We start from the raw sequence: 57,480 nt of genomic DNA on the forward strand, positions 1-57,480 counted from the left end.
GCTCCACAACGCCGATCTGTCTGATCGCATCCAGACGCGGCATCCCTTGCCCCATCAGAACTTCAACCTGCCGCAACTTCGAGACAATTTCTTCCGGCTTCGGTCGCTTGTTTGCCATTCTTGGTCCTCCGTTTCCTAATCTTAACGGTGGGCCCATTCAAATGGGGAGGCTCACTTCCTTTACGAAGTCGCTAAGTTATTGATTTTGAATCAAGTGGAAACCGGAACGCGCACCGCTCTTACCTTTTAGGGATAAAAGCGGCAACATTTTCTGGGCCAAGCGCCACAATGGCGTTTTCCAAGTCCGAAACGTTTTCTCTCAGAAAGCTTTCTTCGCTTTGACCAGGTGCACGATAGAGCGGATTCACGTCTGGCAGGAAATTTGCGAGGTCATCCGCCTTGTCGAGCCAAAGCCTGTCACGCTCTTTTTCACTGGTGCTGGCCGCCAGATAAGTGCTTCCATGATAAGCTTTTTGCCATGGAATGATTTTCTTTTTCTCGGGGCGTCCCAAGAGGTTGTTGCGGAAATGAACCAACCGGATGGCGGTATCAACCGCAGTGGAACCGCCGGTGGTAAAAAAGACATTGTTCAAGTCGCCCGGCGCGCGTTTGGCGATTTCGCGTGCGCAACGCGCGGCGGTCGAGTTGGAGTTGTTAAAGGGCGAGAAATAAGCAAGGTTCCGAGCCTGCTCAGCAATAGCCTCTGCCATCTCCTCTCGCCCATAACCGATCTGAGTGCACCACATGCCTCCCGGTCCGTCGATCAAGCGTTCGCCTTTTTAGTTCACTACATGGATGCCGCCGGCACCTTCAATAAATGTCCGGTCGTTTTTGCCCAAGGTTGCCATTCCTTCCCACGGGTGCAGGAAGTGGTCGTTGTCCCAGTGCTTGGCGTTAGAGTTATCCACGGCGGGCCATGCTTTCTGCGCTCATAACAATTGGGAACTCTTCGCGCACCTGAGCGTCTGAAGCGCCGAAGTAGTTGGGGAAATGGCTGTCGAGAATGGAATTGGCCTTGTCACGGGCGCGGTCCAACAGATCAGTTTTGCCTTCGTTTTCCCATGTATCTGTACGCTCACGATCCATGAGCCGCGGGTAGACAAATTCGGTGTTCATATAGTTCAGCGTGTGTGGGTTGCCGAGGAAATGACCTGGGTCGATGGCACACTGGTGGATCACATCCACCGCCATGGTTTCATCTGTGACCTCTATCCCGCGCAACGATCGCAGGATCATACCACCCGCTTCGTCATCGATGACCATGCTTTCAAAGCTGCATCCCATCAGGCTACCGATCATCCCGCCGAATTCGCACAGCCGATTGGCACCAGCATGGGCGGCAAGCGTGAAGGTTAGCGCCTTTTCCAACCCGTATTGTGCGTCGGGTATTTTGGCATCTGTCATGCCTGCGCCAACGGATGTGGGAAGGCCATAGAAGTTGCCCATCTGAATGGCTGCCGCCCCGATCAGAGCCTGTTCGCCGCTGCCGCCGGTAAACGACCCGCTGCGCAAGTCAGTGATGAAGGGCCAGGCAGCAAAGCAGACCGGACAGCCCGGTGTGATGAGGTTTACAATGGCAACACAGGCCAGTGTTTCGGCCACGGTTTGAACCAGTGTTCCCGCAAGCGTCGCGGGGGCTGTGGCCCCGGCCTGAGGAGGCACTGCCAGATCGACAGTTAGACCAAGTTTGGCAGTATCAATCAGGATTTCCATGTTCTCCTTGCCGATCCGCAAGGGGGAAACCATAGGGCAGCCACCAAATATGACGCTTGGCTTATTCATGAAAGCCCCATCGCCACCTTGCGCCATATCGAACATGCGAATGGCATGTGGGATGTGGCTACGGTCGCGAAAGGTCAGACAGGCAGGTTTTTGGCTACCTGCGAGCATCGCATATATGGTGTTCATGTCGTGAGCGAAATCATCGGTCACGTCGGTGGCCAAAACCGTGTCGCCCAGCATATGGATGTTGTCCAAACGGTCCACCAGACGGGTGAAGTCATAGACATCGCGCAGGACCGAAGGGCGATAAGACTTCGTTTGTGAATCGAAGGTTGTGACAGCGGTGCCAGAATTGGCGAAGTAAACGCTCTCTGCCGAGCAATGCATGTCGTCTTTGCCTTCTCGCTCTCCGCGGGCATAGACGTAAAACTCCTTGGCGGCGCCAGCCAGGATGTCTTCCATCAGGGCACGGGGGAAGCACAGCCGATTGAGGTCATTCATCACCGCGCCTTTGGGAAGCACCAGATCAAGCAGTTCTGGAAAATGGTCGGTAACGCCGGTGTTTTCCAGAACGGTTAAGGCCGCTTGGTGAATGTTCTCCATATCTGTTTGAGTCAGCGGTTTGTAGCGTCCGCCACTTAGACCCCCACGTACGGCCTCATTGCCCGTGGTTGCCTCTTGCACCTTTATGCGTGCGGCGCGCCCGCCGCCACCGCGACGGCGTGATTTTGCCTCAGCCATGACCGGCCATCCTTTGTTCTGGTGCCGGGCTGATCATGGTGAAATAGAAATCGTAAAAATCCTGGATCGAGGTTTCCATTTCGCCCAAGGGGCCCGGTTTGAAGTATTGAGAGTTTACGCCGGACTGGTTGTGGCGAATGATGCGCTCGTCATCCAAAGAAGTGACATGCCAAAGCCAGGTCAGGTCTTCCTTGTCGTAATCCTGGCCTTCTTCGGCGTCAGCGCGAACCAGCCAGACCACCTGAATGTCGGTTTCCTGTAGGCCACGTGGAACAAAGCGGTAACCCACCATGTGATCCGAATAGATCAGGAACCAATTCAATGGACCAATATCAAAGTCAGTTGCGCCACCGTCGAAGCCTTTCAGCGTTCCAAGCAATGGCGCAAGCGCCTCGCCCGATTTGCTGCCGGTTTTGTAACCTTGGTAAAGCGGGTAGCGCCGATAGTACCCGCTGGTGAATGGGGTGGGCGCAGCCTCGCCAACAAGCGCCAATTCATCAGGTGTCAGCCCGACTTCCACAGCCCTTGCATTTAGCGGCTCGGCCAAGCCAGCCATGTCTTGTGGCGATTTCAGGCTATGAGAGCGAGAGTATTCTTTGTGTGCTGGTCCGCAGTGATAGCATTCAAGATAGTTCTCAACCGCCAGTTTCCAATTCGCGGGAACCGGAAATGACGCCGCATGCGCCACTTTCAGATCGTCAAAGCCATAGGGTTCGACGAGTGGCGAAAGCTGGCTAAGGACAGGATCAAGCGATGGCGTGTTTGCATCGGCACAGACAAAAATCAGGCCTTTGAAGACACTCACCTGAACGGGAAAGAGCCCGAATTTGGATGGGTCAAAGTGTTCCCCCATGTTATGGCCTGCACGAAGTTTCCCCGAAAGCTCATATGTCCAGGCGTGATACGGGCAAACAAGAACACGGGCGTTGCCGGACTGTTCAGTGCAGACGCGAGATCCCCGATGGCGACAGACGTTCAAATGAGCGCGAACTTCGCCTTCGCGGTCGCGAACAACAATGATGCTCTCCGGGCCATAGTCGAACAGAAAATAGTCTCCGGGGTTTGGGATTTGGCTGACATGCCCTGCCCAAAGCCAGTTACGGTTCCAGACCTGGGCAATGTCATAGTTATAGATGTCTTGCGATGTATAGAATTCACGCGGCAGCGCGTGGCCGTACTGGTGCGAGGCCATCAAAGCATCTAACTCAAACGGTCGGCTGTTCATCACGTCTCCTCCAAATCGATTATCTCGCGGCGAAACCAATCCTTGTCCGCTTCTGCCTTTGGGCGTTCAAAATCGCGTGCCGCGCGGTGGCCTGCGAAGACTGCGTCCACGATCAACCCCGGAGACGCGGCATCGCCAATAAGTTCGAGGGTTTTCAAACCGATCCCGCGCAAGCTGTCATAAAGCGCTGTCTCTCGATGGCGCTCGGTAACCAGAATTGTCGAGGCACACGGAATATCCGTTTCGCGACCGGTAAAGGCGCACCCAATGCGCGCGATGTCACCTTCAACCGCCGTCAGCACCTGATTGCAGCGAATGTCGATGCCAAGCTCGATCAGGCGGGCCTGAATACGAGGCTGCTCCAAAGTATTGACAGCGTAAGTTGAAACTAAACTCTCTGGCGTGACAAAGACCACCTGGTATCCGGCGGTCGCCAGTTTTTCAGCGATCACCCCTGCCAGATAGATATGGTCATCATCATAGATCATCACCGGCCCATCCGGAGGCAGAAGGCCGTTCATAATATCATCAGGCGTCAACACTTTGGCGGTTTGCTCGATCTGAGGCATATGGCGCTGCGTGCTACGGCCCATGCCGTCGGTACGCCAGTGGCTGCCGGTGGCCACAAAGACATGTTCGACGCCAAGCTCTGCCACCTGATCGCCATCAAGCCTGCTGTTGGTGAACAATTGGACATTACCGCGCTGCTTCAGATCATTCAGGCGATAATCGACGACGCGGGACCAAGCCGCGAGGCCGGGAAGTTTGCTTTCCATTGCAACACGTCCACCAAATTCAGCTGAGGCTTCGGCCAAGGTCACCTGATATCCTCGCCTTGCCAACTGCGTAGCGCATTCAAGACCAGCAGGGCCACCGCCAATAACCAAAGTATCCGCGTTGCTCTTTTTCGGCGCGATGATCTCGGGGTGCCAACCACGCCGCCATTCCTCGCCCATGGTCGGGTTTTGGGTACAACGGATCGGTATACCCAAATTGTCCGAAGACACGCAAATATTGCAGCCAATGCATTCGCGGATTTCGTCAATGCGGCCCTCTTCAATCTTTTTGGGAATGAATGGGTCCGCGATGGAAGGCCGCGCCGCTCCGATAAGGTCGACGATTCCCTTTTTGACCATCGACAACATCATATCGGGGGACGTCAGGCGACCGACACCAACCACAGGTTTCCGTGTGATCTGTTTGACGTGCGACAGAAACGCGTTCTGATAGCCATCCTCCGACTGAAAGCGGGTTGTGGCACTGTCATTGGACCAGTCGGCTACGTTCACATCCCATAGGTCAGGAAGATCGGCCAAAAGCTCGACCACGGCACGGCCTTCTTCTGAAGCCTGCATGCCGTCAGCGCCCACCATCTCATCAATGGCAAAACGGAGCGCCACAGCGCAGCTGTCACCTACAGCTTCGTGGGTGTCTTCCAGCAGTTCGCGTGTCAGGCGCACACGATTTTCAAGCGACCCGCCATACTCATCACTACGCTGGTTCATATGCGGCAGCATGAAATGTTGCGCCAAAGTCATGTTGTGTCCGGCATAGACGTAAATGATGTCAAATCCGGCATCTTTCGCGCGCAGGGCGGCCTCGCGGTGCCAGCGGCGGAACTCGCGAATATCAGCTTTATCCATGGCCTGCGCCTGCTTGGGATGCGTCGTATCGACAGACATCTCGGAAGGTGCAAGAACCGGCGCCCGGGTCAGCAGGTTCTGCGCATGGTTGCCATTGTGCACCAGCTGGATAGCTGCCAGCGCACCATGCGCATGTACCGCATCCGTCATCAGCCGCAACGCGGGAACATCGCGCCCGTCCCATAGCCGCCCCTCGGCATAAGGAGACAGGTCTGAGGTTGGGTGAATCTCGGTCTCCTGATTGGAAACCACCGCCCACCCACCTTCGGCCTTCATCCCACGAACGGCGGCATCCGCCCGCGGTCGGACATGCCCCAACCCGGTGCAATGCGGCACCTGATAAAAGCGGTTTCTGGCTGTGACTGGTCCGATCTGAACCGGTTCAAAAAGCAGAGCATATGGGTTCGCGTTCGACATGTTCACGCGTTTTCCTGTATCTGGGATCCGGAGCCGTAAGGCCTCGGAAAAGTGGTTGTGTTAGAAGCCGGCTTTGATCCGTTCAAATTCTGCCAGCATTTTCGCCTCAAGCTCGGGATTCACCGCATCAAAGAACAAACTGCCTTCGAAGAAGCTTTTAGGGTCAGCAAAACCATAGGCTTCGATGTTGGCCTGATCGGCAACTTCGAACGCTTTTGCGTTGGAATGTGGGTAGCCCCAGTTGTCGATGATGTACTGACCGCTGGCAGGGTCAGTGAGCGCGTTCAACAGATCATAGACCTGATCGACCGGAGTCGTGGAAGACTTCAGATGCACGTAACCGCACGCCCAAGTCGCGATGCCCTTATCGACATCACGCATCATCGCGGCAGGCACTTCGTTCCAGATCAGGTTCAGTTCTGACTGGTTCCAGGCCCAACCCAATTCGATCTCACCGCTGGTCATGGCCTGATCAAATTGACCCGCATCGGACCAGTAAAAGCGCATGTTCGGGTGGATCGAGCGCAGGAAATCAGATGCTTCCTTGAACTGCTCGTCGCTCAGATTGGTGTAATCGTCGGCGTTTCCAGTGGCCAGCGCAGCCAGGGCGTACGCAGATGACGCGGCATCCGGGACGGCGATCTTGCCTGCATAAGCCGGGTCCGCCAGCATTTGCAGCGAGATATCGTCGCCTGAGATTTTGTCGGTGCGATAGATAAGGCCCGTGTTCCCCCACTCGAACGGCAACATGTAAAGCTTGCCGTCTAGGACGATGGCGTCGACCTCCTTGATCTCGGGCAGAACATCGGCCCAGTTGGTCAGTTTGCTTTCATCCAGCGGCTGGATCAGGTCGGCTGCGACCCATTTCCGGACCGCGTCAGAACAAGGATGCGCCAGATCCGCCGTGAAACCCGAACTCAGTTTCGTAAAGGCTTCTTCCTGACTTCCAAAATAGGAATAGCTTGGTGCCTCATTCCCGTATTTTTCCATGTAGCTGGCAAAGAACCCGGGATCTTCATATCCCGACCAGTCAAAAACCGTCAGATCAGCGCCACCTGCTATGGCAGTTCCCGTACTTATCGCCGTCGCACATGCGAAGGCCGCAATTCCCTGAAGTCTCATTTTATCCTCCCACTATTTTACTTTGTGTCTGTACCTAGATCGATCACGCTTGCCCCCTGAAGCCCCAGCCAAACTGCGTCGCCGCGTTTGAAATCGACCGTGTGAAAATAGTTTGGAACTGAGACCGAGATTGGTTTCTCAGCTCCCGCCACCCGAATGTGGTAGTGAATGTTCTCGCCATAGAAGGCGGCATTGCTGACAGTGCCTTGAACCGTTGATGGATAGTCTTCGGGCTTTTCAGCAGCGATTTCCAATTGTTCCGGGCGAATACCGATGTTCATGTCTTTAGAGCTGGTCGCAACGTTGGGATTTCTCTCAATCTCAATCCGCCCGAAGGCGGCAGCATCGATCGACAACATATTGCCGATTTCGCCCAATAACTGGGCAGGCAGAATGTTCATCTCACCGATGAAACTGGCCACTTGCTGATCGCAAGGACGGGCGTAAAGCGTGGTTGGTGTGTCCACCTGCTTAAGCCGTCCATTGAACATCACGCCAATACGATCGGACATGGTCATCGCCTCATATTGGTCATGGGTGACCATCACAAAGGTGATGCCAAGCGATTGCTGAAGATTGCGCATTTCAAACTGCATCTGTTCGCGCAGCTTCTTGTCGAGTGCTGACAAGGGCTCGTCCAACAACAATACTTTGGGTCGCATGATCAGCGCGCGGGCAAGCGCCACCCTTTGCCGCTGCCCACCCGACAATTCACTTGCGCCGCGATCCTGAAGACCGCCCAGCTCAACCATGTCCAGGGCCTCGGCTACGCGCTGGTCGATCTCACCCTTGGGCGCCTTGCCCCGTAATCCATAGGCCACGTTGTTTCCGACGTTCAGGTGCGGGAAGATGGCGTAGCTCTGAAAGACCATGTTCGTTGGACGGTTGTTGGCAGGCACACCTTCCATATCCTGACCGTCGATCAGCACGGTACCCGCGGTCGGTTCCTGGAAGCCCGCGATCATCCGCAATACCGTAGTCTTGCCGCATCCCGAGGGGCCGAGGAGTGAGAAAAACTCGCCCTCTTTGAGATCGAGATCGATCCCGCTGGCCGCCAGGAATGTGCCATAGCGCTTTTCGACGCCCCTGAGTTCTATGATGTTTCTGTCTGTCATCGGACCTCTGATGCGGATGAGCGGCGGCGGAAGTACTCGGCCAGCACCAAAAGCAGAACCGAGGTAAGCAGCAGGATAGAACCCAAGGCCAAAACGTTTGGAAGCTTGGCGGGGAAGCGGATCTGGCTCCAGATATAGACCGGCAGGGTTGGCTGGTTTCCGGACAGGAAAAAGGCCAGGACGAACTCATCGAAGCTAACCGTAAAAGTGACCAGCATACTGGCTATGATACCTGGGGAAACAACCGGAAGCGTCACGCGGCGGAAGGTTTCGAACACGCCGACGCCCAGATCGTAAGATGCCTCTTCCAGCGACGCGTCGAAGTCATCGAATGCGGACTTCAAGATCGAAACGGAAAATGGCAAGGCGAGGAACGTATGGCCCAGGACAACGGTCAGCAGAGATGGTTTGAGGCCGAGAAACAGAAACAGAACCAGCATTGACGAAGCCACGATAATGCCAGGGATAACCAAAGGCAGCATCACCAGACCTTCTGCCGCGCGCTGACCCCGGAAACGATAGCGAACAAAGGCACGAGCAGCAAAAAGCCCCATAGCGGTAGATAGAATTGCGACGACCGTGCCGACACCAAGCGAATTCCAAAGGGCTTGGATCAACGTATCCTGTTCACCCAGCTTCCGATACCAGTCCAGCGTCCAGCCCTTGATCGGAAAGGCAACGATTGTACCGCTGTTGAACGAAAACAACGGCAGAAAAAGAACCGGCAGGTACAGAAAAACCAAATACAGGAAAGCATAGGCTGTCAGGGTCGAGGGGCGCTTCATCTGATCCTCCTCCCAAGTTGGGTGGCGGTAATGACAAACACGATGGCGACGAAGCCGACCGACAGCATCGCGATCAGCGAAAGTGTGGCGCCGAGAGGCCAGTTGTTGGCGGCCCCGAACTGCACCTGAATAAGATTGGCAATCATCTTCCCGTCCGATCCGCCGACCAGCGCTGGGGTCACGTAGTCGCCGACAGTCGGAATGAAGATGATCAGGCAAGCCGCAATGATCCCCGGGATCGTCAGCGGCAGCGTCACCCGCATGAAGCGTTGCAAAGGACTGTTGCCGAGGTCTGTGGCAGCCTCCAACAGGCTTGGATCGATCTTCTGCAACGAGACATAGATCGGCAGGATCGCAAAAGGTGCCCACGCATGAGCAAGCGTCAGCACGACAGCGAATTCGTTGTACAGCAGGAAGTCGAGCGGTTCGTCGATCAGACCAAGCATCATCAGTGCAGAATTCATCACCCCGTTGAACCCAAGGATGAGTTTCCAGGCAAATACGCGCAGCAGATAGCTGGACCAGAACGGAATGGTGATGAGCAGAAGCCAGATGGTCTTTTTCCGGGCCTTCATCGCGATGAAGTACGCGATGGGATAGGCCAGTGCGACAGTGACTACCGTAACTGCTCCGGCAATCCAGATCGACCTTAGCATTAAGTGTCGAACCAGCGGATCAGCAAGCGCGTCGCTATAGTTTTTCAACGTCGGTGTCTTGTCGAGCGTTACGTAGGTTTGGGTCCAGAACGAATAGGCGATCAGGATCAACAAAGGCGCCGCCACCAGAAAGCCCACGTATGCCGTGGCTGGTGCGCTGAGGGTATAACCCCGGGACGCTTCGCTACGAAAAATCACCCTATCTCCCATCTCGGTACTTACGAGCCTCTAATGGACGATCGTCCATTTAATGTTGCGCCAGAAAGGCCTTTCGTGTCAATCTTCCTGTGAGCCACCCATATGAGAAGACCCTAAGCAGATGGAATCATTGAATAGAGTGAAAGAACCAAAAGGAAGAAAGCGTAGCTCGAAGCGCGATCCAGAGGCCAATAGGCAACTTTTGATCAAGGCCACTTTGGACACGATTGCTGATATCGGAGTTACAGACACCTCCGTCAGTCGCATCTGCGAGCGCTCAGGTCTGTCGCGCGGAATGATTCATTTGCATTTCGGGGGGAAGGACAATTTACTGACGGCAGCGGCCCAGCATTTCAGTACCGAGTATTATGCAGAGATGGACAGAATGACCGATCTTGGCTCGGATGCATCGCCCGAAGACCGAGTGATGGCTGTGATTGAGGCTGATCTGTCTGAAGCCTTACTCAATCCACGAACAACGAAAATCTGGCATGCATTCCGAGGCATCGCGAGCTCACACCCAGGTATTGCCCGATACAGCAGCACTCAGGACCCCAAACTTGTCGAGACCTTGCGGCGTGCGTTCTTGGAGATAGCCCACCAAAACGAGCAAGACCCGAACTTGGTGGATGATGCCACCAGCGGAACGCTGGCCTTGCTGGAAGGTATGTGGGTAAATTACCTGACCGATATGCAAATTTTTTCGCGACGACGCTCTGCTGAACTTATTCGAAGGTTTTTAGGCGGACTTTTTCCCGGCAAATTCATGTTATGAGCCTTAGCGACGCTCAGATTTGGCTTAGAGACAAAACTTTTTTCGAAAACCGACGACTGGTAGTGGCGAGAACCCTAGCAACCAAGTGGCATCCAGCCTGCGCTTGAAGAAACTCGACGCCCGCTTTGCACTGGAGAAATGTTGCATGTGCACCAACAACGAATACATACCTTCTGCTCAATAACCCGACAATTCCATCCAATAAACGTCGGTATGACCTTTCGTTCGTTTTTGAGAGAACCACAGGACATACCACCCATTTATTTGCCGAATTTGAAAAGCCTGGTGCTGATTAACTATGTTCCCGGATCCAGGCCGTTTTCCCTCATTTTTCGTTGTTGTTGTTTGTGTTGTTGCCTTGAAGATAGTTGAATGGGGTCATCGCAACTGCTTAAATAGCTTTGCGACAGATCCGCAAAAGACCCCCAACATGACAAAACCCCTGCATGTCTTACCGACGTCTGATCGTTTTCTCTATTACGTCGTAGGGCAATTCACGCTCATCATAAACACCGATAAAAATACCGACATCAGCCGCACTCCCATCTCGCTTCTTCAGCAACGTGTCATTTGAAACCGTTGTACGTTGCGATGGACGGCGCGCCCATTCTGACAAGCGCTTCATGAACATGTTGATCACCTCGGCATGGCCCGGGTTGGCACCGAGATCATTCAACTCTTTAGGGTCGTTTTTCAGGTCGAACAATAACGGGCGAAACCCACCATCGGCAAAGATGAATTTCCAATCCTTGTCCGCCAACATGAACAGGCGTGCTTGTTTGGGGTCAAGGCCCAGAGCCGCGGCTTCGGGCGTGGCAGAATAATCATATTCGCTAACCACATACTCGCGCCATGCCTTGGGGTTTTGGCCATACAGGAACGGCAGTAGCGAGCGGCCTTCGATAACGTGATCCGGGACATCGCTACCTGCCAGATCAACAAATGTTGCCGCCAGATCAATACTTTCGACCAGTGCGCTACAAACAGTTCCGCGTGTTGCGTCTGCTTCTGGTGACGGGTCATAGATGATCAGTGGAACGCGCACCGACGGATCATGGAAGAGATCCTTTTCACCCATCCAATGATCACCGAGGTAGTCCCCATGGTCGGAGGTCACGACGATCATCGTGTCTTCCATGTGGCCACTCTCTTCTAGCCAATTGAACAGGCGACCCATCTGATCATCAGCCTGTTTGATCAGCCCCATATAGGCGGGTATCACCTTTTCACGCACGCCCGGTTTGCTAAAGGTTTGGCCGATTTCGTTCTGCATGAATTTTTCATAAACAGGGTGTGGATTCTGTAGTTCGCCTTCCGAACGAACCACCGGCAAAACATCTTCCGCCCCGTACATGTTATGATACGGCGCTGGAACAATGTAAGGCCAGTGCGGCTTGATATAGGACAGGTGGCACATCCATGGCCCAGCGGAATTTGCATCCTGCGTTTGAATAAATTCAATCGCCTGTCCCGTTAGCCACGGCGTTTCGCTATCTTCTTCCTTAATGTTTGCAGGCTTATCAGCGTGCCGCATAAACCAACCCGAAGCGACACCACCATCTTCATCAACCCCGGCATTGGCATTGTGCTGCCAGGGGTTTTCAGCCTCATACCCCTGCCCTTTCAGATACTCATTATAGGGCGAACGTCTTTTGTCATAAAAGCCTTGCGGCCCCTCACCCCATAAGCCGTCATCACGGAGGAAGACATCAAAACCACATTCCGCGACACGTGCTCCGATAACGCCATCGCGCGAAATGCCCAGACGATCCATCCCTGCCTGATCCACGCTCATATGCGTCTTTCCGATCAACCAACTATCCATCCCACGTTCGCGCAGATGATCGCCCAGAGTAACCTCTCCGACCTTGAGCGGGAAGTTATTCCAGGCGGCGCCGTGGCTGTGCACGTAACGCCCAGTGTAAAAGCTCATCCTTGAGGCACCGCAGATGGGCGATTGAACATAGCAATGGGAGAACCGCACTCCCTTGCCCGCAAGCGCATCCAGATGAGGCGTGTTCAAACTTGGATGCCCAGTGCAACTCAGGTAGTCGAACCGAAGCTGATCGAACATGATAAACAGGATGTTCTTGGCTTTTTTGGTCATGTCGTCTTAACCACCCCTTCATTCATCCATTTATCGAACTGTTTGAGTACAGCATCGCAGAATGCGTCGTCATTGATATGGGCGTCAATTTCCGTAGTTGGTGCAACTGCAGGCATCACGTTGCGGGCCTCATCAACCATTTCGGCAAGCGCTTCCGGGTCATGCGCTTCCTGGCCTTCGCGATCCCATTCCTCAACTCCGCCGGTGGGCAGGAAAAAATGGGTTGGGCCAGTAGCCTGTTTTAGACGATCGGCCATTTCCCGAATAGCGGCCCGTCGCTCTTTTGCATTGAACACCGCACTTTTGATCAGACGATTATGTTCGTGGAACGGACGGTCGGCATATTGGTCGGGAATGTCCTGCCAACCGGCAAAATCCAAAAGATCCAGCGCGCCTGGGGCCACCATTTGCGGCACGCCCGCGCGCCCTGCATTTGTCAGCCGGTCCTGCCCCGAGGACACCAGCGAACCTGCGAGCATGTTGGCAAATTCCTGCATGCAGAAATCCATTACACAGCAGAACGCGCCCTCACCCGCAAGCTTCTCAAATGCCATACCGCCCATGCCCGTTGAATGGAACACGGCCACTTCGTATCCCCGTTCTTCCAAAGCAGGTTTCAAAGTTTTCATATAACGCAGGCAGGATGAGCCTAACGAAGTCATCCCGATCATCGGGCGATCGCGCTGAGGGCGTTGAACCGCGCGGGCTGCGCCTAAAACAGCGCCTGCGGCCTGGCTTAGCGATGAGCGGCAAACCGAGTTCATACCATAAAGCCCGCCCGCCCACAGGATCATCTGAATATCCGGCGCCAAACGGTGTGGCGGAATCAGCGGTGAAAAACTGACGGTGGAGACAATGTATTTTGGCACACCCATTGGCAAAGCCTGCGCACAATCCAGCGCCAGATCGGTGCCCATCGTGCCACCAGTTGCGAGCATCCCATCAAATTTGCCCTCGGCGTAGACCTGCGCCACAAGCGTTGCTGCGCCCCTCGACATCACGCGAAAAGCCTTGTTTTCGTCACCGAGCGCGATCACCTCTTCTATGGTCATACCACCGGCTGCGGCCACATCATGCTTGGAAATATCTGTGGGAGTGGTTGGATCCCCAAGAACCGAGACATCCATGGTCAACACGTTACCACCCTGCGCAGAGATGCATTCTTCGATGTATCGCATCTCGGGGTCTTTGGTGTCATAGGTGCCGATCAGCAAGATAGTCTTTTCGCCCATGATAATCTTCTCCTCGCAGGCTGTCGTCTTACAGCTGAATCCAGGCTGTTTTTAGATCGAAATACTTTTCCATTGCATGCATAGACTTGTCGTGACCGTTGCCCGACTGCTTTACTCCGCCCAAAGGCACAGTGGCGTCAGCACCGCCGTAAGTATTGACGTGAACGACGCCAGAGCGGATGCCCGCCACCATGCGATGTGCACGGCTCAGATTTGCAGTCCACACGCCCGAGGCCAATCCATAAACGCTGTCATTTGCCAGGCGCAGTGCCTCATCTTCGTCCCTGAACGGCGTCACGGCCAGAACCGGACCAAAGACCTCATTGCGGAACAGATTGTCGGTAGGTTTGACCCCGTTCATTACAGTGGGTGCCATATAATAGCCGCCCGTTTCCGTCAGAATTCGGTCACCGCCGGCACGGCGCTCAGCACCTTCCGCTTCGGCTTGGGCGACGAAATCCAGGTTGCTTTCCAATTCCGGCAATGAGTGCACTGCCCCGATCTGTGTGTTCAAATCCAGCGGGTCGCCGACGCGGAAAGCTTGCGCGTGTTTGACAATCTCGGCGACGAAATCTTCGTGAATATCCTCCTGAACCAGCAAGCGCGATCCCGCGACGCAAATCTGACCTGAATTTCGGAAAATACCTGCGGCGGAGACCTTGGCCGCCTGCGCGAGATCCGGGGCGTCGTTGAACACGATGTTGGGGGACTTTCCGCCAAGCTCCAAGTAGCAACGTTTCAAGTTCGAGCGCGCGGAATATTCCAGAAGCCGCCGCCCCGTCGCACCCGAGCCGGTAAAAACCATGATGTCTACATCCATCGACAGAGCCAGTGTTTCACCAACAACGCTGCCTTTGCCTGTGACGACGTTTAGGACACCGTCCGGCACACCTGCCTCAAGCGCCAACTCGGCCAATCGCAAAAGTGATAGCGAGGCCGATTCCGCAGGTTTCAACACCACCGAGTTACCCGCCGCCAGCGCCGGCGCGATCTTCCACGCACCGATCATCATCGGCATGTTCCAAGGCACAATCGCCCCGACAACGCCGACAGGCGCGTGATGCACGAGACCCAGCACATTTTCAGCTGTGGGCGCAATCTGACCATAGATCTTGTCTATGGCCTCGCCATAATAGCGGAACGTGCCCGCAGCCGACATCGGCTCGGCCTTCATGGCCATGTTGATCTCAGTGCCATTGTCCCGCACGCCCAGAACGGCCAGTTCCAAAGCGTGTTCGTCAATCAGATCGGCCAGTTTCAACAACACCTTCTTGCGTACAGAAGGTGCAGCCCGCGACCAGCGTCCGTCTTCAAACGCCGTGCGGGCCGCCGCAATAGCCCGCTCCATATCCTCGGGGGTGCCCTCGGCAATTTGCGTTAGAACCTGACCGTCAATTGGAGAAATGACATCCAGTTGCCCTCCTGCCGCTGCGGCCTCGTGACGCCCATTAATCAGAAGGCGCCGGGCCGGTACGGGCTGACCACGTAGCGCGTCGATGGCAAGTTGATCCATAGGTCGCTTATCCTTGCTGGTTCGGATTATCGGAATCCACGGGTTGCATCGTAGGTTCCGGCCGCAGTTTGTTTTTGAATTCGAAATACAGCGTTCGGCAGTGCAGGATCAGGATCAGAACGATCAGGCCAAACAGAATGGCCGCGATGGGCCGGTCGATGAAGTCGAGCGGCGTTTTGACCCGTGCCATTGCGCTGCGCAGCTTGGTTTCCATAATCCCGCCAAGAACCATGCCCAAAATGATTGGAACAATCGGCAGGTCCAGCCGTTTTAGGATCAGCCCAAAAACCCCGAACCCGGCAGCAATGGCACAATCTGTGATCGAGTTGCGCAGGCTATAGACCCCCACGAATGCCAAAATCAGGATCATGACACCAAGGAACCGGGTCGGGATCTGGATAATCTTCAGCAGCAGGTTCGTCGAAAACAACAAGAACACAAGAACGATAACGTTAAGCAGGATCAGCGCCATATACAGGGCCAATACGAAATCCATCTGGTTTTCGAACAGCTGGGGTCCGGGGATCACGTTGTGGACATAAAACACGGACAGCATCATCGCCGTCAGCGCCTCGCCAGGAATACCCAGAGCCAGCAGAGGAATCATCGCAGCGCCTGGAACGGCGTTGTTCGCCGCCTCGGACGCTACAAGTCCCTCGGGTGAGCCATCACCAAACTTTTCTGGGTTTTTTGACGTCTTTTGAGCATAGGTGTAGGATAAAAATTGCGATGTAAACTCGCCCGTACCCGGCACCATGCCCATGAAAACACCGATACTTGAGGACACGGTAGCAACGCGTTTCACGCCCAGGAGTTCTTTGAGACCGGCAAAGATATTGCCACTTACATGGGTGTCGCCTGGCGCGTGGTTCTTTTCCAATAGCAGCAGAAATGCCTGGCTAATCGCAAACAGACCCAGCACGACCACAATGAGATCAATGCCGGAAGCCAACCAACTTTGATCAAAGGTGAACCGGCGGGTGTATTTCACGGGCTCCAGCCCCACCGAATTCAGAAAAATACCGAAGGCCGCCAGCATACCAGCGGCAAAAATCTGCCCCCGATGGGCCAGCACAACCAGAATGATGCCCAATAGCGCGGCCAGGAATATCTCGCGGCTACCGAAATGTGGGGCGACAAGGGCCAGAACCGGTGACAACACCATCAGACAGATGATCGCAAACACGCCCCCGAAGAACGAGGCCGAATACGCCAGAGACAGCGCACGGTGGCCCTGCCCCCGTTTGGTCATGGGATATCCGTCATAAGTGGTCAGCGCGTTCACCGCTGTGCCGGGGGTGTTGATCAGAATCGCGGGAATGGCTCCGCCATACATGGACGAGCCGTAGATACCCAATAACAGGGTTAGTCCTACGATGGGCTCGAACGCAAAGGTGGCAGGTAACAGGATTGCGATGGCCACCGCCGCACCCACGCCGGGCAATGCACCGATGATGACGCCGCCGATCGAACCGATCAGCAGGGCCACGATTACCTGCCATTGCAGCAGGATTGAAATACCGGAAAGAAGCGTTTCCATAGTGGCCCCTTACAGATAGGTCAGCGCAAAGGCGCGCACGGAATCCGGAAGGTATTCATAGACCGCTCCGGCGGGGATTTTGACCTGAAGAAAACCACGGAAAACGATGGTGACCACAAAGCCGAACAACGCAGCTATTCCGATAGCATTTGCACCGCGAAACCCAACACGAAGGGTCAGGAAGACTGCGAACAACATGGTTGAGAGCAGATATCCCAGCTGCGGAACCACCAGCACATAGATCAGGAAATAGGCAACATATTCGAACGACCGAACCCAGAACCCGACCTCAGTCCAGCGGCCGCTGATCCGGTCTGACAAGGCCGAGCTAAGCCAATGCAGAAACCCGAACACCACCATGCACCAGATTGCAATTGTGGGCCAAAGACCCGGCTGTGCGAACCATTTGGTTCGTTTGACGACCTTGGTCTGATCACCCAGTTGGGATAACAGAAACACTGCGAATGCCAGAAACAGTACGGCGAAAACGACATCGCCGGGTCGGCGATATCTTTTGAACATGTCCTGTAACGTCTTTGCAATCATCGTTTCCTCCCAAGCTGAAAGAGGCGTGAGGCAGTGCCCCACGCCCAATCTGGATCTTACTCGCCCAGAATTTCTTCAATCTTAGCGAAAGAGGATTTGTCTTGCTCAATCTGAGCGTTGGATGCGTCTGGGTCCTGCCAGTAGATCAAAGCACCAGTTTCCTCAGCAAGCTGCTTGGCTTTGTCCGACTGCACCGCCTTTTGTGCTGCTGCGGTGATTTTTTCGCGTGCCTCGGGTGGAGTATCCTTGTGAACGAACAGGCCGTTCCACAATGCCAGCGGCAGATCCGGGTTGAGCTCGACGATCGTCGGCGTATCGGGGATCAGCGAAATCCGCTCGCCGCCAATGCTCGCCAGAATATTCACGTCATCCAGGCAAGGTAGTACAAGTTGAAGCGTGGTGTTGATGACGTCTACGTCACCCGATGCCAGCGTGTTGCAATCCAACGCATCAAAGGCTGCTTCACTTGCAAAATCAAATCCGCTGCTGACAGCAGCAGCAAAGGTGACCTGCGTGGGCGGCAAGACCGAGCCGAAGTGACCAAGCGCCAAATCGTTATCCTTGCCGTGTTCTGCCAGTTCTTCCCAGTTCGAGAACGGCGCATCCTTGCTGGATGCGATTACGAATGGGTAGGTCAGAAAAATACCGATCGGATCAAACGGGTTCGGGTTCAGTTCAGGGATACCGATTTCCGGTCCAATGACGGGAACGCCAATGACGAAAGAGCCGATGGTGTAACCATCCGCCGGAGCAGTGGCGACTTCGACTGCACCTGGGAACGGACCGCCGCCGCCGCCGGGCTTGTTCACGACCGCAGCCGGGACGTCGTACATGGCTTGAAATTCGTCCGCGATCATTCGCGTCAGCACGTCTTCAAGATCGCCCGGAGGCCATGGAACCACGAAAGTTACCGGTTTCTCTGGATACTCTGCCAGTGCAGCGGTTGCTGACGCTACAAATGCGGCGGTTGCTAGAAATTTCTTCATTGACACCTCCCGTTAGTGGTTCATTAAATGAACCGCGTTAACAATAATAATGTTGCGTTGTTAAGTTAATTCTGTCAAGTATAACCTGACCGGGAGGAGGCAAAACACATGGGCACCGCACTTAATGCCTTGAAAATGTTAGAGTACTTTTCAAGCTCTCAGCCGGAAATCGGGCTGAGTCACATTGCGCGCCTGGCTGGTTTGAACAAGGCGACCGCCCTCCGCCACTTACGAGCACTGGAAGAGTTCGGCCTGATCGAGCAGAATCCGCAGACGAAATCATATGCCATCGGACCAGCTGCTCTACGGTTGGCCGCCCTGCGCGAAATTGCCAAGCCCGGCCTTGATGGTGCACGCCAGAAAATGCAGGCCGCGATGCATGAGGTTGGCGAGAGCCTGCACCTTACCCTGCTTGAAAAAGACACTCTGCAAACTGCGCTGGTGGTCGAAACCACGCAGCACAGCGTTCGCGTAAGTCTCGACCCTAGCGAAATTATTCCGGTCAACGCGACTGCTTCGGGATTATGTATGCTGAGTTTCGGTCCCGCTTTCCTTCTGGAACGCTTGGAATCCGACACACTCACCCGATTTACCGACGCAACAATGACGGACCCAAAGATTATTCGTGACCGGGTTGCACAAATCGGTCAGGCGGGCTGGGCCAATAGTAATGGCAGCTTTGAAGATGGTGTCTTCGGATATGCGGCGCCTATCTTCGGTATTGATCAGATCGCGATTGGAACCATTGCGATTGCCGTTCCCGAAATTCGTGCAACCAGCGCGCGGCAGCCGTTGATTTTGACCTCACTCCACACTCTTTCGAAAGAACTGACCGCAAACTTTGGCGGCCAGACGCCCGAAACTTTTCCAACCGAATTCCACCCATGATTGACGGGCGGACTAAATCTCCGGAGACACGCTATATGAAAGACTCCAACTTTCTGAAGGAAAACAACGCCCGACATTTCTGGCAACCAATGGCGCACCCGGCCGACAGCCAGAAAAACCCGCCGACCATTCTGACCGGCGGTGAAGGGGTCAGCATCATTGATGTAGATGGTCACAAGGCGCTGGATGCAGTGGGTGGCTTGTGGAACGTCAATCTGGGCTATTCCTGTGATCCGGTAAAGCAAGCCATCACCGATCAACTGAACGCGCTGCCCTATTATTCAACCTTTCGCGGCACCAGCAACGACAAGGCGATCGAATTGTCTTATGAGCTGGCGCAGTTCTTTGCGCCTGACGGATTAACCCGTGCATTCTTTACTTCAGGTGGATCGGATTCCGTTGAGATCGCGCTGAAACTTGCACGTCAGTTTCACAAAGTCCGAGGCGAGGCTGGCCGTACCAAGTTCATCAGCTTGAAACAGGGCTATCACGGTACCCACTTCGCGGCTGCCTCGGTCAATGGCAATCAGAAGTTCCGGGCGGCTTATGAGCCGATGATGCCGGGCTGTTTCCACGTGCCCGCGCCCTGGACCTATCGCAACCCGTTCGATGAGACGGACCCCGAGCGTCTTGCGCAACTTTGCGTAAAAGCGCTGAAGGCCGAAATCGCATTCCAGGGTGCAAACACCGTCGCCGCATTTATTATGGAGCCAATCTTGGGCGCAGGCGGAGTGATCCCGCCGCACAAGAGCTTTATGCCCATGGTGCGTGAGGTCTGCTCAAAGCACGGAATTCTGCTGATTTCGGACGAAATCATTACTGCCTTTGGGCGTACAGGCAGCGAAAGTGGCGCGAGACATTGGGGGGTGCAGCCCGATATCATGACAACGGCCAAAGCCATCACAAACGGCTACTTCCCATTCGGCGCGGCAATGATCTCAGGCGCGGTTGCGGAGGTGTTCGAAAGCGACACTACCGGCAGAGCTTCTGTCGATCAGGGCTACACCTATTCCGGGCACCCGGTTGGCGCGGCCGCAGCCTTGGCCACGCTTGCCGAGATCAACCGCCTGCGAGTTTGGGAAAACGCAGCTGCACGGGGGGATGAGTTGTTTGCCGGGTTGAAAAAACTGGCCGACAAATACGACGTAGTCGGTGACGTGCGAGGGGGTGAAGGCCTGATGTGCGCGCTCGAGCTGGTTTCGGACCGTGCGACCAAGGCGCCAATTGCCAAACATCTTCCGCTGCAGGTTCAAAAAGCAACTTATGAAGATGGCGTTATGGTCCGTGTATCTGGAAACAACATCATATTGTCTCCGCCGCTGGTCATCACGTCTGATGACGTAGCCAAGATCCTGTCAGCCCTGGACACAGGACTAGCGAGACTGTAGTGATCACGCTAGCCCCGGTCTTCAAGGTCGGGGTCAAACCTTTACGGCCTGCAATTCCTCAAGTAGATCCAGTAGGTTGTCGATTTTTTCCTGTCCCATTTGCGCCTCGATTGTATTGTGAATCGCCAGCGAGGTCGCAAGGTTCTCTTCAAGAATTTGACGCCCCTCATTGGTGATCTTCACCATGGTGCGACGCTTATCCGTGCTGCCCTGACGGCGGGATATCTGCCCATCACTCTCCATCGTGCGTAGAATTCGCGTCAGGCTGGGCAGCAAAAGGCAGGCCTCATTTGCAATAGTGCTTTGTTCCACTTCGCCCATTTCGTCCAGAACACGAAGGATACGCCACTTTTGCTCGGTCAGCTGTATCCCCTGCAGCATATCCCGAATTGGGGCCATAACGGTTTCGCGTGCGCGTAGCAGGGCGATCGGAAGAGCGCGAGAGGTTCTCGTGGTATGGCTTTGTCGGTTCATTCCAGCCTTCTAGAACGCCATTTCAGGAATTGCAAAGATTAACAAAGCAAGTTCTTGACGGTCGCGATACAATTTACTAAACATGTTAAGTAGTAAAGGAGAGGTCATGCCACACTTCCACGTCGAATACTCCGGCAATCTGGACGATCGGGTCGACATCGGTGGCTTGTGCGAATGCATACGAGACACCGCTGCGGGGATTGAGGCTTTTCCAATGCCGGGAATTCGCGTCCGCGCCACGCGTGTTGACTATTTTGCCATTGCGGATGGAGATCCCAAGCATGGCTTTGTGGACATCTCAATCCGCCTGCGCGCTGGCCGTCCTGACGACGTTAAGAAGGACGCAACACAGCGTATCTTTGACGCGGTTGAGGCGTATCTGGAACAGGCCTTCTCGAAACACTCTATCGCGCTTTCACTAGAGATGCGTGACATCGACCCAGACCTTTCGCCCAAGACCGGCACAATCCGGAATCATTTGGCTGCGACAAAGCAGGAGACCTGACGCATGAGCGTACTGGATACGAATATCGAGAAACTGGCAGGCTTTCTGGCCCGGTTCAAAGAAACAGGCATCAAGAACCGTATCGCAGGCGAAGACCGGGATGGCGCAGCGGGTGTTTTCCAATCCTCCTCTCCCGTGGATAAATCGGTGATCTGCGACGTTGCGCACGGTACGTCCGACGATATCGACGCAGCGGTCAAAGCGGCCCATGCTGCCTTTACTGAATGGCGCGACATGCCCGCCACCGAACGCCGCCGGATCCTGCTAAACGTTGCCGATGCGATCGAAGCCCGGGCCGAAGAAATTGCGCTGTGTGAATGTTGGGATACGGGCCAAACATTACGGTTCATGTCCAAGGCCGCGCTGCGCGGTGCCGAGAATTTTCGCTACTTTGCGGATCAAGTCGTGCAGGCTCGCGACGGGCAACACCTGAAATCGCCGACGTTGATGAATATCACCACTCGTGTACCTATCGGCCCGGTTGGCGTGATTACTCCGTGGAACACGCCCTTCATGCTGTCGACTTGGAAAATCGCGCCCGCTCTGGCCGCGGGCTGCACCGTGGTCCACAAACCAGCCGAAGACTCGCCTTTGTCCGCCCGCCTGTTGGTGGAAATCGCCGAAGAAGCGGGATTGCCCAAGGGCGTGCTGAACACCGTGAATGGGTTTGGCCCTGATGCCGGTAAGGCGTTGACAGAGCACCCCTTGATCAAAGCCATCGCTTTTGTCGGAGAAAGCCGGACAGGCAGCAGCATCACAAAGCAGGGTGCCGATACGCTCAAGCGGATGCACCTGGAACTGGGCGGCAAGAACCCCGTTATCGTGTTTGATGACGCCGATCTGGACCGGGCTCTGGATGCGGTGATTTTCATGATCTACTCGATCAACGGTGAACGCTGCACCTCGTCCTCGCGGCTGCTGGTGCAGGACACTATCAAGGAAGAATTCGAAGCCAAACTGGTCGAGCGTGTGAACAACATCAAAGTCGGGCACCCCCTGGACCCTGCGACCGAGATCGGCCCGCTGGTCACTGAGGAGCATTACAACAAGGTGACCTCATACTTTGACATTGCAATAGAGGATGGTGCGACCGTCGCGGCCGGTGGGGTCAAGGTTGGTGATGGCGGATTTTTCGTACGCCCGACATTGTTTACAAATGCCAATAACAACATGCGCATCGCGCGAGAGGAAATATTTGGCCCCGTGCTAACTTCCATTCCATTCTCGACCGAAGAAGAAGCGCTGCAGATCGCAAATGACACGCCCTATGGGTTAACCGGCTATGTCTGGACCAACGACCTTACATGCGCCCTGCGCTTTACCGATAAGTTAGAAGCAGGGATGATCTGGGTGAATTCGGAAAATGTTCGCCACCTGCCCACACCTTTTGGCGGGGTAAAGGCGTCAGGTATCGGTCGCGACGGCGGTGATTGGAGCTTTGACTTCTATATGGAGCAGAAACACGTGGGCTTTGCCACTGGTCAGCACAAGATTATGCAGTTGGGAAAGTAACGCCTTCCGAGCGACATCTGGACAAGGTGCCGTTCGTAAAAAGTTAGGATACGCGCGCACATCTATGGTCCATGAACTCTTTGAGAGTCGGACCAAACGACGTCTGGTCGTCCGCTCTCCCTTCCAAAGCGGTCAGACGCCACCTTAAGTGAGGAGGAACTGTCATGGGAAAGATTGTACAGGCTGCTAAGATCACACATGTGCCCAGCATCTGGATGTCCCACACGATGCCGAAATACAAAGGTATCCGGCAACCTGCGATAGATGGCTACGCACGTCTGCGTCAGGACGCGATTGACCGCGAGGTCGACACCTTCATCGTGTTCGATACACATTGGATCACCAATCAGGGCTTTCACCTGAACACAAAGGAACACCACAAGGGCCGATTCATCAGCCACGAACTGCCGCACATGCTGGCGGATATGGAGTTCGACTATCGCGGTGATCATGACCTTGGTGAAGCCATCCTTGACGTTCTGAGAGAGCGAGGAGAACGGGCTCTGGGTCATTCGCATCCCGACATGGGAATGGAGTACGGTACCCTTTTGCCGATGCATTTTATCAATGACGATGTGAATGCCCGGGTTCTGCCAGTTGCCGTCAACCAGTTCTCGTCCATCGCTGAGAACCGCGTTTGGGGTGAAGCCATCGCCGAAGGCATCCGGCGTTCGAACCGCAATGTTTCGATTTTGGCCTCCGGGTCTCTAAGTCATGACTTCACGCCGAATGAGCGCTCGGTCGAGGGTCTGAACGCAGTGAATGGCGAGTTCAACCGCCAGATGGATATGCGCGTTCTCGAATTGTGGGAACAGGGCCGGTTCGAAGAATTCTTGGACCTTTTGCCTGACTACGCAAAGAAATGTACGGGCGAGTGCGCGATGAACGACACTGCCCTGCTGTTCGGTGCGTTGGGATGGGGCAGTTACAAAGGCGAGATCGACATCTACACCCCGTATTTCGGTAGTTCCGGAACGGGTCAGGCAAATATCAGCTTTTCGGTCTGAGGCCGAGACACGGGAATCCTGCAAATGACAGACTTACGTCTCAACGACCCCACGTTGCTTATCGAAGCAGCGCGGGTTGGCTCCAAATGGGTCGGTGCCACTGAGGTATCCATCACCCTGGAAGTGACCAACCCGGCAACTGGTGATCTAATCGGACGAGTCCCCAATCTTGGGGCGGCCGAAACGGCCGAAGCAATCGCCGAAGCGCACCGTGCACAGAAGGGCTGGGCCAAGCGCACAGCGAAGGACCGCAGCCAAATTCTGCGCCGCTGGTATGAGCTGATGATCGAAAACCAGGATGATCTTGGCGCTATCCTGACCGCCGAGCAGGGCAAGCCGCTGGCTGAGGCCAAGGGTGAAATCGCTTATGGTGCCAGCTTCATCGAATGGTTCGCTGAAGAGGCCCGCCGCGCCTATGGCGACGTCACCCCCGGCCACGCGCCGGATAAGCGGATCATCACAATCAAACAGCCAATTGGGGTTGTTGCCGCGATCACGCCGTGGAATTTCCCCAATGCCATGATCACGCGAAAGGCGGGACCGGCACTGGCGGCAGGCTGTTCCATGGTACTCAAACCTGCCAGCCAGACGCCGTTCTCGGCTATCGCGCTGGCAGTTCTGGCCGAGCGAGCCGGGTTGCCTACGGGATTGTTCTCGGTAATCACTGGATCAGCGCGCGCCATCGGAGGTGAGATGACCTCGAGCAAAATCGTGCAAAAATTGACCTTTACCGGGTCCACCGAAATCGGCGCGATGCTTTATGCGCAATGCGCACCTACGATCAAGAAGCTAGGTTTGGAATTGGGCGGCAACGCGCCGTTCATCGTGTTTGACGACGCAGATCTGGACGCGGCAGTCGAAGGGGCAGTGATCGCCAAGTTCCGAAACAACGGCCAGACCTGCGTCTGCGCCAACCGCATCTATGTCCAGTCTGGGGTCTACGACACGTTCGCCGAAAAACTGGCCGCCGAGGTCGCAAAACTGCCGACTGGAAACGGCTTTGACGAGGGCACCGTCTTTGGCCCACTAATCGATCAAGCCGCAGTCGCGAAAGTGTCTGAGCATATCAAAGACGCAACCGCCAAGGGTGCAACAGTCACACTGGGCGGCAAGCCGCACGCCCTTGGCGGCACTTTTTTCGAGCCGACCATCCTGACTGGCGTGACCGCAGACATGGCGGTGGCGACCGAGGAAACCTTCGGCCCAGTCGCGCCTTTGTTCAAATTCGGCAGGGAAATTGAAGTTATCGCAGCCGCCAATGATACCGAATTCGGCCTCGCTTCGTACTTCTATTCGCGCGACATGGCCCGTGTCTGGCGCGTGTCCGAAGCATTGGAATATGGCATGGTCGGGATCAACACCGGCCTGATCTCAACTGCTGAAGCGCCCTTTGGAGGCGTTAAGATGTCAGGTCTGGGGCGCGAGGGGTCGCGCCATGGGCTGGATGACTTCATGGAACTCAAATACTTGTGCATGGGTGGCATTGACGCCGCCGAGGAGGCCTGATGCGCTTTGCAACTTTCACCGCAAACGGAGCAACTTTTTTCGGCGCGATCACCAAGGACGGTGCAATTGCGCTAAACGACGCCTTTCCCGATCAGGCCAGCCTTTATGAGGTGATCGCCGCGGGCACGTTTGAACAGTTGACCGAGGCCGCAGCAGGCCGGGAAGTAACCCACAGGGAATTCACTTACGAAATGGTGATGCCGGATGTCCGCCGCATCCTCTGCGTCGGAGTGAACTTTCCCGACCGCAACGCAGAATACAAAGACGGCAGCGAACAACCGAAATACATGTCGTTGTTTCCGCGCTTTGCCAGCGGTTTCACCGGGCACGACCGCCCGCTGATCCGTCCTCCGGAAAACCACACGCTGGATTACGAGGGCGAGGTCGTTATCGTGATTGGCAAATCCGGTCGGCGAATTTCGCAGGAAGATGCCTATGACCACATCGCAGCCCTAACCTTGTGTAACGAAGGCACAATTCGCGACTGGGTCCGCCATGCCAAGTTCAACGTCACACAGGGAAAGAACTGGGACAATTCCGGTGCCATCGGTCCGTGGCTAGTGCCATTCACCGACGCGGCCCAGTTGGACGATGCCCGAATTCAGACCCATGTGAATGGTGAATTGCGCCAGGACGATACGCTGAGTCGCATGATGTTCCCGATCCGGCGCGAGATCGAATATATTTCGACCTTCATGACGCTTCTGCCCGGTGACATCATCGTCACCGGCACCCCGACGGGTGCGGGAGCGCGGTTTGATCCACCAAAATACCTGGAACCGGGTGACGTAGTGGTAATCTCAGTCGAGGGCATTGGAACGCTGCGCAACACAGTCGAGGACGAACAGGTATGACCCCCGAAGATCATGCCCGTGCCGCAGCCGACTTATTGCAGGCTGAATGTTCGCACGAACAGATTGGCCTTCTGACACTGCGCCATCCCGAAATGCGGATGAGCGACGCCTATGAGGTGCAGAACGCCATCTATCAACAGAAATTGGCCGAAGGGCGCAAGGTGATCGGCTGGAAAATCGGGTTGACCTCGAAAGCGATGCAATATGCGCTGAATATCGACATCCCCGACAGCGGAATTTTGTTCGATGATATGAAGTTCGATCACGGCGGAACCGTTCCTGCGGGCCGGTTTATCCAGCCCCGGATCGAGGCCGAGATTGCTTTTGTCATAAAATCTGCGGTAGGCGGAGAGAACGTCACCCGTGACGACATCATTGCCGCCACGGATTACGTCGCGCCTTCGATTGAAATCCTCGACACGCGTATTCAGCGTGTTGACCCCGCGACCGGACAAACGCGTACCGTCTTTGACACAATCAGCGACAACGCCGCCAATGCGGGCATCGTGTTAGGCCCTGAGCGTCACGCGATAGATGCATTTGATTTGCGTTGGGTTGGGGCACTGACCTTCCGCAATGGTGAGATAGAGGAAACTGGTCTGGGCGCGGGTGTTCTGAACGATCCGGTCGAAAGCGTCGTCTGGCTGGCCCGCCGCATGGCGCAGTACGGCCAGAGCATAGAACCGGGCCAGGTGATCTTGTCCGGTAGCTTTATTCGACCCGTCGAATGCCCGCCGAGCACCGAAATCCATGCTGATTTCGGACCATTTGGCTCGGTCGATATCAACTTTGCCTAAAGGAGGCCGGGATGCCTGCGCCACTAAACGCTTTCAAGGCCGCGCTGCAGGCTGGTCGGCCACAGGTCGGCTGCTGGATTGGAATGGCCGACACCTATGCCGCCGAAATCGCGGCCACGTCCCAGTTCGACTGGCTGCTCGTTGACGGGGAACACGCCCCAAACGATCTTCGCTCAATCCTGGAACAGGTGCGGGTCATCGAAGGAAGCGGCAGCCAACCGGTCGCACGTTTGCCGATCGGTGAAACCTGGATGATCAAGCAATACCTCGATGCCGGCGTTCAGAATATTCTGGTGCCGATGGTCGAAAGCGGAGATCAGGCACGGGATTTGGTGCGGGCTGTGCGATACCCGCCCCACGGAGTTCGGGGCGTGGGTTCGGCGTTGGCAAGGGCCTCGCGCTTTGCGGCGATCCCGGACTATCTGAAAACGGCGGATGAACAAATCTGCCTGCTTGTTCAGGTGGAAAACCGCGCCGGGTTGGAGGCACTGGACGATATTCTTGCCTCTGATGTTGATGGGGTCTTTCTCGGCCCTTCCGATATGGCCGCTGATATGGGCCATATCGGTGATACTGGTCATACAGAAGTGGTAGAAGCCGTTTTGGACGCGATAACTCGGGTCGTCGCGGCAGGCAAATTTGCCGGGATACTGACACTTGATCCGGCCATGCAGCGTAAATGTCTGGATCTGGGGGCGACCTTCCTGGCCACAAACATCGACGTTACTTTGTTCGCGCAGGCGGTGCGCCGGGCCGCCGATGAGGCCTTGGCGTTGCTACCTGACCAAAGCATCTCGGGTGTTGCCCAAACGGAAGCGGCCAGCAAGTACCTGCAGCAATTGTGCAAGCACTGGTCTCACAAGGCCCAGGTGACTTTTGACGACAACCACGGCAGCGTGGAATTTCCGGGTGGAAACCGGCTGACTTTGATCGCAGGTGAAACCAGCCTTTCGCTGACGGCTGAAACCGGCCCTCGCGGTGATCTGGGCCGCTGGCAGGAAGTCATCGAAGCGCATCTGGTACGGTTTGCTTTTCGCGAAGACTTCAGCATTGACTGGGTGAACTGATCCCAAATCAACTACCGCCTGAAGACGACGACAAGGAACACTCATGTCAGATCCGGTTTATGTAATTGGCGATATCCATGGCCAACTGGGGAAGCTTGAAGACGCACTGGACCGGATCGAACAGGATGGAGGACCAGACGCCAAGATCGTGTTTCTTGGCGATTATACGGACAGGGGTGCCCAAAGTTGCGGGGTTTTGGATCTGCTGGTCCGAGGGAACGCCGACGGTAAGAACTGGGTCTTTCTACGTGGCAATCATGACCAGATGTGCGCAATGTTTCTGGAGGACTATCCGCGCAATGATGCGCGCCTGCTGGTCGGGTATCACTGGCTTCATCCTCGGATCGGCGGGATCGAAACGCTGCGGACCTATGGGGTTGAAACCACCAACGTGGGCAGAATCTATCAAGTTCACGCCAAGGCCAAGAAGGCCGTCCCTCAGGCTCATATAGATTTTCTGAACTGGCTAATGCCGTTCCATCAGGACGGCGCATTGCTGTTCGTGCACGCAGGTATTCGACCCGGGGTGAAACTGGATCAGCAAGACCACGACGATCTGATATGGATTCGTGACGAATTCCTGAACCATAAAGATCCATATCCATGGTTGGTTGTCCACGGCCACAGCCACGTGGCCGCACCTGAACATCATGGAAACCGTATCAATCTGGATACAGGAGCAGGCTATGGCCAAGCCCTGACCGCCGCCGTGTTCGAAGGCACCACGTGTTGGGTACTGGATGCTGGTGGGCGTAGACTTGTGACCCACTGAGACAGACTCTGACTCACATGGCGTAAAAATGTGGCGTCGCCGATGTCGTTTCTTTTTTAAAAAGCTTCTCAACCATGATCGCCGTCATCGCTAAGCCTTGAACCACCACATTGGGTCCATCAGACGTTTTTTGGAACAGCAGTTCTTTACGGCGGTCGGCAGGATTGGCGGCAATAATAGCTGGAATGGACAACATTTTTCTACGCCGGCAACTTCGGAAAAATCTTCGAATGCACTCAGCAACAATAGTTCAAACACGTGACTCCAAACGAAACGGCATTGACTTTAGTTTCATATGTAACGATATTCGTTGCAAATGAAACAAAACGAGTCACGCGAGCGACATACTTCGGGAGAACACAATGGCTAAGGCATTCGCATCTCAGGGAGATTTGGGTGAAAAGACGGTTAGCTTCACCGAAGTGGGTGAAGGGCTTTGGGCCTTTACTGCTGAAGGTGATCCCAATTCCGGCGTGATCATCGGCGATGATAGTGTCATGATTGTCGAGGCGCAGGCCACGCCACGTCTGGCTGGCAAGGTGATTGAGAAGGTCAGAGAAGTTACCGACAAACCGATCACACATCTGGCGCTAACTCACTATCACGCGGTTCGCGTTCTAGGCGCTTCAGCGTATGGCGCAGATCAGGTTCTCATGTCCGAAACAACCCGAGCGCAGGTTGTCGAACGCGGTCAGGAAGATTGGGACAGTGAGTTTCAGCGTTTTCCACGTCTGTTCGAAGGCCATGAAAGCATTCCCGGACTGACCTGGCCCACCACGACCTTCAAGGATCGCATGAGTGTATACCTCGGCAACCGGCGCGTCGATCTAATGCATCTTGGTCGCGCCCATACTGCCGGTGACATCGTCATTCACGTCCCCGATCAGAACGTCATGTTTACCGGTGACATCGTCGAGTATCACTCGGCCTGCTATTGCGGCGACGGCCATTTCAACGATTGGGGTGGCACTCTGGACAATATCGCCGCATTTGACGTCGATGCTATCGCGCCCGGCCGCGGTGATGCTCTGCTCGGAAAAGACATGGTTGAAGCAGCAATCGAGTCTACCCGGGGTTTTGTCGAAAGCACCTATCGCCCGGCTGCTCGTGTCGCCGCTAGCGGCGGCACCCTGAAAGATGCCTGGGACGCTGTACGCGACGCGTGCGACCCGAAATTCGCTGACTACGCAATCTACGAACACTGCCTGCCGTTCAATGTTGCGCGCGCCTATGACGAAGCACGCGGCATCGACACACCACGTATCTGGACGGCGCAGCGGGATCTGGAAATGTGGGAACAACTGCAAGGCTGAGCGCCTGAAGGGAGGGGATTTTCCAATGTTTGATGATCGTTACACGCTCGCCTACAAGAGCTATCCATACGAGAGGTCGCCCGATCAGGATATTGACGCACCGGTGCGTCACCCGGTTGTGGTCATGGGCGGCGGGCCGATCGGAGTCGCCACAGCCCTGGACCTCGGCCGCCAAGGTATTCCGGTGGTTGTGCTTGATGATCATGAGGGCATCGGCATGGGCAGTCGGGCGATTTGTTTCGCAAAGCGCTGTCTGGAAGTGGCCGACCGCTATGGCTGCGGCGAACCGATGCTCGAAAAAGGCGTTGTCTGGAATCTCGGTAAAGTATTCCATCGCGATGACAAGGTATTCGAATTTAACCTGTTGCCGGAAGACGGGCATAAATACCCCGCCTTCATCAATCTGCAGCAGCCTTATTTCGAGCAATACATGATCGACCGTCTGCGCGAGCTGCAGGACAAGGGTGCCCCGATCCAGTTGCGTGGCAAGAACCGTGTGGACAGCGTCGAAGTACACGACGATCACGTCACCCTGAAGGTGATGACACCGGATGGACCTTACACGCTTGAAGCGGACTGGCTTATTGGTTGCGACGGCGCCAATTCACCACTGCGCGGGATACTTGGTCTCGATTTCAGCGGTCGAGTCTTTCAGGACAGCTTCCTGATTGCTGATATCACGCTGAAAGGCGATCTGAACTTCCCCACCGAGCGCTGGTTCTGGTTTGAACCGACCCACGGCTCTGGCGCCTCAGCTTTGTTGCACAAGCAACCTGATGATGTCTGGCGGATCGACTTCCAGATCGGCTGGGATGTTGACCGTAAAGAAGAACTTAAAGAAGAGAATATCCGTCGCCGATTGGATGCGATGCTGGGGGATGTGGACTATGAAATGGTCTGGTCCTCTATCTACACCTTCCAGTGCAAGCGGATGGACAGCTTCCGCTCTGGTCGCGTGTTTTTTGCTGGTGATGCGGCGCACCAAGTCTCGCCCTTTGGTGCGCGTGGTGCCAATTCCGGCATGCAGGACGTGGACAATCTTGGGTGGAAACTAGGGTTGGTTATTCAAGGCAAAGCGCCGGAGAGCCTGCTTGACACCTACGATACCGAACGGGTTCACGGCGCGGACGAAAACATCCTGAATTCTACACGGTCCACCGATTTCATCACGCCGAAATCAGAAACCAGCCAGATCTTCCGCGATGCCGTGCTCAGCCTGAGCGGAACGTACGAATTCGCACGACCGATGGTCAACTCGGGTCGGCTCTCGGTTCCATGCGTGTACAGTGAATCGGGACTCAATTCCGCTGACGCACTGGCAGGCGGTCCCGAACGGACGCAGCCCGGCGCCCCCTGCCCTGATGCCCCGTTGGGCGATGAATACCTGTTGTCGAAGCTGGGTGATGAGTTCATCCTTTTGACAATCGATGCAGAAGCACCTGAAATTCTTGAAGAGGACGGCATCACGGCACGCCGCCTGGCTCTTTCAACCCGCGACGACCCGACTGGTCAGCTCAGGAAACGCTATCTCGGCGAAGCCAGTTCGGCGGTCTACCTGATCCGCCCAGATCAGCATGTCGCCGCCCGCCGAGCGGAATACAACGAAACCCTGATGCGCACTGCCTTGCGCCGTGCGGCCGGTAAGGAAGTAAGTCAATGAGCGATCTGACCCTGACACCGAATATCGACGGAACCGACGATTTCTACGCCGACCTGCTGGCAACGCATGAGGGCAAGACCAAGGCCGAGAGCGATATAATCAACGCGAGGTTAATTCTGATCCTGGCCAACCACATCGGCGACCGGGACGTCCTGAGCCAGGCGCTCAATACCGCCGACATCACATAATCCAAGGGAGGATACCATGAATATCAAACTGAAGGGCAACACCCTGCTGCTCGCCGGCATTGCAACCGCTGCAATGTCTATCGCAACGACTACCGTGGCCGAGACCAAGCTTGCGCTTTCGAGCTGGCTGCCGCCGCGCCATCCGATCGTCGTTGAGGCAATCAAACCCTGGGCCAAGCAAGTGGAGGAAGTCACCGATGGCCGCGTGACCGTACGTGTGCTTGCAAAGCCCATGGGCCCGCCCCCGGCACATTACGACATGGCTGCCGAAGGTATCGCTGATATCACCTACGGCTTGCATTCCTTTACCACAGATGACCGTTTCACCCGCTCTCGGATCGGTCAGTTCTCGTTCATTGGTGACGATGCCGTTGCTGGCTCCAAAGCATTCTGGAATGTCTATTCCGGCCCGCTGGAGGCGCAGAAAGAACATGAGGGCACCAAGCTTCTGGGGCTCTTTGTGCACGGCCCCGGCATGTTGCACAACAATGTCCGTAAGATCGAAAAGACAGACGATTTCGCAGGCCTGAAGATCCGCGTGCCCGGCGGCTATATCTCGGACCTGATGTCCGGTCTCGGCTCCACAACGCTCTTCATGTCTTCGGGTGAGGTGTATGAAAAGCTGTCGCGCGGAGTAATCGATGGCGTGACGTTCCCCTACGATGCTCTGGCTGCGTTCAAGCTGACCGAAGACGTCAAGTACACGATGCAAGTCCCCGGCGGCATCTACAACACCACTTGGTTCATGGTCATGAACGAAGACAAATGGAACGAGATCTCTGAAGAGGATCAGGCAGCCATCGAAGCGATTTCCGGTGAAGCCTTTGCCGCACTGGTTGGCGAAGCTTGGGTCGGTGCAGACGAGAAAGGCAGCGCCGCGGCTGAAAAGGCCGGGATCGAAATCTACGAAGCGCCAGCCGAAGTCGTTGATGCGATCAAATCACAGGCAGCAGATGCCGAAACAGCGTGGTCCAAAGCCATCTCGGCGGACGGCTATGACGGCACTGCTGCTCTGGAAGAAATGCGCAAACAAGCTGGCGTGGACTTCTGATCCATGGAGCGGCTTCGCCATCGTTTCCCCGACCAGCCCCCTGATGAGGGGCTGGACATCGGGCTGCTGCTCGACAGATCTCTGGGTGTCGGGGCCGCACTGATCCTGTTCAGCCTCGTCCTCATCACCTGTGTGGATGTAGTTGGGCGCTACCTGTTCAACGCACCGCTATCCGGTGCCTTCGAACTCACTGAAATACTGCTGGCAGCGCTCGTTTTCCTTGCCTTGCCACTGACGACAGAGCGCCGTGAACATGTCGAGGTCGACCTGCTGAATCTGGCGCTTGGACGCAAGACGCAACGTCTTTTGTCTGCGTTTGCAGGCCTGTTCTCTGCTGCCCTGTTAGCCACCTTTTCTTGGCGGCTTTTCACCCATGCGGCCAAGGCCGCACATGACGGCGCGGTGACCAACGCGCTTGAGATTCCACTGGCACCATTCGGCTATCTAGCTGGGGTCTCCTGCATGGTTTCGGCGTTCATCGCATTCCTGCGCGGATTACAACCGCCCATCGAACACGACACCGATCAAGATCACCTAGAGGGCGCCCCATGATTGAATCTCTGATCGGCTTTGCGATCCTACTGGGACTTATACTACTGCGCGTGCCCATCGCCTTCGCAATGGCGGCCGTAGGCGGCTTTGGGTTTGCCTATATGCGTGGTTGGGAGCCTGCCTGGGCTATGACAGGGCAAGTGGCCTTTGACACTTCTTTGTCTTACTCCCTTTCGGTCATCCCTCTGTTCATCTTCATGGGCAATGTGTTGGCCGGCTCAGGCGTGGCACACGGGCTGTTCGCCGGTGCCGATCGGCTTTTTGGCAGGCTGCGCGGCGGACTTGCCATGGCTTCGGTCTTTTCTTGCGGCGGTTTCTCCGCGGTGTGTGGCTCGTCCTTGGCCACTGCTGCCACGATGTCAAAAGTTGCCATGCCTTCAATGCGCCGTTTTGGCTATGATGACCGGCTGGCGACAGGCTCTATCGCCGCGGGTGGGACACTGGGCATTTTGATCCCGCCGTCGGTGATCCTGATCATCTACGGCCTGCTGACCGAAACCAATATTGCGAAGCTTTTTATCGCGGGAATTGTGCCAGGTATCATTGGTGTGCTGTTTTATCTTGGCGCGGTCATGGTTGCGGTACGGTTGAACCCATCTCTGGCTCCGGAGGAGGAAAACACCGAACCGATGAGCCGGGCTGACGTCATAGGCGTGATCTGTGTGCTGGGCCTTTTTCTCTTCATCATGGTTGGCATTTATGGTGGGTTCTTCACACCGACTGAGGCGGCCGGAATGGGTGCAGGTGCTTCGATCCTGATCGCCATTGCCCTCAGGACGATGACCTGGCGCAGCTTTTTCGCAGCTACGCTGGATTCGATCCGGGCTACTGCCATGATCTTTGCTGTGATCATAGGTGCCGAGCTGTTCACCAACTTCATAAACTACGCCGGACTGCCGGATGCCCTATCAGGCTTTGTTGTCGACAATGAATTGCCGGTCTGGGCGGTCATCGTGTTCATAATGCTGACCTACATGGTGCTTGGTTGTGTGCTTGAAAGCTTGTCGATGATCTTGCTGACAGTGCCGGTCTTTTACCCACTGATGTTTGAGCTTGAGTTTGCCAATGAACTCCTGCTCGATCCCGAAAACGCCCTGATCTGGTTCGCCATTGTGGTTGTTGTGGCCACTGAAATCAGCCTGATCACACCCCCGGTCGGTATGAATGTCTTTGTGCTGAAGGGCGTGTTGCAAGATGTCTCACTCGGAACGATCTTTCGCGGCGTGCTGCCATTCTGGATCGCGGACATCCTGCGGCTGACCCTGCTCATCCTTGTACCCTCCCTGTCACTCTGGCTGGTGGGGTTGATGTGAACGCCTGAGGCGACCGTACGTTGCCTTGGCCTTGAAAACTGCACCCTCGGAAAGGAGAAATCGATGAAAATCGAGAAGATCCATCACGTCGCTTACCGCTGCAAAGACGCAAAAGAGACGGTCGAATGGTATGGGAAAATGCTGAACATGGACTTTATCCTGGCCATCGCCGAGGATCATGTCCCATCTACGCATGAGCCGGACCCCTACATGCATCTGTTTTTGGATGCCGGGAATGGGAATGTTCTGGCTTTCTTCGAGCTGCCCACGAAGCCGGAAATGGGCCGGGATCCCAATACCCCGATCTGGGTGCAGCACATCGCCTTCAAGGTGAAGGATCGTGTAACGCTGCTTCAGTTCAAGGACCATCTGGAAGCTAATGGCGTCGAAGTACTCGGCGTGACCGACCATTCGATTTTCCACTCTATCTACTTCTTTGATCCTTCCGGCCATCGTATCGAACTGGCCTGCCCGGACCCGGAAGAAGAAGCGCTGCTGGAGCGCATGGACGAAGTGAAATGGCTTATGTTGGACGAGTGGTCGAAAACCAAGAAAGCTCCGAAACATGCCGATTGGCTGCATGCCAAAGAACTCAACAAGTCTGCCTGACGGGCATCCCGTGCCGGATAGGTTTCCGGCGCGGGAACCTATCTTTGGCAAAATCCGAGACGGTTTACCACAAAACAAGGAAGTCATGAAACTATACGGCTATTGGCGCTCGACGACCTCTTTTCGGGTCCGGATCGCATTGAATCTCAAGGGTGTTTCCTACAAAACGATCCCCGTCGACCTTGTTGCCGGAGAACAGCGCGCGCCGGACTACGTCGCGCTGAACCCCGGGAAGGGCGTCCCTACGCTGATCCTTGAGGACGGTCGTGCATTCACCCAATCGCTTGCGATCATCGATTATCTCGACGCCACCATACCCGAACCTTCGTTCCTGCCGGAGGACCCGTTCGAGCGTGCGCGGGTACAGGCTGCGGCCCATACCATCGCGATGGACATACATCCGGTTAACAACCTTAGAGTCACCGCGCATCTGAAGTCCCGGTATGGGCTTACGGCCGAAGATGGGATCGAGTGGTTCCGGCATTGGATGACAGAAGGTTTCCATGCCTACCAAGCGCTTTTGCCAGCTAACGCCACCTTCAGTTTTGGTGACAAGCCGGACCTTGCCGATATCTGCCTTGTCGCACAGCTTTACAATGCACATCGCTGGGGCGTCGATATGGCTCCATTCGAACGGTTAATTGAGATCGAAGAGCGCGCATTCGCCCTGCCCGCTTTCGACGCCGCCCGACCTGAAAATCAGCCCGACGCTTCCTGAGAGAAATACACTGGCAGACCTCATTCTATTCTAGACAGCCAGCACTCCAGATGGCTTGAGTTGCGCATATTGGCTTATGTACCTATGTCTCCGACGCGGCCTTAAGCAGCGCAGTCACGCCTCGGTCCAGTGCTGCACGGTCCTCAGCCGACATGGAATTCAGCATCCCTTGCGCGCAAGCATCGACTTGTGGCAGCAACTGTTCGAAACGCCGATGGCCTTCCGGCGTACAATGATAAACCCTAATTCGGCGATCTTCTTCGGAAATTGCTCTGGTTATCAAACCTTTATCGTCAAGCCTCTGCGCGGCCCGGCTGACTTGAACCTTATCCAGAGTGGTGCGTTGCGAGAGTTCTAGAGAGGTCAGGCTTTTGGCATTGGCAAGTAGAAAAAGCAGGCGCCATTCCTCCCGTGATAGCCCGAATTCGCGCTGGTATACTTCCGTGAGTTTTCGTGAGAACGCTTCGGACGCCACGGCGAGGCGATAGGGAAAGAAGGAATCTAGTTGCATAAGAAACTATATGTCCGCTTTGTTTCACATGCAACGAAATTTCCTGCACTGATCTTCGCCATCTTAACGCTGGTTGTTTTGCACACTACAAGCCGAAGTTGACGAAATCGCGTTTCCCAGTGTTTTGGCTCTGATACGAAGTTTGTTTCTGCGTTCGCTACGGCGTCTTGTACTGCGACCTAGAATAGATCATGGCGGAACGTGGGGTGGAGGTTGATCACGCGACGCTGAACCGATTGGACTTAAAATACTCGCTTCAGGTCGCTCAGATGACGCAGAAAAGGAATATCAAGGTTGCTCGATCTTGCCGCATGGGCGAGGCTTATCTGAAGGTTCGCGGTGAATGGGTCTATTTGTAGTGCGCTGTGGACCGTGAAGGTCAAACCTTTGACTTCATTCTGTCAGCGAAGCAAGGCACCGCCGCGGCCAAGGAATTCTTCGCCAATGTGCTATGTCGCAACGGCAACCCAACGCGTATTACAATTGACATAAATCATAGCAACACTGCCGGGATCAAGGAAATGAACAAAATTTTAAACGGTTGCAGATACGTGTCAAAATCGACACCGTCAGATCGAAGTACCTCTACAACATCTTCGTGCAGGATTATCGATTCATCAAGCGGCGCACGAGACCGATGCTCGATATCAAAGGCTTCATCTCAGCAGCGGTGACACTCGCGGGCATTGAACTAGCTAACATGATCCGCACAGGTCAGGTCGGATTTTTGACAAGGTTTCGGTCAATTCGCTGAACTCGCGGAACAATTGCACCCAATCAGAGACCTAGCTCTGACCAACGCCAAAATTTGCAACAGAACCCATGCAGCTCAATGTTCTAATCGTTGTTTGGACTCTGCTCGAAAGCGCAGCGTCTGAAGTGGTTTCTTTCCAGTATTTCATACGCGCCCTTTTGGAGCGCGCCCGGGTGATGCATTTAGATTCTTTTCTTGGAACCTGCTGTACATTCCGTAACCGCCGCTAGTCATAAGTTTCGGTTCCAAGCGCTCCGTAAATTAGACCTCAGCAAGTTTGAGTCGTATTGCCCCTGCACCACCTCGTTCCCCAAAAAGACATGCTCGCCGACATTTGTCCGAAATGGAAGCGGTTTTCCTTCGGATCGTCGGTAGCCTTTGTTTAGGCGACCATAAGGCAAATTCGAATGTACACGGAGTTCGATGCGGCCACCGTCGTCTGCGTAATCTACAAAATGTGTATAGAATGAGAACAAATTACCTCGACGTTCGTCGGGTAGATACAGACGAAATAGCACTGAACAACATTCTCAGTGTATTCGCAAAAAGCCTCCTAAAATTACTTTTATATGTCATTTTCACCTGAGGCCCGCCATTATGAAGTTAGAAATGCTTGTTGATCGACCGCAGCATAAGTTAACTTCGATGGGGGCGGCCCAAAGCGGTCCTTCATCGAATTCGGTAATGCTGCGGTGCTGCTTCGCCAAACCGGTCACCCGTTGCACGTCCGAGAGTGGCATCTCTAAGGATGCCAACACGCGCAACAGCGCCTGTCGGGTTTTTTCTCAACAACGGCTGAAAAAGCAATGCTTGGATTAATTATAGGAAAAAGCAGAAACACAGTTAGAAGCAGTTAACTCTGCTAGGGTTCCTCAAGAGGCGAAGAACACGCCCGAACCGGATAGGTCTGTTGATTTGATACCGACAATTACCTTTGTGGCCATTGGAGCAGTTGTTCTTTTAGGATTACTGTTCGCTCCGTTTTCACAAACCGCGATTTGGCGCGCCACAGTTACCCCACTCGCCTCAATCATCGGGAGTGGTTTTCTGGTTTCCGCCCCTCTGCTTGCCCGGGAGTTCGGGGGCTTTGCTGCGCTTGCGATGGCGCTGTTAATTCTCGTGGCAATGCTGATTGGATGGACAATTCGCTACAACATCAGAGTTGTCGAACCACAATTGGCAGCTGACAAGGATCATGTTCTGCATTCGATTGAGCAACTCAGTCATATTGTTCTCGCATTTGCCTACTTCATTTCCGTTTCCTATTACCTTGCCCTTCTCGGGCACTTTGTCCTACAGGGCGCAAATATTGACCGGCCAGAGTTGGCAAAACCCATCGCGATAAGTCTATTGGTAGTAATTGGGCTATTAGGTTGGAGCGGTGGAGCGCAAAAAGTTGCCCGCGTTGAACGCTATGCGACAGCTTTAAATCTATCAGTGATAGCTGGTTTTCTTGCGGCTCTTGCGGTTTTTGCGTTCGGGAAGATCGTCGGGCCGGGCGACTTTCTGTCAGCTGCTGGCAAATTCGAGCTTAAGTCACTTCCTGTTCTTCTCGGGTTGCTGATTGTTGTGCAGGGATTTGAAACGACAAGGTTCATGGGCGAGGAATTTGATGCGCAGACCAGAATTAAGGCGATGTGGAATGCGCAGTTGCTCTCCGGGGTTGTTTACATTGTCTTCTTCATACTCCTTTCGCCGCTGCTGATAGATCTGTCTCAGGGAGAGGGTGTTGCTGCTGTTATATCTGTCTCGGCTATGGTCGCGGGCATACTGCCGATTTCTTTGACAATAGCTGCGACAGCCAGCCAATTTAGCGCATCTGTTGCAGACAGTATTGGGGATGCCGGCCTGATCGGCGAGATCACTCATGATCGCGTAAACCCCAGCCACGCCTATGGTTTAATTGCGCTGGTTGGAATCGGCATTCTGTGGTCGACTGATGTTGACCAGGTGATTGCCTTGGCAAGCCGTGCCTTTGCCTTGTTTTATGCCCTTCAATGCCTGGTCGCATTTGAAGCTGCACGTAAGCGTAAGGGTGACGAGAAAAAAGCCGCTGCCTTTTTGGCCCTAAGTATTGTTTCCGGAGCGGTTTTTATTTTTGGGGTTCCTGCTGGTTGAATAGGATTGCACCAAGGAATGGAAAACCGAACGCTTTCAACACTCGGTTATGTCAGAACGAAGCCGGCTTCGCCTCCTCGCTTAGATCAACTGAAGTGGCGTTAAAGGTTCGCAGGCCCTGGAAATTTGACCCGATAGCGCCCAGAACACCAATTGAGGTGACGGCTAGGTGCAGAACGCCTAACCTATGAAAGAAATTATTCTTGTTTCCAGTTTCTTGGGGTCAATTCAGAAACAGATTTCAAAAAGCGCCATGTTCTATTGAGAAAACGCAATAAAGGAGAGGGAAATGACCACTGAAGACCAACTTTGGGCAACAGAAGAGCGGCTGTGGTTAAACGGTTTCGATTCCGCACATTCAGAAATATCTGAAGATGCCGTGATGATCTTCCCGTACCCAGCGAAAATACAACGCGGCACGGCTGGCGCGCAAGGCAAGGCAGGATGGCGGACGGTTCTAATGAGCGACCGCCATTTCAATCAAAAAGGTGAGATTGCTGTTCTCGCTTATCAGGTGTCAGCCGAACGACCTAATGCTCCGATTTTTCATGCTGTGTGTGCATCAACATACTTAAACGATGCCGGTAATTGGAAGCTCGTGTCACATCAGCAAACACCAGCCGACGAAGAGACGTTAGCGCAGCCCGAGCTTTAATAATTGATACAAAGGATATTGATCAGGCCCCCCTTGTGTGGCCAAGATTGATTGTGGGTGAAAGTGTTGTCTCATTTTCGGCACCTATCTTGCAATCTCGGCAAAATTCCGGAATCCAGACGTTGCAGTGCTGTGAAATTGCCGCTTCCGGATCATGTTGGCGATTTCGATGCTGTCCAGGGTAACCGAGGCGGATCTGAACGATTTGAGCCCGCACATGTACCGGATGCGTCGCTGGATGAACCGATGATCTTGTTCAATCATGTTGTTCAAATATACGGGTCTGATTGCTCGAATTTTGGATTGGCAGCCAAACCGAACAAGGATTTAATTTGCTTCTTGAATGCCCGCCGCGGTGACTCCACTTCTATCAATGAGGATTTTGTGTGGAATTCCTTTACAAGACAGCGATTTCACAAGGAACCCAGTTGGTGCTGGGCAGTTTCTGCGCTCAAACAATATGAAATCAATGGTGTTTCCAGCTTTGTCGGCTGCCCGATGGAGGTACTTACAATTGCCGCGAAAACTTTGCAACGGAATCGTGACGCTTTTCACACCAACAAAACGATCCACTATCAAACCCCGGAAGCAAACGGCTAGTTCGGTAGCCCAACTCAGATTCTCACAATTCATTGCGAAACAACACTTACAAACCTAATCTGACGCAGATTTTGCTGAATAATAAAAAGCGATGGCTTGCGCCCTGTTTCTAACTGACAGTTTTTCATAGATGTTCGAGAGGTGAAATTTCACGGTATTGGTGGAAATCTGTAACTCTTTTGACAGTTCCCGGTTGGACATTCCCTTCGACAGTGCCTCAAGGATAACCCGCTCTTTGCGCGACAAGGTCTGAAGGGGACTATGTTGCACCGTGCGTACATCGATGAATGGGAAAACCATCTTACCTTTGGCAACATCAACGCATGTCTCCAGCAGGCCTTCAACCTCACCGGAACGAGGTGCAAACCCTGCGGCGCCTGCTTGCATGGCCAGCCGTGGGACATCACCTGCCTCATCACCATAGACCACAAAACGCGGTGCATTTTCCTGTTCGCGCAGCACTTCGATCAGTTTGGCTGCACCCAAAGCTGGCAGCTCCCAGGACACCACGCAGACCTTTACCGGCACACGCATGACTGCCCCAAGGAAACCTTCGGCAGTTGCAGATGTCGCCACCAACGAGAATCGTTTGTCTCTCTCAAAGATTTCGGACATCGCCGAGAGGACGAGAGAATTGTTGTTGGCGAGCATAATGTCGATCGGAGGGAGCGTTGTGTCGAGCATTGATTTTCCACCTAATTTACCCAAGAACTACCATGTTGGGTAGGGAAGTTTTCGGTATACATCGGTATATTTGCCAAAATGGGTAGGTTTTTTCCCACCCATATAGCTACCCTAAAGCAGTAGTAAGTTACGTTGCGCCCTGACGCAAGGATCGGCTTTTCTTTTCGGTAACGCGACAGACGGGGCGCATTACGGACCCCGTCGCCGAGGAGGATCGCCAATGACGTTTCAAATCTACCCGACGCTCGAAATCCCGGAAACACTGGCTGCGGGACCCGGACCAGGCAATACCGATGCCCGCGTTCTGCATGCCTTTGTAAATGCGGGTGTTGCGGATCACATGCAGGGTGACGTCCTGCGCGGCATGATCGAATGCAAGCTCATGCTGCGCAAAATCTGGGGCACCGACAATACCTATACCTTCGCGGTTGCTGGCACCGGTTGGAGCGCGCTGGACACTATGTTCTCGGCCGTTATGCCTGGCGACAAGGTGGTTGCGTTCACCAATGGCACCTTTTCCGGCATTGACGCGCTGACCCTACGGATTAAGGCAGCCACAGCTGAAGAACATGCCGCCAATCCACTTGATCCCATTGCGGCCAGCGTCACCGTGATCGAAATTCCGCATGGCCAGCCCGTGACCGGTGAGATGGTCGAGGTCGCATTGGCCGAACACAAGCCGAAATGGGCTTTCATGGCACATTGGGAAACCGGTTCCGGCCGTGTCAACGATGTACAGGGATTCTCGGATGCGTGCGAAAATCATGGCACCATGGGTCTGATTGATGCTGTGTCTTCGCTGGGTGTTGCAGACTTTCGTATCGACGATTTCCCCGGCATCGCAGGCTGGGCTTCGTGCCCGCAAAAAGGCCTATGCTGCCTGCCCCTGACCTATGCGCCTGTCAGCTTTACCGACGCCTTTATCGAGGCGCTGAAGACAACCGGTGCTTACTCTTACGTCCACAACCCGATTTTCGAGGCCCGCCATTGGGGCATTGTCGACGGTCAGGATGTTGAGAAAGGCACCTATCACCGGACCCATTCGGGCTATGCCGTCGCCGCGTTCCATGAATCTCTGCGTCTGACCTTGCAGGAAGGGCTAGCTAAACGCGCGCATTCCTACAAAACGCATGAGGCCGTCCTGCGTGACGCCGTCACCGCGATGGGCTGCGATGTCACTTCGGACATGCCAAGCCTCGTAGTGCTGAACCTGCCCACAGAACTGGCTGGCCGCGAAATGGAATTGGTACAGAACTGCCGCGCGCGTGGCTTTGGCATCTGGCCGACACTCAGCGCCCCGGTACAGGTGCGCATCGGCATCCTGAACCAACTGAACCATCAGTCGATCAGCCGCATCGTAAAACTGTTTGGCGAGGCGATCCGCGAACTGGGCGGCACAGTGGATTTTGAAGCCATCGAAGCGCTGCTGGAAAGCCGCTACGGCACGTCGATCGCGGCCTGACCGCACTGCATGAACGGGAGGAAGATTGCAGATGGATATTCACGAATATCAGGCGAAAGAGGTTCTTTCGAATTTTGGTGTCGCCGTGCCTTCGGGTGCGCTGGCCTACAGTCCCGAACAAGCGGCATATCGGGCGCGCGAGCTGGGGGGCGATCGTTGGATCGTGAAGGCTCAAGTCCATGCCGGAGGCCGTGGAAAAGCCGGTGGTGTCAAACTGTGCAACACCGAGAACGAAATCCATGAAGCCTGCGACGAGATGTTCGGACGCAGGTTGGTTACGCATCAAACCGGTCCCGAAGGCAAGGGCATCTACCGTGTCTACGTTGAATCCGCCGTGCCGATTGATCGCGAGATTTATCTGGGCTTCGTGCTGGATCGCTCCAGCCAGCGGGTGATGATCGTGGCCTCGTCGGAAGGCGGCATGGAGATCGAAGATATCTCGGCCGAACGCCCCGACAGCATCGTGCGATCGATCGTCGAACCGGCCGTGGGTCTGCAGGAATTCCAGGCGCGCGAAATCGCATTTCAACTGGGTTTTGAGGCTAAATTGGTGCAGCAAATGGTACGCACGCTACAGGGCTGCTACGCCGCCTTCAGCAATCTGGACGCCACCATGGTCGAGATCAACCCGCTGGTCATCACCGGTGACGATCGGGTTCTGGCGCTGGATGCCAAGATGAGCTTTGACGACAACGCCTTGTTCCGGCATCCGCAGATCTCAGAGTTACGCGACAAAAGCCAGGAAGACCCGCGCGAAAGCCGCGCTGCGGATCGCGGCCTGTCTTATGTCGGTCTTGACGGCAATATCGGCTGTATCGTGAACGGCGCCGGTTTGGCCATGGCCACGATGGATACGATCAAGCTGGCAGGGGGGGAACCTGCGAACTTTCTGGACATCGGCGGTGGAGCTTCGCCCGAACGTGTGGCCAAGGCCTTTCGTCTGGTCCTGTCAGACAAGAATGTGCAGGCGGTGTTGGTGAACATATTCGCCGGGATCAATCGCTGTGACTGGGTCGCAGAGGGCGTCGTTCAGGCGCTACGCGAACTTGAGCTTGAAATCCCTGTCATCGTGCGCCTTGCCGGCACCAATGTCGCGGAAGGCCAGAAAATCTTAGCCAAATCCGGATTGCCGATCATCCGCGCCACCACCCTGATGGAAGCCGCCGAACGCGCTGTTGGCGCGTGGCAAAACGATCTGACCCAAAACACCAAGATGAGGGCTGTCTAATGAGCATTCTTCTGGACCGCGAGAGCCGTGTTATCGTTCAGGGCATTACCGGACGGATGGCACGGTTCCATACCAAAGACATGCTGGACTACGGCACTAATGTCGTCGGCGGAGTTGTCCCCGGTAAGGGCGGCGAGACCGTCGAGGGCGTGCCGGTCTTTGACACCGTAAAACAAGCTGTCGAGGCCACCGGTGCCGATGCCAGCCTTGTTTTCGTGCCGCCACCATTTGCCGCCGATTCCATCATGGAGGCCGCAGATGCGGGTATCCGCTATTGCGTCTGTATCACCGACGGTATCCCGGCGCAGGACATGATCCGGGTCAAGCGGTACATGTACCGCTATCCCAAAGACAAGCGCATGGTGCTGACCGGACCCAACTGCGCGGGCACCATCAGCCCCGGGAAGGCTCTGCTGGGGATCATGCCAGGCCATATCTACCTACCCGGCAATGTCGGCATCATCGGTCGATCCGGCACGCTCGGCTATGAGGCCGCAGCCCAGCTGAAAGAACACGGCATCGGAGTCTCAACCAGTGTCGGGATCGGTGGCGACCCGATCAACGGGTCTTCGTTCCGCGATATCCTTGAGCGGTTCGAACAGGACAAGGATACCGAAGTCATTGCCATGATCGGCGAGATCGGCGGCCCGCAGGAAGCCGAGGCCGCAGAATACATCCGCGACAACATAACCAAGCCCGTCGTCGCCTATGTTGCAGGTCTGACCGCGCCCAAAGGTCGGACTATGGGTCATGCTGGTGCGATCATCTCGGCCTTTGGCGAAAGTGCCTCGGAGAAAGTTGAAATCTTGTCGGCGGCGGGGGTGACCGTTGCTGAAAACCCGGCGGTGATTGGCGAAACCATTGCCCGCGTCATGGGAAAGGCCGCGTGATGACCAAACCTTCAGTCCTTGTCACCCGTCGCTGGCCCGCCGCCGTCGAGGCGCGACTGGCCGAAGACTACAACACCGTACTCAATACCGGGGATACTCCGATGTCCCCGGCTGAAATCCGCGACGCCCTGAAACACTATGACGCGGTGCTGCCCACCGTTACCGATACGCTCAGCGCCGAGGCGCTGGACGTCCCCACAGCACAGACCAAAATTCTGGCCAATTACGGGGTCGGGTATAGCCACATTTGCGAGCCATCAGCCCGCGAACTTGGCATGACCGTAACAAACACGCCTGACGTTCTGTCTGAATGTACCGCCGATATCGCAATGACCTTATTGCTGATGGTAGCGCGCCGCGCAGGCGAAGGCGAACGCGAGCTGCGCGCCGGAAACTGGACCGGTTGGCGGCCCACGCATCTGGTCGGCACCAAGGTCAGCGGTAAGACCCTGGGCATCATCGGCTATGGCCGCATCGGGCAGGAAATGGCCCGCCGCGCTCATCATGGCTTTGGTATGGATGTCGTTATTTACAATCGCAGCCAGGTGGCGCCCGACGTTTTAGCCAAGTGCAATGCCACTCAGGTGGATACTGTCGATGAGCTGTTGCCGCAATGCGACTTCGTCTCGCTGCACTGCCCCGGAGGGGCCGCAAACCGGCACCTGATCAACGGTCGAAGACTCGACTTGATGAAACCCGACGCCTTCCTGATCAACACCGCGCGCGGCGAGGTCATCGACGAACACGCCCTGATCCAGGCCCTGATGTTCGACACAATTGGCGGCGCGGCGCTGGATGTATTTGACGGCGAGCCCCGCATTAGCTCGGACCTGCAGCAATGTGACAACCTCGTCATGCTGCCGCATCTCGGAAGCGCGACTAAAGAAGCACGCGAAGCTATAGGGTTCCGCGTCATTGAAAACCTCAATGATTTCTTCAATGGCAAAAATCCAAGAGACAAAGTGATCTGATGCAAGCGTTGGCTCAGGATACCCAGCCGTCGCTTCCACCGTCCGCGTACGCGGACGGTCTTCGGACTGAATTGCGCGCGCTATGGCGAAACATCCTTTTGAAAAGGGCGCCACATGTCGCTTCTTGGGCCGAAGCCAAGCCGCTGCCCCCCATTCCAACTGGCCAGGCCGCAATCCCGTATTTGCAGGCCCTGTCGATCTGGTTTCAGCTTTTGCGCATCATCGACGAAAACGCAGATGTGCGGAATCGTCGACAAATCGAAACCCAAAAAGGTGCCCAAGCGGTTGAAGGTGGATTTGCCGAAGTGTTGTCGGACCTTAATCTGAGTGTTGGGGAAACCGAAAAGTTGGCAGGTAGTTTAATGACTGGCCCAACGCTAACGGCGCATCCGACCGAAGCCAAACGCGTCACCGTTCTTGAAATTCACCGCCGGATTTATCGTATCCTGGTCAGCCTCGAATCTCAGCGCTGGACGCCAATTGAACGTTCAACATTGTTGAATGATCTGGAAGGCGAGATCGACCTACTATGGATGACCGGAGAATTACGCTTGTCACGTCCCAGTTTACGTGACGAGATCGAATGGGGTTTGCAGTTTTTCCGCGACGCAATCTTCGATGCTGTGCCACAGGTCATCGATCGGTTCGATCACGCCTGTTTGCAGGTTTTGGGTCAGACTTTGAATGCGACGCCCAATGTCCGATTTCATAGCTGGGTTGGCGGAGACCGGGATGGCAACCCAAATGTAACCTCTGAGATGACCAAACTGGCTCTGCAGCGTGGGCGCGAGACAGCGATTGATCTCTACTGTCAAGCTCTTGATAAAGCCGCGCAAAAACTGAGCATAAGCGCCCTGATCCTACCACAGCCCGAACCTCACGGTGAACGGTTGCGGGCAATCATCAACCGCGCACCCAAGAATGACCGCAACCCGAACGAACCATTTCGGCAGGCCCTGAATGCCATCCGCCAAAGACTGACAAGTGCCGGTTATCAGCATATCTCGCAGTTCGAGTGTGATCTCGACGCGCTTGATGAGGCGCTTTGTGCAGTAAACGCCGAAATTCTGACAAGGCGGCATATCCGACCTCTTCGCCGGGCGGCAACCGTTTTCGGGTTGCGTACCACAACCTTGGACATACGGCAGAATTCGACGGTCACGACCAGCGTTCTGGCAGAAATCTGGTCTGCATTCGAACCTGCGCCCAAATACGGAACACCCGAATGGTCGACCCGTCTGCGCACCGAGTTGGCAGACCAGAACCTGCAGTATCCTCAGCGTGACGGGTTGAGTGATCAGGCGCAGGAATTACTAGCCTTACTAGCCCTTATGTACGCTGTTCGAATAGGGCCGGATCCCAAAGCTGTCGGACCATTCATTTTGTCGATGACACGTTCGGCAGACGACATCCTGGGTGTCTATCTTCTCGCCCGCTATGCCGGGTTCGGATCAGAGACACTGGATATTTCTGTGGTGCCGCTGTTCGAGACGATCGGTGATCTGCGCAACGCCTCAGCCATTCTGCTGGATGTTCTGGATGTTCCGCTTGCCCGCCGTAGCCTTAAGTCAGGTGGCAATGTGATCGAGGTGATGTTGGGATATTCCGACAGCGGCAAAGATGGTGGATATTTCTGTTCAACCTGGGAACTGGACCGTGCGCAGCGCCGGATCGTTACAGCACTTGCGTCGCAGGGATTTAGTGCCGCGTTTTTTCACGGACGTGGTGGTTCTGTCAGCCGGGGTGGTGCCCCCACAGGCCGGGCAATAGCCGCGCAGCCCAGTGGCACAATTGCCGGACTGTTACGTGTAACGGAACAGGGCGAAGTAGTTTCTGCCAAATATGCCAACCGCGGGACAGCCGCGGCGCATCTGGAATTGCTTTTGTCCAGCACACTACGCCACACGGCTAGTCACACCAAAACGCCGGACCGCCCGGAATTCGATGACGCGCAGGATGCGTTGTCCGAGCTTTCTCAGATGGCCTATGTCTCGCTGCTGCAAACGCCGGGGTTTCTTGAGTATTTCCAACAGGCCAGCCCGGTTGAAGAACTAGCCCGCCTAAAAATCGGATCGCGCCCCGCCCGTCGGTTCGGCGCAGCCAGCCTTGATGATCTGCGTGCAATTCCATGGGTGTTTGCGTGGTCGCAAAACCGCCACCTGATTACTGGCTGGTACGGGTTCGGCGCTGCTATGGTCAATTTTAGAAAGTTCCGCGGCGCACGAGGTGATGAAGTGCTCCGAGATATGTTTCGGCAGTCCCGATTGTTCCGCCTTGCGGTCGATGAAATGGAAAAGTCTCTGTACCAGACCGATATGACAATCGCGGCGAAATACAGCGAACTGGTCTGCGACGCCAACACACGCCAACGCATTCTTCAGGCAGTCACCTCGGAATACTGCAAAGCTTGCGACGCTGTGAAGTTTTTGAACGGCGGGCAAATCATTGGACAGCGTTTCCCACGACTGTGTGAGCGCGTCGAACGCAAGCGAGATGAACTTGCCCGCATTCACACTCTGCAAGTCGACCTACTACGCCAGACCCGCAGTGAACAGCAGGCCGGAACGGTTCCGGTCGCTCTGCTGCAATCCATGAACGCCATTTCCGCCGGCCTTGGCTGGACCGGTTGACAACTTCAGGAGATTACAAATTGAACGCCCCTCACCGTACGCACGGATTTTTCACCCAGTCCCTGTCTGACCGTGATCCCGAGCTGTTCGGCTCGATCACATCCGAGCTGGGTCGTCAGCGCGACGAGATCGAGTTGATCGCATCCGAAAACATCGTCTCTGCCGCCGTGATGGAAGCACAAGGCTCGGTGATGACCAACAAATACGCCGAAGGCTATCCCGGTCGTCGCTACTATGGCGGCTGCCAGTACGTGGACATCGCCGAGAACCTGGCCATCGACCGCGCCAAAGAGCTGTTTGGCTGCGGCTTTGCCAACGTGCAGCCGAACTCTGGCTCTCAGGCCAACCAGGGCGTGTTCCAGGCACTGATCCAGCCCGGCGATACCATTCTGGGCATGAGCCTGGACGCAGGCGGTCACCTGACCCACGGCGCCCGTCCCAACCAGTCGGGCAAGTGGTTCAATGCGGTGCAGTATGGCGTCCGCAAAGAAGACAACATGCTGGACTATGATCAGGTCGAGGCGCTGGCAAAAGAACACCAACCCAAGCTGATCATCGCCGGAGGCTCGGCCATTCCGCGACAGATCGACTTTGCCCGCATGCGCGAGATCGCCGACATGGTCGGCGCCTACCTGCACGTGGACATGGCGCACTTCGCCGGTCTGGTGGCAGCGGGTGAGCACCCCAGCCCCTTCCCGTATGCGCATGTGGCAACCACCACCACGCACAAAACCCTGCGCGGTCCGCGTGGCGGCATGATCCTGACCAATGATGAAGATATCGCTAAGAAAGTGAATTCAGCCATCTTCCCCGGCATTCAGGGCGGCCCGCTGATGCATGTGATCGCAGCCAAGGCAGTCGCCTTTGGAGAGGCGCTGCAGCCTGCGTTCAAGGATTACATCAAGCAGGTTGTGGTGAACGCACAGGCGCTGTCAGACCAGCTGATCAAGGGTGGTCTGGACACGGTGACCCACGGCACCGACACCCATGTGGTGCTGGTCGATCTGCGACCCAAAGGCGTAACCGGCAACATTGTCGACAAGGCTCTGGGCCGGGCGCACATCACCTGCAACAAGAACGGCGTGCCGTTTGACCCGGAAAAACCGACCATTACGTCGGGCATCCGTCTGGGCTCCCCCGCCGGCACCACCCGCGGCTTTGGCGAGATCGAATTCCGCCAGATCGCAGACTGGATCATCGAAGTGGTCGATGGTCTGGCCGCCAATGGCGAATACGGCAATGGCGCGGTTGAAGCCAAGGTCAAAGCCGAGGTTGCAGAGCTTTGCGCTAAATTCCCGATCTATCCAAACCTGTAAGACGAAGGATCCCAAAACCATGAGCTTTCACAACATCGACCAAGCCCCCGCACGCCTGAACCGCAGCGAGCTGGCCGTTCCGGGCAGCCAGCCCGGAATGTTCGAAAAGGCAGCGAAATCGGATGTGGACGTTATCTTCCTTGATCTGGAAGACGCTGTTGCACCGGACGAAAAGGAACAGGCGCGCAAGAACATCATCGAAGCGCTGAACGATATCGACTGGGACAACAAGACCATGTCGGTGCGGATCAACGGACTGGACACGCACTACATGTACCGCGATGTGGTGGATGTGGTCGAACAGGCCGGTGATCGCCTGGACCTGATCATGGTCCCCAAGGTTGGAACCGCAGCTGACGTATATGCAGTCGACATGCTGGTGACGCAGATCGAGGACGCCAAAGGTTACAAGAAACGGATCGGATTCGAACACATCATCGAAACCGCGCTTGGCATGCAGAACGTCAGCGAGATTGCGGCCGCATCCAAACGCAACGAAAGCCTGCATTTCGGGGTCGCCGATTATGCGGCTTCAACCCGTGCCCGGACCACCATCATCGGCGGTGTAAACCCCGACTATTCCGTTCTGACCGATGCGGATGCAGATGGCGGACGCATGACGCATTGGGGCGATATGTGGCACTATGCGCTAGCCCGCATGGTTGTCGCCGCCCGAGCCAACGGCCTGCGCCCGATCGACGGGCCCTTCGGTGACTTTCAGGATCCAGACGGGTATCGCGCGGCAGCGAAACGCGCGGCCGTACTGGGATGTGAAGGAAAATGGGCTATCCACCCCAGCCAGATTGTCCTGGCCAATGAGGTCATGTCGCCATCAGATGCCGAAGTCACCAAAGCACAGCGCATACTCGTTGCCATGTCCGAGGCTGAATCGGCTGGCAAAGGCGCTGTGTCTCTGGATGGTCGCCTGATCGACTATGCCTCGATCCGTCAGGCCGAAGTACTGGTCGAAAAGGCTAGTCAAATCGCAGCTGCGTGAACCTGTAGTGCCGGGCCATTCAACGACAACGCTTCGCACCACTGCTTCGGCTATCTTTGCCGAGGCAGTGTCGGCGGCGGACCCAGCTACTGCCCTGCGCCGCAAGTTATGCGTCGCTCCACTGCCAACACCTGCAAGTGGCGGGCGCAGCGTCCTGATTGCGGTCGGGAAGGCTGCGCCCAAAATGCTGTCAGAGGCGTTGCGACACGTTGAAGGCCCGCATGTAGCTTTGGCTGTAACGCATGCTGAAAACCAGACGGATGTATCCGGCGCGACTGTCTTAACAAGCGGGCATCCCATCCCCGATGAGCGTGGGTTGAAAGCCGGGCGACAGATTGTGTCTTTGCTCAGCGAAGCATGTGAACATGATCAGGTCATTGCGCTAATCTCGGGCGGGGGATCAGCACTTATCCCCGCCCCCGTCAGCGGCCTGACCCTATCGGACAAGATACGGGTTAACGAAGTGCTTCTATCCTCGGGGTTGGGTATCACTCAGATAAATCTGATACGCCAGCAACTCAGCCAACTTAAGGGCGGCGGGTTTCTGAAACATTCGGCTCCTGCGCCGGTCTCGGCTTACATTCTTTCGGATGTAATCAGGGATGACCTGCGGGCTGTTGCCAGTGGCCCGACCGTTTCCCCTATCGGCAGCCATGCAGATGCGCGCAGAACTTGCATCGAAAACGGCCTATGGCATGAGTTGCCCAAAGCAGTCCGCACGTATCTGGAACACAGTATTCCTGATCAGAGGCTTAGTGCTCAAGCCACCAACCACCTGATCGGATCTAATCGGATAAGCCTGCAGGCTGCACACGGCTGCGCGTCTCGATCATTCGACGCCGAGATCGTCTCAGATGCGTTGACCTGCAATGTGGACGATGCCGCAGAACAAATTTTGCATGCGACCCGATCCGTGACCGTGGATCGTCCGAAAGCCCTGCTGTTTGGCGGTGAGACAACTGTCCGACTGCGTGGCTCAGGGTGGGGCGGTCGAAATCAGGAAATGGCATTGCGTCTCGCCTATTTGACTCAGGAACAGAAAATACCGGGCAACTGGGTTTTTCTCAGCGGTGGCACGGATGGCCGGGATGGACCAACCACAGCGGCGGGAGCCATAGTAGATGCTGGCACTGTCTGTCGGATACGTAATGCCGGGAAGGATCCAGTGGCTTTACTGTCCAACAATGACAGTAATTCCGCGTTGTCATTAGCAGGTGATCTCCTGCAAACCGGGGCGACCGGAACCAATGTGGCGGACATACAGATTATGCTACTTGTACCATAAACCTAAGACCATTCGTTATACTCGGTCCTGAGTCTGGATCTGACAAAAAACCGCAGATATCGAGTTCAAGAGATCAGTAAAACGACTCTTGCCCGGCGCGAACGTAGCGGCACGCAGAGGTTCGATCAAGGATATCATGCTCGCTATCGGAAAGCCGACAAACAGTGGAATTCTGATCTCTGGCCTTTTTTCTGGCAGCATGATTATTTTACTATCAGGAAAACTTTGATGCTATGATGCTCCGAATGGATTGGGTTTTCCGCTGCTCCTGCTTGCAGAACCAGTTTGGACAAGTGTAGCAAGACATTGAAAGAGTGAAATTGAAAAAACGCGATAAAGAAATGGCGGCAAATCTGACTCAGGACCCACATTCCGTTCGTTCGGGTAACAGAGAAAAAGTTCTTGAAGTTGCCATCGGCCGCGAGGTTCGCGCCTTTCGCAAGCAGCAGGAAATAACCGTCGCGGAGCTTGCCCAGCTAACCGGGTTGTCGATCGGCATGCTGTCCAAGATCGAAAATGGAAATACGTCACCGTCCTTGACGACCTTGCAGTCACTGGCGGATGCACTGTCGGTTCCTTTGACAAGTTTTTTCAGACAGTTCGAAGAACGCCGGGAGGCGGTTCATACAAAAGCAGGTGAAGGTGTCGAGCTGGAGCGTGAAGGAACACGCGCCAACCATCAATATAATCTTTTGGGGCACATAGGCGCCAACGGATCAGGCGTAATCGTGGAACCCTATCTGATCACCCTGACTGCTAAATCCGATGTGTTTCCAACATTCCAACATGGTGGCATCGAGACGATTTACATGCTGGAAGGTGAAGTGGATTACCGCCATGGGGACCAGATTTACCCACTGAAACCGGGTGACACCCTGTTCTTTGATGCGGATTCACCCCATGGCCCGGAACGGTTGGTTAATCTGCCGGCCCGCTACATATCAGTGATCAGCTATCCGCAGACAAACTAATCGGCTTGCGTAACAGGAAATCCGTGGGTCTGTTATAGCCTTCATGGCTTCCCGTATTCAGGATCGTGAACCCAAGCCTTGAAAAAACGCGATGGTTTTCAGTAAGTTCCACGCGCGTTTCCAGTTCCAGCGCAGGCAGACCAAGCTCAGTTGCACGGCTTGCAGCATGATCCACCAACGTGCGGCAGATACCTTGCCCCCGCAATTCTTCCTGAACTGCAAGCTTCCCCAAGTACAGGCAGTCTGGTTTGGGCGTCAGAAACATACATGCGAGCAGCGGTCGGCCGATGGCCCAGATTTCACCACCATCCTTACAGTGCTCCCGCATCCCTTCCACCGTCAGCCTATGGATAGAAGACGGAGGGTCGATCCGGGCATCCATGAATTGAAATGACGCACGAAGCAGCGCAAGCGCGTCATATAATGCAAAGTCATCGCTCGGAATTAGCCAAGGCGTGAAGACCGGATCAGTCATTTGAGCAAGAGCACTTCACAATGCTCACTTCGACAAAGGCGGTTCCGTTTCCAAGTCCGGCCAAATCCCCGGCGATGTGGGTAACCCGTCGTCAAACTGGCTGAGATAGTCCAGCATCATCGGACGGTTGTCGATGAACCCCTTATAAGTTGCCAGCTCTTCAGGCAGGTCCCGAATAACCCGGTGCAGACGGCGCCCCCATTTGGGAACAGTCATCAGATCCTGAAAACTGCACAGATAGCAGCGGATCGGGAACACCAGCGCATTGGAGCGCGGCAGACGGAAGAACGTCTGCAACTCGACCCGCAGATGCTGCTTGTGGGCGATGTTTTCAGGCGTCAGCGTGGTCTTTTGAATACCCCATTTGTGATAGTTTTCCGGACTTGTATCCAGCAAAGGATTCACCGTCATGGTCCAGTTGAGACGCCGCGCAGGGGCGCCCTGCTGGATATTCAGCAAGAACTTCAGCGCGCGCTGGAAAATACCCATTTCATGGGCCTTCGGAACCGGCGCGTGCCATTCGAAAAAGTTCATGCCGATGTCGAAATCCAGGCTCCAATCGGCTTGTGTTGTCACCATGCCGGCGTCCATCCACAGCATCTCATCACGCTGATCCAGCACGGCGAAATCGCCCTGAGCCTGTCGCGTAATGTATTCCATCGGCCCATAAGGCAGCGTGGTTTCATCCATGAAGGTAAAGCTGTGATCGATGCCCAATGGCTTGTTGATCCAGCGCCACTGATTGCCGTTGCGATGCAACTCGAACAGCTCCGGGTAATCCTCGGACTTGCTGACCATGATCAGTTCCAGCAAGTCCCAGCCAGCCAACGTCATATGAGGAAGAGACTGACAGCGCAGCGGGTCCTGATCCAGAACCATTGCGCGGTCTTTCATTTCCGAGACATAATGCTCGTCCACATCGAACCGCATCTCATAGACTGATCCCTCTGGCCCGCCGCGATGTTGTTCCATGTTGACCGAATACATGTAGCTGTCTTCGTGGAATGGGAACGGAAAGCGTTTGATCGCCCAGTCCGAGTTGTGGAACGTATAGTCGTCGCGGAAGGACTCGTCGTTGAATTGAATGGTCATGATGGCCTCCTCTCAGCGGTCCAGCACGAGGGACTTGCCCTCGAAACGCGACACGCAGGGCATGATTTTCTTGCCCGATGCTTTTTCTTCGTCGGTCAGCCAGTGATCGCGGTGAACAAAGTTGCCGTCGTGGTCCAGGACCACGGTTTCGCACTGACCGCAGGCTCCGCCACGACACAGATAGGGCGCATCCACGCCTTCGCGCTCGATAGCTTCCAGCAGGCTTTCGTTCTCGCCCACATGAACGACTTTGTCTGACGCTGCCAAACGCACTTCGAACGGTTTACCGGGTTGAGGCGCCAGAAACTCTTCGTAATGCACGCAATCTTCGGGCCAGCCTTCAGCAGCGGCCGTGTTGCGCACCCAGTCGATCATGCCCTTGGGGCCGCAGACATAGACATGCGTGCCCAGAGGTTGCCCGCTCAACAGGTTCTCCAGATCAATCTGCTGGTTCTGGTCGTCGTAATACAGATGCGTCTCATTGGGATGCCGGTCGGTCAGTTGGTCCGCATAAGATGCCAGCGCGTGATTGCGGCAGGCATAATGCAGCTCCCAATGCCCATGCAGCAGTTCAAGTTGTTTGATCTGCGCCAGAAACGGGGTGATCCCGATGCCACCGGCCAGAAACAGGTGCTTGCGGGCGCGCAAATCGAGCGAGAACAGGTTGACCGGATAACTTATGGTCATCTCGTCGCCCAGCTTGACCTGGCGGTGCATGAACAGCGAACCACCCCTGCCCTCATCATCACGCCGAACCGAAATGGTGTAGGATGACTGATCAAACGGGTCCGACATCAGCGAATATGGGTTGAGCCGCGTGATGCCACCATCCTGCATTTCGACGACCGTATGGGCCCCGCCCGAAAAGGTCGGCAACTGGCCTCCGTCAATACGTTCGAACCGGAACCGCGTCACCAACTCGTTCAAGGGGGTGATTTCGGTCACTTTGGCCTGGATTTTCTCGGCGCCACTCATTCGTAAATCCCCTTCGGCTCGGGCACGTTACCATGATCTTCGGCATCCACGCGGACGCCCTGATAGGCGGCAAGACGGCGGGAATAATGATCGCGCACGAACAGATTCAGTCCGCAATGCGCGCAGACAAAGGGATCAACCTCGACATCTTCGGTGATGCCCTTGCAGTGTACGCATTGCATACGGCGCGCGACCGATCCGCGATGTTCGGTCTGAATTGCCGTGTGCGGCAGCCCAACTGCCATCACTTCATTCATGGCCTGACCCATCATGCTTTCAGAGCCGGTCAGATAGACCTGCAATCCCATATGCGCGTCTTCCAAAACGCGGCGAATGCGCTGCAGTGAGGCTTCATAGGATGGACCTTCGTAGAATTGCGCAGGCTTCAGTGCCTGCAGTCGCTCAACGTAATCCGTTCCCTTTGGAATGTAGATCAGATGGGTTTTGGCCATCAGGTCGGGTGTTGCGATGTCAAGAATGGCTTCGGCCCCTTCGGCCTCAGCGATCATGAGATGGTGTTCGCCTGGGCGGACCTCTAGCGTGCCCCAGACCGGGCGGCTTGCGATTGACTTGGGAAATTCGAACTTTGACATTGTGCCCTCAAATAGGAAAAGGGCGCCACGGTGTGTCCGTTGCGCCCCCTGAAACTCAGCCCTTTGCGGTTCGGATAGATTTGTCCTGATCGTAGAACGGCATTTCTTCCGCAGTCGCCGCTATTTCTGTCCCATCACCGTTGCGCACTGTCAGCTTGGTGCCGGGTGAGGCACAGGCGACCGGCATTCGTGCGATACCTACGTTGTGCCCGTTGACTTCGGAATACATGCCAAAGGTGACAACTCCGACCTCTTCGCCGTTTTGCAGCAGGTCCGCACCCTCATCCGCAGGGGTCGTGCCGTCAAGCTTGACACCGTAGATTTTGAACCGTTCTTTGCCTTGCGCGGCATAGTGGTTTTCGGCCCCGATAAAGCCGGTTTTCCCGGGTGAAACGGTGAATTCCAGACCCAGCTCCCAAAGCGTATCGCCGCAGGCTTCGCCGTCGAACGGGTAGGTTTCCGAATTGTCGCCCGGATAAAACAGCAAGTAGCTTTCGGTGCGCAGCAGATCGAGGGTCGAGAACTGGACCGGGACGATCCCCATATCCTTGCCTTCCGCCAGAATGTTGTCCCACAGGTGTACCGCGTGCTTGGCCTGACAGAAAATTTCGTATCCGCGCTCACCAGTATAGCCGGTCCGCGAAATCATCACCGGGCAGCCATAGAGTTTGGTCTGCATGATGCCGAAATAGGCCAGATCGCGAATACCAGGAATGTGCTTGGCCAGGAAATCAACGGCCACTGGTCCTTGAAGCGACATGTCGTGCATGTCGTCG

At 55.3% G+C, this 57,480-nt stretch carries 53 protein-coding genes and 3 pseudogenes (1 of these 56 only partly in view); 31 read left to right on the forward strand and 25 right to left on the reverse strand.

Going from position 1 to position 57,480, the window contains the following annotated elements; genetic code table 11:
* The 9 genes and pseudogenes from RUA4292_RS16550 to RUA4292_RS16590 form a co-directional block, all read right to left on the reverse strand.
* Window positions 1–118: pseudogene (locus RUA4292_RS16550) on the reverse strand (IS3 family transposase); the annotation flags it as partial.
* A 121-nt stretch (window positions 119–239) separates the two neighbouring features.
* Window positions 240–767, reverse strand: a complete 528-nt coding sequence (locus RUA4292_RS16555) for an aminotransferase class III-fold pyridoxal phosphate-dependent enzyme (protein ID WP_267885463.1) — start codon at window positions 765–767, stop codon at window positions 240–242.
* Between the two features lie 133 nt (window positions 768–900).
* Window positions 901–2,463, reverse strand: a complete 1,563-nt coding sequence (locus RUA4292_RS16560) for a trimethylamine methyltransferase family protein (RefSeq protein ID WP_058278604.1) — start codon at window positions 2,461–2,463, stop codon at window positions 901–903.
* Complete coding sequence (locus RUA4292_RS16565) at window positions 2,456–3,688, reverse strand: aromatic ring-hydroxylating oxygenase subunit alpha (RefSeq protein ID WP_058278605.1); 1,233 nt, start codon at window positions 3,686–3,688, stop codon at window positions 2,456–2,458. The genes RUA4292_RS16560 and RUA4292_RS16565 overlap by 8 nt, the downstream gene beginning before the upstream one ends.
* Entirely contained in the window at window positions 3,688–5,748 is a 2,061-nt protein-coding gene (locus RUA4292_RS16570; protein WP_082637162.1) for an oxidoreductase, read from the reverse strand. Before RUA4292_RS16570 ends, RUA4292_RS16565 begins: the two co-directional genes overlap by 1 nt.
* Window positions 5,749–5,808: 60 nt before the next feature.
* Complete coding sequence (locus RUA4292_RS16575) at window positions 5,809–6,870, reverse strand: extracellular solute-binding protein (RefSeq protein WP_058278606.1); 1,062 nt, start codon at window positions 6,868–6,870, stop codon at window positions 5,809–5,811.
* Window positions 6,871–6,887: 17 nt separating this feature from the next.
* Entirely contained in the window at window positions 6,888–7,985 is a 1,098-nt protein-coding gene (locus RUA4292_RS16580; RefSeq protein WP_058278607.1) for an ABC transporter ATP-binding protein, read from the reverse strand.
* A complete protein-coding gene (locus tag RUA4292_RS16585) occupies window positions 7,982–8,770 on the reverse strand; it encodes an ABC transporter permease (protein WP_058278608.1) in 789 nt (262 codons plus the stop codon). Before RUA4292_RS16585 ends, RUA4292_RS16580 begins: the two co-directional genes overlap by 4 nt.
* Window positions 8,767–9,636, reverse strand: a complete 870-nt coding sequence (locus RUA4292_RS16590) for an ABC transporter permease (RefSeq protein WP_058278609.1) — start codon at window positions 9,634–9,636, stop codon at window positions 8,767–8,769. The genes RUA4292_RS16585 and RUA4292_RS16590 overlap by 4 nt, the downstream gene beginning before the upstream one ends.
* 127 nt (window positions 9,637–9,763) lie before the next feature.
* Here RUA4292_RS16590 and RUA4292_RS16595 point away from each other — a divergent pair, with 127 nt between their 5' ends.
* A complete protein-coding gene (locus RUA4292_RS16595) occupies window positions 9,764–10,399 on the forward strand; it encodes a TetR family transcriptional regulator C-terminal domain-containing protein (RefSeq protein WP_233493475.1) in 636 nt (211 codons plus the stop codon).
* A gap of 451 nt (window positions 10,400–10,850) precedes the next feature.
* Here the strand turns inward: RUA4292_RS16595 and RUA4292_RS16600 are convergent, their stop codons facing one another.
* From RUA4292_RS16600 to RUA4292_RS16625, 6 genes are read right to left on the reverse strand one after another with little or no spacing between them, the layout of a single operon-like run.
* The gene (locus tag RUA4292_RS16600; protein WP_082637163.1) at window positions 10,851–12,506 is read right to left on the reverse strand and encodes a sulfatase-like hydrolase/transferase; all 1,656 of its coding nucleotides are present in this window, start codon (window positions 12,504–12,506) and stop codon (window positions 10,851–10,853) included.
* Window positions 12,503–13,738 (reverse strand): Tm-1-like ATP-binding domain-containing protein, encoded by a 1,236-nt coding sequence (locus RUA4292_RS16605; RefSeq protein WP_058278611.1) that lies wholly within the window; start codon window positions 13,736–13,738, stop codon window positions 12,503–12,505. The genes RUA4292_RS16600 and RUA4292_RS16605 overlap by 4 nt, the downstream gene beginning before the upstream one ends.
* Window positions 13,739–13,766: 28 nt before the next feature.
* A complete protein-coding gene (locus tag RUA4292_RS16610) occupies window positions 13,767–15,251 on the reverse strand; it encodes an aldehyde dehydrogenase (RefSeq protein ID WP_058278612.1) in 1,485 nt (494 codons plus the stop codon).
* Between the two features lie 7 nt (window positions 15,252–15,258).
* Window positions 15,259–16,791: a tripartite tricarboxylate transporter permease gene (locus RUA4292_RS16615; RefSeq protein WP_058278613.1), complete on the reverse strand. Its 1,533-nt coding sequence runs from the start codon at window positions 16,789–16,791 to the stop codon at window positions 15,259–15,261.
* A gap of 9 nt (window positions 16,792–16,800) precedes the next feature.
* Window positions 16,801–17,337: a tripartite tricarboxylate transporter TctB family protein gene (locus tag RUA4292_RS16620; protein WP_058278614.1), complete on the reverse strand. Its 537-nt coding sequence runs from the start codon at window positions 17,335–17,337 to the stop codon at window positions 16,801–16,803.
* A gap of 56 nt (window positions 17,338–17,393) precedes the next feature.
* Window positions 17,394–18,323, reverse strand: coding sequence for a tripartite tricarboxylate transporter substrate binding protein (locus RUA4292_RS16625; protein ID WP_058274540.1), 930 nt, complete (start codon window positions 18,321–18,323; stop codon window positions 17,394–17,396).
* Window positions 18,324–18,431: 108 nt separating this feature from the next.
* Between RUA4292_RS16625 and RUA4292_RS16630 the strand changes: the two genes are divergently transcribed.
* Both RUA4292_RS16630 and RUA4292_RS16635 read left to right on the forward strand, forming a co-directional pair.
* The gene (locus tag RUA4292_RS16630) at window positions 18,432–19,211 is read left to right on the forward strand and encodes an IclR family transcriptional regulator (RefSeq protein WP_058278615.1); all 780 of its coding nucleotides are present in this window, start codon (window positions 18,432–18,434) and stop codon (window positions 19,209–19,211) included.
* Window positions 19,212–19,246: 35 nt separating this feature from the next.
* On the forward strand, window positions 19,247–20,599 hold the full coding sequence (locus RUA4292_RS16635) for an aminotransferase class III-fold pyridoxal phosphate-dependent enzyme (protein WP_058278653.1): 1,353 nt from the start codon (window positions 19,247–19,249) through the stop codon (window positions 20,597–20,599).
* A 33-nt stretch (window positions 20,600–20,632) separates the two neighbouring features.
* On the opposite strand, the gene hpaR is transcribed toward RUA4292_RS16635, so the two are convergent.
* Window positions 20,633–21,073 (reverse strand): homoprotocatechuate degradation operon regulator HpaR, encoded by a 441-nt coding sequence (gene hpaR / locus RUA4292_RS16640; protein ID WP_058278616.1) that lies wholly within the window; start codon window positions 21,071–21,073, stop codon window positions 20,633–20,635.
* Between the two features lie 106 nt (window positions 21,074–21,179).
* On the opposite strand from hpaR, the gene RUA4292_RS16645 reads away from it, so the two are divergent.
* The 8 genes from RUA4292_RS16645 to RUA4292_RS16680 all read left to right on the forward strand — a co-directional run bounded on the left by RUA4292_RS16645 (window position 21,180) and on the right by RUA4292_RS16680 (window position 29,093).
* Entirely contained in the window at window positions 21,180–21,578 is a 399-nt protein-coding gene (locus RUA4292_RS16645; RefSeq protein ID WP_058274537.1) for a 5-carboxymethyl-2-hydroxymuconate Delta-isomerase, read from the forward strand.
* Between the two features lie 3 nt (window positions 21,579–21,581).
* Window positions 21,582–23,090, forward strand: coding sequence for a 5-carboxymethyl-2-hydroxymuconate semialdehyde dehydrogenase (gene hpaE / locus RUA4292_RS16650; protein WP_058278617.1), 1,509 nt, complete (start codon window positions 21,582–21,584; stop codon window positions 23,088–23,090).
* A 164-nt stretch (window positions 23,091–23,254) separates the two neighbouring features.
* A complete protein-coding gene (gene hpaD, locus RUA4292_RS16655; RefSeq protein WP_058278618.1) occupies window positions 23,255–24,097 on the forward strand; it encodes a 3,4-dihydroxyphenylacetate 2,3-dioxygenase in 843 nt (280 codons plus the stop codon).
* Between the two features lie 24 nt (window positions 24,098–24,121).
* Window positions 24,122–25,603 (forward strand): NAD-dependent succinate-semialdehyde dehydrogenase, encoded by a 1,482-nt coding sequence (locus tag RUA4292_RS16660; RefSeq protein ID WP_058278619.1) that lies wholly within the window; start codon window positions 24,122–24,124, stop codon window positions 25,601–25,603.
* Window positions 25,603–26,457, forward strand: coding sequence for a fumarylacetoacetate hydrolase family protein (locus RUA4292_RS16665; RefSeq protein WP_058278620.1), 855 nt, complete (start codon window positions 25,603–25,605; stop codon window positions 26,455–26,457). Before RUA4292_RS16660 ends, RUA4292_RS16665 begins: the two co-directional genes overlap by 1 nt.
* Window positions 26,454–27,254 carry a 2-oxo-hept-4-ene-1,7-dioate hydratase gene (gene hpaH / locus RUA4292_RS16670; RefSeq protein ID WP_058278621.1) on the forward strand — a complete coding sequence of 267 codons (801 nt, stop codon included), beginning with the start codon at window positions 26,454–26,456 and terminating at the stop codon, window positions 27,252–27,254. Before RUA4292_RS16665 ends, hpaH begins: the two co-directional genes overlap by 4 nt.
* A gap of 11 nt (window positions 27,255–27,265) precedes the next feature.
* Entirely contained in the window at window positions 27,266–28,321 is a 1,056-nt protein-coding gene (locus RUA4292_RS16675) for an aldolase/citrate lyase family protein (protein WP_058278622.1), read from the forward strand.
* 43 nt (window positions 28,322–28,364) lie between these two features.
* On the forward strand, window positions 28,365–29,093 hold the full coding sequence (locus RUA4292_RS16680) for a metallophosphoesterase family protein (protein WP_058278623.1): 729 nt from the start codon (window positions 28,365–28,367) through the stop codon (window positions 29,091–29,093).
* A 13-nt stretch (window positions 29,094–29,106) separates the two neighbouring features.
* Here RUA4292_RS16680 and RUA4292_RS16685 read toward each other — a convergent pair whose 3' ends face one another.
* A complete protein-coding gene (locus RUA4292_RS16685) occupies window positions 29,107–29,289 on the reverse strand; it encodes a hypothetical protein (RefSeq protein ID WP_058278624.1) in 183 nt (60 codons plus the stop codon).
* A gap of 166 nt (window positions 29,290–29,455) precedes the next feature.
* On the opposite strand from RUA4292_RS16685, the gene RUA4292_RS16690 reads away from it, so the two are divergent.
* The 8 genes from RUA4292_RS16690 to maiA all read left to right on the forward strand — a co-directional run bounded on the left by RUA4292_RS16690 (window position 29,456) and on the right by maiA (window position 36,497).
* Window positions 29,456–30,406 carry an MBL fold metallo-hydrolase gene (locus RUA4292_RS16690; protein WP_058278625.1) on the forward strand — a complete coding sequence of 317 codons (951 nt, stop codon included), beginning with the start codon at window positions 29,456–29,458 and terminating at the stop codon, window positions 30,404–30,406.
* Window positions 30,407–30,431: 25 nt separating this feature from the next.
* Window positions 30,432–32,066, forward strand: a complete 1,635-nt coding sequence (locus RUA4292_RS16695) for an FAD-dependent oxidoreductase (protein WP_058278626.1) — start codon at window positions 30,432–30,434, stop codon at window positions 32,064–32,066.
* Window positions 32,063–32,254: a DUF2783 domain-containing protein gene (locus RUA4292_RS16700; RefSeq protein ID WP_058278627.1), complete on the forward strand. Its 192-nt coding sequence runs from the start codon at window positions 32,063–32,065 to the stop codon at window positions 32,252–32,254. Before RUA4292_RS16695 ends, RUA4292_RS16700 begins: the two co-directional genes overlap by 4 nt.
* Window positions 32,255–32,270: 16 nt before the next feature.
* Window positions 32,271–33,305, forward strand: a complete 1,035-nt coding sequence (locus RUA4292_RS16705) for a TRAP transporter substrate-binding protein (protein ID WP_058278628.1) — start codon at window positions 32,271–32,273, stop codon at window positions 33,303–33,305.
* A gap of 3 nt (window positions 33,306–33,308) precedes the next feature.
* Window positions 33,309–33,857, forward strand: a complete 549-nt coding sequence (locus RUA4292_RS16710) for a TRAP transporter small permease (RefSeq protein WP_082637164.1) — start codon at window positions 33,309–33,311, stop codon at window positions 33,855–33,857.
* Window positions 33,854–35,170 carry a TRAP transporter large permease gene (locus tag RUA4292_RS16715; protein WP_058278629.1) on the forward strand — a complete coding sequence of 439 codons (1,317 nt, stop codon included), beginning with the start codon at window positions 33,854–33,856 and terminating at the stop codon, window positions 35,168–35,170. The genes RUA4292_RS16710 and RUA4292_RS16715 overlap by 4 nt, the downstream gene beginning before the upstream one ends.
* 63 nt (window positions 35,171–35,233) lie before the next feature.
* A complete protein-coding gene (locus RUA4292_RS16720) occupies window positions 35,234–35,779 on the forward strand; it encodes a VOC family protein (RefSeq protein ID WP_058278630.1) in 546 nt (181 codons plus the stop codon).
* An 85-nt stretch (window positions 35,780–35,864) separates the two neighbouring features.
* On the forward strand, window positions 35,865–36,497 hold the full coding sequence (gene maiA / locus RUA4292_RS16725) for a maleylacetoacetate isomerase (protein WP_058278631.1): 633 nt from the start codon (window positions 35,865–35,867) through the stop codon (window positions 36,495–36,497).
* 82 nt (window positions 36,498–36,579) lie between these two features.
* Here the strand turns inward: maiA and RUA4292_RS16730 are convergent, their stop codons facing one another.
* Window positions 36,580–37,008: a MarR family winged helix-turn-helix transcriptional regulator gene (locus RUA4292_RS16730; RefSeq protein ID WP_058278632.1), complete on the reverse strand. Its 429-nt coding sequence runs from the start codon at window positions 37,006–37,008 to the stop codon at window positions 36,580–36,582.
* Window positions 37,009–37,142: 134 nt separating this feature from the next.
* Between RUA4292_RS16730 and RUA4292_RS16735 the strand changes: the two are divergent.
* From RUA4292_RS16735 to RUA4292_RS16745, 3 genes and pseudogenes are all read left to right on the forward strand, one after another.
* Window positions 37,143–37,762 (forward strand): annotated as a pseudogene (locus tag RUA4292_RS16735) (IS6 family transposase); the annotation flags it as partial.
* Between the two features lie 915 nt (window positions 37,763–38,677).
* Window positions 38,678–39,880: an Aq_097 family APC-type transporter gene (locus RUA4292_RS16740; RefSeq protein ID WP_145975001.1), complete on the forward strand. Its 1,203-nt coding sequence runs from the start codon at window positions 38,678–38,680 to the stop codon at window positions 39,878–39,880.
* A gap of 289 nt (window positions 39,881–40,169) precedes the next feature.
* On the forward strand, window positions 40,170–40,535 hold the full coding sequence (locus RUA4292_RS16745; protein ID WP_058278634.1) for a hypothetical protein: 366 nt from the start codon (window positions 40,170–40,172) through the stop codon (window positions 40,533–40,535).
* An 84-nt stretch (window positions 40,536–40,619) separates the two neighbouring features.
* On the opposite strand, the pseudogene RUA4292_RS25380 reads toward RUA4292_RS16745, so the two are convergent.
* Window positions 40,620–41,168: pseudogene (locus RUA4292_RS25380) on the reverse strand (DDE-type integrase/transposase/recombinase).
* A 21-nt stretch (window positions 41,169–41,189) separates the two neighbouring features.
* Window positions 41,190–41,819, reverse strand: a complete 630-nt coding sequence (locus RUA4292_RS16755; RefSeq protein ID WP_058278636.1) for a response regulator transcription factor — start codon at window positions 41,817–41,819, stop codon at window positions 41,190–41,192.
* Between the two features lie 220 nt (window positions 41,820–42,039).
* On the opposite strand from RUA4292_RS16755, the gene RUA4292_RS16760 reads away from it, so the two are divergent.
* From RUA4292_RS16760 to RUA4292_RS16805, 9 genes are all read left to right on the forward strand, one after another.
* Window positions 42,040–43,281: a pyridoxal-phosphate-dependent aminotransferase family protein gene (locus RUA4292_RS16760; protein WP_058278637.1), complete on the forward strand. Its 1,242-nt coding sequence runs from the start codon at window positions 42,040–42,042 to the stop codon at window positions 43,279–43,281.
* 31 nt (window positions 43,282–43,312) lie between these two features.
* A complete protein-coding gene (locus tag RUA4292_RS16765) occupies window positions 43,313–44,509 on the forward strand; it encodes a malate--CoA ligase subunit beta (RefSeq protein WP_058273745.1) in 1,197 nt (398 codons plus the stop codon).
* Window positions 44,509–45,399: a succinate--CoA ligase subunit alpha gene (gene sucD, locus RUA4292_RS16770; RefSeq protein ID WP_058278638.1), complete on the forward strand. Its 891-nt coding sequence runs from the start codon at window positions 44,509–44,511 to the stop codon at window positions 45,397–45,399. Before RUA4292_RS16765 ends, sucD begins: the two co-directional genes overlap by 1 nt.
* Entirely contained in the window at window positions 45,399–46,370 is a 972-nt protein-coding gene (locus tag RUA4292_RS16775) for a 2-hydroxyacid dehydrogenase (RefSeq protein ID WP_058278639.1), read from the forward strand. The genes sucD and RUA4292_RS16775 overlap by 1 nt, the downstream gene beginning before the upstream one ends.
* Window positions 46,370–49,000 (forward strand): phosphoenolpyruvate carboxylase, encoded by a 2,631-nt coding sequence (locus RUA4292_RS16780; protein WP_058278640.1) that lies wholly within the window; start codon window positions 46,370–46,372, stop codon window positions 48,998–49,000. Before RUA4292_RS16775 ends, RUA4292_RS16780 begins: the two co-directional genes overlap by 1 nt.
* 20 nt (window positions 49,001–49,020) lie before the next feature.
* Window positions 49,021–50,316: a serine hydroxymethyltransferase gene (glyA, locus tag RUA4292_RS16785; protein WP_058278655.1), complete on the forward strand. Its 1,296-nt coding sequence runs from the start codon at window positions 49,021–49,023 to the stop codon at window positions 50,314–50,316.
* Between the two features lie 19 nt (window positions 50,317–50,335).
* On the forward strand, window positions 50,336–51,313 hold the full coding sequence (locus RUA4292_RS16790; RefSeq protein ID WP_058278641.1) for an HpcH/HpaI aldolase/citrate lyase family protein: 978 nt from the start codon (window positions 50,336–50,338) through the stop codon (window positions 51,311–51,313).
* A gap of 7 nt (window positions 51,314–51,320) precedes the next feature.
* The gene (locus RUA4292_RS16795) at window positions 51,321–52,598 is read left to right on the forward strand and encodes a glycerate kinase type-2 family protein (protein ID WP_058278642.1); all 1,278 of its coding nucleotides are present in this window, start codon (window positions 51,321–51,323) and stop codon (window positions 52,596–52,598) included.
* Between the two features lie 341 nt (window positions 52,599–52,939).
* Window positions 52,940–53,569 carry a helix-turn-helix domain-containing protein gene (locus RUA4292_RS16805; RefSeq protein WP_058272918.1) on the forward strand — a complete coding sequence of 210 codons (630 nt, stop codon included), beginning with the start codon at window positions 52,940–52,942 and terminating at the stop codon, window positions 53,567–53,569.
* Here the strand turns inward: RUA4292_RS16805 and RUA4292_RS16810 are convergent.
* The 5 genes in view from RUA4292_RS16810 to RUA4292_RS16830 are tightly spaced (at most 55 nt apart) and all read right to left on the reverse strand, a layout consistent with a single transcriptional unit that may run on beyond the window.
* Window positions 53,547–54,044, reverse strand: a complete 498-nt coding sequence (locus RUA4292_RS16810; protein WP_058278644.1) for a GNAT family N-acetyltransferase — start codon at window positions 54,042–54,044, stop codon at window positions 53,547–53,549. The genes RUA4292_RS16805 and RUA4292_RS16810 overlap by 23 nt on opposite strands.
* A 24-nt stretch (window positions 54,045–54,068) precedes the next feature.
* Complete coding sequence (locus tag RUA4292_RS16815; protein ID WP_058278645.1) at window positions 54,069–55,136, reverse strand: heme-dependent oxidative N-demethylase family protein; 1,068 nt, start codon at window positions 55,134–55,136, stop codon at window positions 54,069–54,071.
* Between the two features lie 12 nt (window positions 55,137–55,148).
* Window positions 55,149–56,111 carry a PDR/VanB family oxidoreductase gene (locus tag RUA4292_RS16820; protein ID WP_058278646.1) on the reverse strand — a complete coding sequence of 321 codons (963 nt, stop codon included), beginning with the start codon at window positions 56,109–56,111 and terminating at the stop codon, window positions 55,149–55,151.
* Entirely contained in the window at window positions 56,108–56,704 is a 597-nt protein-coding gene (locus RUA4292_RS16825) for a dimethylamine monooxygenase subunit DmmA family protein (RefSeq protein ID WP_058278647.1), read from the reverse strand. Before RUA4292_RS16825 ends, RUA4292_RS16820 begins: the two co-directional genes overlap by 4 nt.
* Before the next feature lie 55 nt (window positions 56,705–56,759).
* A protein-coding gene (locus RUA4292_RS16830; RefSeq protein ID WP_058278648.1) for an aminomethyl transferase family protein crosses the window boundary here: on the reverse strand, window positions 56,760–57,480 show its 3' portion. It continues 425 nt past the right edge of the window; only the last 721 of its 1,146 coding nucleotides appear in the window; the start codon falls outside the window, past its right edge — the gene reads right to left on this strand; its stop codon occupies window positions 56,760–56,762.

Origin of the sequence: Ruegeria atlantica (assembly GCF_001458195.1) — a bacterium.
GTDB lineage: Bacteria > Pseudomonadota > Alphaproteobacteria > Rhodobacterales > Rhodobacteraceae > Ruegeria > Ruegeria atlantica.

Excerpts from the sequence above, each read along its gene's own strand:
- RUA4292_RS16560 (WP_058278604.1), bottom strand. The coding sequence starts at position 2,463 with ATGGCTGAGGCAAAATCACGCCGTCGCGGTGGCGGCGGGCGCGCCGCA.
- RUA4292_RS16565 (WP_058278605.1), bottom strand. The coding sequence starts at position 3,688 with ATGAACAGCCGACCGTTTGAGTTAGATGCTTTGATGGCCTCGCACCAG.
- RUA4292_RS16570 (WP_082637162.1), bottom strand. The coding sequence starts at position 5,748 with ATGTCGAACGCGAACCCATATGCTCTGCTTTTTGAACCGGTTCAGATC.
- RUA4292_RS16575 (WP_058278606.1), bottom strand. The coding sequence starts at position 6,870 with ATGAGACTTCAGGGAATTGCGGCCTTCGCATGTGCGACGGCGATAAGT.
- RUA4292_RS16580 (WP_058278607.1), bottom strand. The coding sequence starts at position 7,985 with ATGACAGACAGAAACATCATAGAACTCAGGGGCGTCGAAAAGCGCTAT.
- RUA4292_RS16585 (WP_058278608.1), bottom strand. The coding sequence starts at position 8,770 with ATGAAGCGCCCCTCGACCCTGACAGCCTATGCTTTCCTGTATTTGGTT.
- RUA4292_RS16590 (WP_058278609.1), bottom strand. The coding sequence starts at position 9,636 with ATGGGAGATAGGGTGATTTTTCGTAGCGAAGCGTCCCGGGGTTATACC.
- RUA4292_RS16600 (WP_082637163.1), bottom strand. The coding sequence starts at position 12,506 with ATGACCAAAAAAGCCAAGAACATCCTGTTTATCATGTTCGATCAGCTT.
- RUA4292_RS16605 (WP_058278611.1), bottom strand. The coding sequence starts at position 13,738 with ATGGGCGAAAAGACTATCTTGCTGATCGGCACCTATGACACCAAAGAC.
- RUA4292_RS16610 (WP_058278612.1), bottom strand. The coding sequence starts at position 15,251 with ATGGATCAACTTGCCATCGACGCGCTACGTGGTCAGCCCGTACCGGCC.
- RUA4292_RS16615 (WP_058278613.1), bottom strand. The coding sequence starts at position 16,791 with ATGGAAACGCTTCTTTCCGGTATTTCAATCCTGCTGCAATGGCAGGTA.
- RUA4292_RS16620 (WP_058278614.1), bottom strand. The coding sequence starts at position 17,337 with ATGATTGCAAAGACGTTACAGGACATGTTCAAAAGATATCGCCGACCC.
- RUA4292_RS16625 (WP_058274540.1), bottom strand. The coding sequence starts at position 18,323 with ATGAAGAAATTTCTAGCAACCGCCGCATTTGTAGCGTCAGCAACCGCT.
- RUA4292_RS16630 (WP_058278615.1), top strand. The coding sequence starts at position 18,432 with ATGGGCACCGCACTTAATGCCTTGAAAATGTTAGAGTACTTTTCAAGC.
- RUA4292_RS16635 (WP_058278653.1), top strand. The coding sequence starts at position 19,247 with ATGAAAGACTCCAACTTTCTGAAGGAAAACAACGCCCGACATTTCTGG.
- hpaR (WP_058278616.1), bottom strand. The coding sequence starts at position 21,073 with ATGAACCGACAAAGCCATACCACGAGAACCTCTCGCGCTCTTCCGATC.
- RUA4292_RS16645 (WP_058274537.1), top strand. The coding sequence starts at position 21,180 with ATGCCACACTTCCACGTCGAATACTCCGGCAATCTGGACGATCGGGTC.
- hpaE (WP_058278617.1), top strand. The coding sequence starts at position 21,582 with ATGAGCGTACTGGATACGAATATCGAGAAACTGGCAGGCTTTCTGGCC.
- hpaD (WP_058278618.1), top strand. The coding sequence starts at position 23,255 with ATGGGAAAGATTGTACAGGCTGCTAAGATCACACATGTGCCCAGCATC.
- RUA4292_RS16660 (WP_058278619.1), top strand. The coding sequence starts at position 24,122 with ATGACAGACTTACGTCTCAACGACCCCACGTTGCTTATCGAAGCAGCG.
- RUA4292_RS16665 (WP_058278620.1), top strand. The coding sequence starts at position 25,603 with ATGCGCTTTGCAACTTTCACCGCAAACGGAGCAACTTTTTTCGGCGCG.
- hpaH (WP_058278621.1), top strand. The coding sequence starts at position 26,454 with ATGACCCCCGAAGATCATGCCCGTGCCGCAGCCGACTTATTGCAGGCT.
- RUA4292_RS16675 (WP_058278622.1), top strand. The coding sequence starts at position 27,266 with ATGCCTGCGCCACTAAACGCTTTCAAGGCCGCGCTGCAGGCTGGTCGG.
- RUA4292_RS16680 (WP_058278623.1), top strand. The coding sequence starts at position 28,365 with ATGTCAGATCCGGTTTATGTAATTGGCGATATCCATGGCCAACTGGGG.
- RUA4292_RS16685 (WP_058278624.1), bottom strand. The coding sequence starts at position 29,289 with ATGTTGTCCATTCCAGCTATTATTGCCGCCAATCCTGCCGACCGCCGT.
- RUA4292_RS16690 (WP_058278625.1), top strand. The coding sequence starts at position 29,456 with ATGGCTAAGGCATTCGCATCTCAGGGAGATTTGGGTGAAAAGACGGTT.
- RUA4292_RS16695 (WP_058278626.1), top strand. The coding sequence starts at position 30,432 with ATGTTTGATGATCGTTACACGCTCGCCTACAAGAGCTATCCATACGAG.
- RUA4292_RS16700 (WP_058278627.1), top strand. The coding sequence starts at position 32,063 with ATGAGCGATCTGACCCTGACACCGAATATCGACGGAACCGACGATTTC.
- RUA4292_RS16705 (WP_058278628.1), top strand. The coding sequence starts at position 32,271 with ATGAATATCAAACTGAAGGGCAACACCCTGCTGCTCGCCGGCATTGCA.
- RUA4292_RS16710 (WP_082637164.1), top strand. The coding sequence starts at position 33,309 with ATGGAGCGGCTTCGCCATCGTTTCCCCGACCAGCCCCCTGATGAGGGG.
- RUA4292_RS16715 (WP_058278629.1), top strand. The coding sequence starts at position 33,854 with ATGATTGAATCTCTGATCGGCTTTGCGATCCTACTGGGACTTATACTA.
- RUA4292_RS16720 (WP_058278630.1), top strand. The coding sequence starts at position 35,234 with ATGAAAATCGAGAAGATCCATCACGTCGCTTACCGCTGCAAAGACGCA.
- maiA (WP_058278631.1), top strand. The coding sequence starts at position 35,865 with ATGAAACTATACGGCTATTGGCGCTCGACGACCTCTTTTCGGGTCCGG.
- RUA4292_RS16730 (WP_058278632.1), bottom strand. The coding sequence starts at position 37,008 with ATGCAACTAGATTCCTTCTTTCCCTATCGCCTCGCCGTGGCGTCCGAA.
- RUA4292_RS16745 (WP_058278634.1), top strand. The coding sequence starts at position 40,170 with ATGACCACTGAAGACCAACTTTGGGCAACAGAAGAGCGGCTGTGGTTA.
- RUA4292_RS16755 (WP_058278636.1), bottom strand. The coding sequence starts at position 41,819 with ATGCTCGACACAACGCTCCCTCCGATCGACATTATGCTCGCCAACAAC.
- RUA4292_RS16760 (WP_058278637.1), top strand. The coding sequence starts at position 42,040 with ATGACGTTTCAAATCTACCCGACGCTCGAAATCCCGGAAACACTGGCT.
- RUA4292_RS16765 (WP_058273745.1), top strand. The coding sequence starts at position 43,313 with ATGGATATTCACGAATATCAGGCGAAAGAGGTTCTTTCGAATTTTGGT.
- sucD (WP_058278638.1), top strand. The coding sequence starts at position 44,509 with ATGAGCATTCTTCTGGACCGCGAGAGCCGTGTTATCGTTCAGGGCATT.
- RUA4292_RS16775 (WP_058278639.1), top strand. The coding sequence starts at position 45,399 with ATGACCAAACCTTCAGTCCTTGTCACCCGTCGCTGGCCCGCCGCCGTC.
- RUA4292_RS16780 (WP_058278640.1), top strand. The coding sequence starts at position 46,370 with ATGCAAGCGTTGGCTCAGGATACCCAGCCGTCGCTTCCACCGTCCGCG.
- RUA4292_RS16790 (WP_058278641.1), top strand. The coding sequence starts at position 50,336 with ATGAGCTTTCACAACATCGACCAAGCCCCCGCACGCCTGAACCGCAGC.
- RUA4292_RS16805 (WP_058272918.1), top strand. The coding sequence starts at position 52,940 with ATGGCGGCAAATCTGACTCAGGACCCACATTCCGTTCGTTCGGGTAAC.
- RUA4292_RS16810 (WP_058278644.1), bottom strand. The coding sequence starts at position 54,044 with ATGACTGATCCGGTCTTCACGCCTTGGCTAATTCCGAGCGATGACTTT.
- RUA4292_RS16815 (WP_058278645.1), bottom strand. The coding sequence starts at position 55,136 with ATGACCATTCAATTCAACGACGAGTCCTTCCGCGACGACTATACGTTC.
- RUA4292_RS16820 (WP_058278646.1), bottom strand. The coding sequence starts at position 56,111 with ATGAGTGGCGCCGAGAAAATCCAGGCCAAAGTGACCGAAATCACCCCC.
- RUA4292_RS16825 (WP_058278647.1), bottom strand. The coding sequence starts at position 56,704 with ATGTCAAAGTTCGAATTTCCCAAGTCAATCGCAAGCCGCCCGGTCTGG.